Source organism: Shewanella sp. SM21 (assembly GCF_025654335.1).
In the GTDB taxonomy this organism is placed as follows: domain Bacteria; phylum Pseudomonadota; class Gammaproteobacteria; order Enterobacterales; family Shewanellaceae; genus Shewanella; species Shewanella oncorhynchi.
In genome coordinates this window covers 173,015-230,685 of the sequence record NZ_JAKKRL010000004.1, presented here as the reverse complement: position 1 = coordinate 230,685, position 57,671 = coordinate 173,015, and the positions used below count along the sequence as shown (strand labels likewise).

General features: G+C 44.5%; 59 protein-coding genes and 4 tRNA genes (1 of these 63 cut by a window edge). 32 read left to right on the top strand and 31 right to left on the bottom strand.

The window, feature by feature from the left end; genetic code table 11:
* Positions 1–988, bottom strand: the 5' portion of a protein-coding gene (gene guaA, locus L5L94_RS07215) for a glutamine-hydrolyzing GMP synthase (protein WP_263162187.1). It extends 590 nt beyond the left edge of the window; the window shows 988 of its 1,578 coding nt (coding positions 1–988); the start codon lies at positions 986–988; the stop codon falls past the left edge of the window.
* A 118-nt stretch (positions 989–1,106) separates the two neighbouring features.
* Positions 1,107–2,573 carry an IMP dehydrogenase gene (gene guaB / locus L5L94_RS07210; RefSeq protein WP_006085677.1) on the bottom strand — a complete coding sequence of 489 codons (1,467 nt, stop codon included), beginning with the start codon at positions 2,571–2,573 and terminating at the stop codon, positions 1,107–1,109.
* A 120-nt stretch (positions 2,574–2,693) separates the two neighbouring features.
* Between guaB and xseA the strand changes: the two genes are divergently transcribed.
* Positions 2,694–4,040, top strand: coding sequence for an exodeoxyribonuclease VII large subunit (gene xseA / locus L5L94_RS07205; RefSeq protein ID WP_263162184.1), 1,347 nt, complete (start codon positions 2,694–2,696; stop codon positions 4,038–4,040).
* A 94-nt stretch (positions 4,041–4,134) separates the two neighbouring features.
* Here xseA and der read toward each other — a convergent pair whose 3' ends face one another.
* The 8 genes from der to L5L94_RS07165 form a co-directional block, all read right to left on the bottom strand.
* Complete coding sequence (gene der / locus L5L94_RS07200; RefSeq protein ID WP_006082478.1) at positions 4,135–5,601, bottom strand: ribosome biogenesis GTPase Der; 1,467 nt, start codon at positions 5,599–5,601, stop codon at positions 4,135–4,137.
* Positions 5,602–5,680: 79 nt separating this feature from the next.
* Positions 5,681–6,868 (bottom strand): outer membrane protein assembly factor BamB, encoded by a 1,188-nt coding sequence (bamB, locus tag L5L94_RS07195; protein ID WP_105251896.1) that lies wholly within the window; start codon positions 6,866–6,868, stop codon positions 5,681–5,683.
* A gap of 11 nt (positions 6,869–6,879) precedes the next feature.
* Positions 6,880–7,500, bottom strand: coding sequence for a tetratricopeptide repeat protein (locus L5L94_RS07190; protein WP_105251895.1), 621 nt, complete (start codon positions 7,498–7,500; stop codon positions 6,880–6,882).
* 13 nt (positions 7,501–7,513) lie between these two features.
* Positions 7,514–8,791 carry a histidine--tRNA ligase gene (gene hisS / locus L5L94_RS07185; protein WP_263162179.1) on the bottom strand — a complete coding sequence of 426 codons (1,278 nt, stop codon included), beginning with the start codon at positions 8,789–8,791 and terminating at the stop codon, positions 7,514–7,516.
* A gap of 144 nt (positions 8,792–8,935) precedes the next feature.
* Entirely contained in the window at positions 8,936–10,051 is a 1,116-nt protein-coding gene (ispG, locus tag L5L94_RS07180) for a flavodoxin-dependent (E)-4-hydroxy-3-methylbut-2-enyl-diphosphate synthase (protein ID WP_105251894.1), read from the bottom strand.
* A 48-nt stretch (positions 10,052–10,099) separates the two neighbouring features.
* A complete protein-coding gene (locus L5L94_RS07175; protein ID WP_219250960.1) occupies positions 10,100–11,170 on the bottom strand; it encodes a RodZ domain-containing protein in 1,071 nt (356 codons plus the stop codon).
* Positions 11,167–11,955, bottom strand: a complete 789-nt coding sequence (gene pilW / locus L5L94_RS07170; RefSeq protein ID WP_028761255.1) for a type IV pilus biogenesis/stability protein PilW — start codon at positions 11,953–11,955, stop codon at positions 11,167–11,169. The genes L5L94_RS07175 and pilW overlap by 4 nt, the downstream gene beginning before the upstream one ends.
* Before the next feature lie 32 nt (positions 11,956–11,987).
* On the bottom strand, positions 11,988–13,109 hold the full coding sequence (locus tag L5L94_RS07165; RefSeq protein WP_028761256.1) for a bifunctional tRNA (adenosine(37)-C2)-methyltransferase TrmG/ribosomal RNA large subunit methyltransferase RlmN: 1,122 nt from the start codon (positions 13,107–13,109) through the stop codon (positions 11,988–11,990).
* Positions 13,110–13,260: 151 nt separating this feature from the next.
* Here L5L94_RS07165 and L5L94_RS07160 point away from each other — a divergent pair, with 151 nt between their 5' ends.
* Positions 13,261–14,352, top strand: coding sequence for a CNNM domain-containing protein (locus L5L94_RS07160; protein ID WP_028761257.1), 1,092 nt, complete (start codon positions 13,261–13,263; stop codon positions 14,350–14,352).
* Positions 14,353–14,496: 144 nt separating this feature from the next.
* Complete coding sequence (locus L5L94_RS07155; protein ID WP_219250961.1) at positions 14,497–16,242, top strand: bifunctional metallophosphatase/5'-nucleotidase; 1,746 nt, start codon at positions 14,497–14,499, stop codon at positions 16,240–16,242.
* Between the two features lie 84 nt (positions 16,243–16,326).
* On the opposite strand, the gene L5L94_RS07150 is transcribed toward L5L94_RS07155, so the two are convergent.
* A complete protein-coding gene (locus L5L94_RS07150; RefSeq protein WP_168824535.1) occupies positions 16,327–17,220 on the bottom strand; it encodes a LysR substrate-binding domain-containing protein in 894 nt (297 codons plus the stop codon).
* Between the two features lie 183 nt (positions 17,221–17,403).
* On the opposite strand from L5L94_RS07150, the gene L5L94_RS07145 reads away from it, so the two are divergent.
* Both L5L94_RS07145 and L5L94_RS07140 read left to right on the top strand, forming a co-directional pair.
* Entirely contained in the window at positions 17,404–17,847 is a 444-nt protein-coding gene (locus L5L94_RS07145; RefSeq protein ID WP_263162176.1) for a DoxX family protein, read from the top strand.
* Between the two features lie 13 nt (positions 17,848–17,860).
* Positions 17,861–18,571 carry a pirin family protein gene (locus L5L94_RS07140; RefSeq protein WP_263162173.1) on the top strand — a complete coding sequence of 237 codons (711 nt, stop codon included), beginning with the start codon at positions 17,861–17,863 and terminating at the stop codon, positions 18,569–18,571.
* 235 nt (positions 18,572–18,806) lie between these two features.
* Here L5L94_RS07140 and L5L94_RS07135 read toward each other — a convergent pair whose 3' ends face one another.
* From L5L94_RS07135 to L5L94_RS07115, 5 genes are all read right to left on the bottom strand, one after another.
* Entirely contained in the window at positions 18,807–19,331 is a 525-nt protein-coding gene (locus tag L5L94_RS07135; RefSeq protein ID WP_263162170.1) for a GNAT family N-acetyltransferase, read from the bottom strand.
* A 166-nt stretch (positions 19,332–19,497) separates the two neighbouring features.
* Positions 19,498–20,019 (bottom strand): GNAT family N-acetyltransferase, encoded by a 522-nt coding sequence (locus L5L94_RS07130; RefSeq protein WP_219250966.1) that lies wholly within the window; start codon positions 20,017–20,019, stop codon positions 19,498–19,500.
* Between the two features lie 186 nt (positions 20,020–20,205).
* Positions 20,206–20,508 (bottom strand): hypothetical protein, encoded by a 303-nt coding sequence (locus L5L94_RS07125; protein WP_006082493.1) that lies wholly within the window; start codon positions 20,506–20,508, stop codon positions 20,206–20,208.
* A 125-nt stretch (positions 20,509–20,633) separates the two neighbouring features.
* A complete protein-coding gene (locus tag L5L94_RS07120; protein WP_006082494.1) occupies positions 20,634–20,843 on the bottom strand; it encodes a DUF3820 family protein in 210 nt (69 codons plus the stop codon).
* Positions 20,844–20,995: 152 nt separating this feature from the next.
* Positions 20,996–21,466, bottom strand: coding sequence for a GNAT family N-acetyltransferase (locus L5L94_RS07115; RefSeq protein ID WP_105251887.1), 471 nt, complete (start codon positions 21,464–21,466; stop codon positions 20,996–20,998).
* 527 nt (positions 21,467–21,993) lie between these two features.
* Here L5L94_RS07115 and L5L94_RS07110 point away from each other — a divergent pair.
* The 6 genes from L5L94_RS07110 to L5L94_RS07085 all read left to right on the top strand — a co-directional run bounded on the left by L5L94_RS07110 (position 21,994) and on the right by L5L94_RS07085 (position 28,110).
* Positions 21,994–22,800, top strand: a complete 807-nt coding sequence (locus tag L5L94_RS07110; protein ID WP_263162167.1) for an AAA family ATPase — start codon at positions 21,994–21,996, stop codon at positions 22,798–22,800.
* Positions 22,760–23,224: a CopG family transcriptional regulator gene (locus L5L94_RS07105; protein ID WP_263162165.1), complete on the top strand. Its 465-nt coding sequence runs from the start codon at positions 22,760–22,762 to the stop codon at positions 23,222–23,224. Before L5L94_RS07110 ends, L5L94_RS07105 begins: the two co-directional genes overlap by 41 nt.
* Before the next feature lie 249 nt (positions 23,225–23,473).
* Complete coding sequence (locus tag L5L94_RS07100; protein WP_263162281.1) at positions 23,474–24,877, top strand: ABC transporter substrate-binding protein; 1,404 nt, start codon at positions 23,474–23,476, stop codon at positions 24,875–24,877.
* Complete coding sequence (locus L5L94_RS07095) at positions 24,864–26,603, top strand: GGDEF domain-containing protein (RefSeq protein ID WP_263162163.1); 1,740 nt, start codon at positions 24,864–24,866, stop codon at positions 26,601–26,603. The genes L5L94_RS07100 and L5L94_RS07095 overlap by 14 nt, the downstream gene beginning before the upstream one ends.
* 109 nt (positions 26,604–26,712) lie before the next feature.
* Positions 26,713–27,537 (top strand): zinc-dependent peptidase, encoded by an 825-nt coding sequence (locus L5L94_RS07090; protein ID WP_263142356.1) that lies wholly within the window; start codon positions 26,713–26,715, stop codon positions 27,535–27,537.
* A 24-nt stretch (positions 27,538–27,561) separates the two neighbouring features.
* Positions 27,562–28,110 carry a nuclear transport factor 2 family protein gene (locus L5L94_RS07085; RefSeq protein ID WP_219250972.1) on the top strand — a complete coding sequence of 183 codons (549 nt, stop codon included), beginning with the start codon at positions 27,562–27,564 and terminating at the stop codon, positions 28,108–28,110.
* A 95-nt stretch (positions 28,111–28,205) separates the two neighbouring features.
* On the opposite strand, the gene L5L94_RS07080 is transcribed toward L5L94_RS07085, so the two are convergent.
* Together L5L94_RS07080 and ltaE are read right to left on the bottom strand one after the other, a co-directional pair.
* The gene (locus tag L5L94_RS07080) at positions 28,206–29,681 is read right to left on the bottom strand and encodes an HDOD domain-containing protein (protein WP_263162160.1); all 1,476 of its coding nucleotides are present in this window, start codon (positions 29,679–29,681) and stop codon (positions 28,206–28,208) included.
* 194 nt (positions 29,682–29,875) lie between these two features.
* Positions 29,876–30,889: a low-specificity L-threonine aldolase gene (gene ltaE, locus L5L94_RS07075; protein ID WP_113939426.1), complete on the bottom strand. Its 1,014-nt coding sequence runs from the start codon at positions 30,887–30,889 to the stop codon at positions 29,876–29,878.
* 343 nt (positions 30,890–31,232) lie between these two features.
* Here ltaE and L5L94_RS07070 point away from each other — a divergent pair, with 343 nt between their 5' ends.
* From L5L94_RS07070 to tpx, 3 genes are all read left to right on the top strand, one after another.
* Positions 31,233–31,823 (top strand): OmpA family protein, encoded by a 591-nt coding sequence (locus L5L94_RS07070; RefSeq protein WP_263162157.1) that lies wholly within the window; start codon positions 31,233–31,235, stop codon positions 31,821–31,823.
* Between the two features lie 32 nt (positions 31,824–31,855).
* Complete coding sequence (locus tag L5L94_RS07065; RefSeq protein WP_028761273.1) at positions 31,856–32,683, top strand: mechanosensitive ion channel family protein; 828 nt, start codon at positions 31,856–31,858, stop codon at positions 32,681–32,683.
* Between the two features lie 123 nt (positions 32,684–32,806).
* Positions 32,807–33,400, top strand: coding sequence for a thiol peroxidase (tpx, locus tag L5L94_RS07060; RefSeq protein ID WP_105251878.1), 594 nt, complete (start codon positions 32,807–32,809; stop codon positions 33,398–33,400).
* Between the two features lie 75 nt (positions 33,401–33,475).
* Here tpx and L5L94_RS07055 read toward each other — a convergent pair whose 3' ends face one another.
* Together L5L94_RS07055 and L5L94_RS07050 are read right to left on the bottom strand one after the other, a co-directional pair.
* The gene (locus tag L5L94_RS07055) at positions 33,476–34,117 is read right to left on the bottom strand and encodes a trimeric intracellular cation channel family protein (protein WP_028761275.1); all 642 of its coding nucleotides are present in this window, start codon (positions 34,115–34,117) and stop codon (positions 33,476–33,478) included.
* Positions 34,118–34,476: 359 nt separating this feature from the next.
* Positions 34,477–35,037 carry a DUF4136 domain-containing protein gene (locus tag L5L94_RS07050; RefSeq protein WP_028761276.1) on the bottom strand — a complete coding sequence of 187 codons (561 nt, stop codon included), beginning with the start codon at positions 35,035–35,037 and terminating at the stop codon, positions 34,477–34,479.
* Positions 35,038–35,217: 180 nt separating this feature from the next.
* Here L5L94_RS07050 and L5L94_RS07045 point away from each other — a divergent pair, with 180 nt between their 5' ends.
* The 4 genes from L5L94_RS07045 (at position 35,218) to ruvX (ending at position 37,128) form a co-directional block, all read left to right on the top strand.
* Positions 35,218–35,535 (top strand): hypothetical protein, encoded by a 318-nt coding sequence (locus L5L94_RS07045; protein WP_263162154.1) that lies wholly within the window; start codon positions 35,218–35,220, stop codon positions 35,533–35,535.
* A 178-nt stretch (positions 35,536–35,713) separates the two neighbouring features.
* A complete protein-coding gene (gene yciH, locus L5L94_RS07040) occupies positions 35,714–36,043 on the top strand; it encodes a stress response translation initiation inhibitor YciH (protein WP_263162152.1) in 330 nt (109 codons plus the stop codon).
* Between the two features lie 66 nt (positions 36,044–36,109).
* Positions 36,110–36,673, top strand: coding sequence for a YqgE/AlgH family protein (locus L5L94_RS07035; protein ID WP_263162149.1), 564 nt, complete (start codon positions 36,110–36,112; stop codon positions 36,671–36,673).
* A gap of 29 nt (positions 36,674–36,702) precedes the next feature.
* Complete coding sequence (gene ruvX, locus L5L94_RS07030) at positions 36,703–37,128, top strand: Holliday junction resolvase RuvX (protein WP_028761279.1); 426 nt, start codon at positions 36,703–36,705, stop codon at positions 37,126–37,128.
* Between the two features lie 87 nt (positions 37,129–37,215).
* Here the strand turns inward: ruvX and hemH are convergent, their stop codons facing one another.
* From hemH to L5L94_RS07010, 4 genes are all read right to left on the bottom strand, one after another.
* On the bottom strand, positions 37,216–38,229 hold the full coding sequence (gene hemH, locus L5L94_RS07025) for a ferrochelatase (protein ID WP_219253468.1): 1,014 nt from the start codon (positions 38,227–38,229) through the stop codon (positions 37,216–37,218).
* 32 nt (positions 38,230–38,261) lie between these two features.
* On the bottom strand, positions 38,262–38,801 hold the full coding sequence (locus L5L94_RS07020; protein ID WP_263162144.1) for a glutathione peroxidase: 540 nt from the start codon (positions 38,799–38,801) through the stop codon (positions 38,262–38,264).
* Between the two features lie 187 nt (positions 38,802–38,988).
* A complete protein-coding gene (locus tag L5L94_RS07015) occupies positions 38,989–40,101 on the bottom strand; it encodes a PilT/PilU family type 4a pilus ATPase (RefSeq protein ID WP_028761282.1) in 1,113 nt (370 codons plus the stop codon).
* A 9-nt stretch (positions 40,102–40,110) separates the two neighbouring features.
* The gene (locus L5L94_RS07010) at positions 40,111–41,148 is read right to left on the bottom strand and encodes a type IV pilus twitching motility protein PilT (protein ID WP_006082517.1); all 1,038 of its coding nucleotides are present in this window, start codon (positions 41,146–41,148) and stop codon (positions 40,111–40,113) included.
* Between the two features lie 35 nt (positions 41,149–41,183).
* Here L5L94_RS07010 and L5L94_RS07005 point away from each other — a divergent pair, with 35 nt between their 5' ends.
* From L5L94_RS07005 to L5L94_RS06970, 8 genes are all read left to right on the top strand, one after another.
* Positions 41,184–41,882, top strand: a complete 699-nt coding sequence (locus tag L5L94_RS07005; RefSeq protein WP_263162141.1) for a YggS family pyridoxal phosphate-dependent enzyme — start codon at positions 41,184–41,186, stop codon at positions 41,880–41,882.
* A 215-nt stretch (positions 41,883–42,097) separates the two neighbouring features.
* The gene (gene proC, locus L5L94_RS07000) at positions 42,098–42,916 is read left to right on the top strand and encodes a pyrroline-5-carboxylate reductase (RefSeq protein WP_263162138.1); all 819 of its coding nucleotides are present in this window, start codon (positions 42,098–42,100) and stop codon (positions 42,914–42,916) included.
* Positions 42,917–42,962: 46 nt separating this feature from the next.
* Positions 42,963–43,511 carry a YggT family protein gene (locus L5L94_RS06995; RefSeq protein ID WP_105251874.1) on the top strand — a complete coding sequence of 183 codons (549 nt, stop codon included), beginning with the start codon at positions 42,963–42,965 and terminating at the stop codon, positions 43,509–43,511.
* Positions 43,511–43,816 (top strand): DUF167 family protein YggU, encoded by a 306-nt coding sequence (yggU, locus tag L5L94_RS06990; protein WP_263162135.1) that lies wholly within the window; start codon positions 43,511–43,513, stop codon positions 43,814–43,816. Before L5L94_RS06995 ends, yggU begins: the two co-directional genes overlap by 1 nt.
* 135 nt (positions 43,817–43,951) lie before the next feature.
* Complete coding sequence (locus tag L5L94_RS06985; RefSeq protein WP_113939419.1) at positions 43,952–44,386, top strand: DUF4426 domain-containing protein; 435 nt, start codon at positions 43,952–43,954, stop codon at positions 44,384–44,386.
* Positions 44,387–44,508: 122 nt separating this feature from the next.
* Positions 44,509–45,126 (top strand): RdgB/HAM1 family non-canonical purine NTP pyrophosphatase, encoded by a 618-nt coding sequence (gene rdgB / locus L5L94_RS06980; protein ID WP_131523655.1) that lies wholly within the window; start codon positions 44,509–44,511, stop codon positions 45,124–45,126.
* Positions 45,126–46,292 (top strand): radical SAM family heme chaperone HemW, encoded by a 1,167-nt coding sequence (gene hemW / locus L5L94_RS06975; RefSeq protein WP_263162131.1) that lies wholly within the window; start codon positions 45,126–45,128, stop codon positions 46,290–46,292. The genes rdgB and hemW overlap by 1 nt, the downstream gene beginning before the upstream one ends.
* Before the next feature lie 152 nt (positions 46,293–46,444).
* Positions 46,445–48,295, top strand: a complete 1,851-nt coding sequence (locus tag L5L94_RS06970; protein WP_263162128.1) for a DUF885 domain-containing protein — start codon at positions 46,445–46,447, stop codon at positions 48,293–48,295.
* Positions 48,296–48,967: 672 nt separating this feature from the next.
* Here the strand turns inward: L5L94_RS06970 and L5L94_RS06965 are convergent.
* From L5L94_RS06965 to trmB, 5 genes are all read right to left on the bottom strand, one after another.
* Complete coding sequence (locus L5L94_RS06965; RefSeq protein WP_006082526.1) at positions 48,968–49,909, bottom strand: LysR family transcriptional regulator; 942 nt, start codon at positions 49,907–49,909, stop codon at positions 48,968–48,970.
* A gap of 426 nt (positions 49,910–50,335) precedes the next feature.
* Positions 50,336–51,157 (bottom strand): YggN family protein, encoded by an 822-nt coding sequence (locus tag L5L94_RS06960; RefSeq protein WP_263162125.1) that lies wholly within the window; start codon positions 51,155–51,157, stop codon positions 50,336–50,338.
* Between the two features lie 183 nt (positions 51,158–51,340).
* Positions 51,341–52,255, bottom strand: coding sequence for a glutaminase B (glsB, locus tag L5L94_RS06955; protein ID WP_113939414.1), 915 nt, complete (start codon positions 52,253–52,255; stop codon positions 51,341–51,343).
* Entirely contained in the window at positions 52,255–52,581 is a 327-nt protein-coding gene (locus tag L5L94_RS06950) for a YggL family protein (protein WP_028761293.1), read from the bottom strand. The genes glsB and L5L94_RS06950 overlap by 1 nt, the downstream gene beginning before the upstream one ends.
* A gap of 48 nt (positions 52,582–52,629) precedes the next feature.
* Entirely contained in the window at positions 52,630–53,346 is a 717-nt protein-coding gene (gene trmB / locus L5L94_RS06945) for a tRNA (guanosine(46)-N7)-methyltransferase TrmB (RefSeq protein ID WP_105251866.1), read from the bottom strand.
* A gap of 200 nt (positions 53,347–53,546) precedes the next feature.
* On the opposite strand from trmB, the gene mutY reads away from it, so the two are divergent.
* Both mutY and L5L94_RS06935 read left to right on the top strand, forming a co-directional pair.
* A complete protein-coding gene (gene mutY / locus L5L94_RS06940; protein ID WP_263162122.1) occupies positions 53,547–54,653 on the top strand; it encodes an A/G-specific adenine glycosylase in 1,107 nt (368 codons plus the stop codon).
* Positions 54,654–54,655: 2 nt separating this feature from the next.
* Complete coding sequence (locus L5L94_RS06935; protein WP_011788659.1) at positions 54,656–54,934, top strand: oxidative damage protection protein; 279 nt, start codon at positions 54,656–54,658, stop codon at positions 54,932–54,934.
* Positions 54,935–55,020: 86 nt separating this feature from the next.
* Here the strand turns inward: L5L94_RS06935 and L5L94_RS06930 are convergent, their stop codons facing one another.
* Both L5L94_RS06930 and L5L94_RS06925 read right to left on the bottom strand, forming a co-directional pair.
* On the bottom strand, positions 55,021–55,596 hold the full coding sequence (locus tag L5L94_RS06930) for a YceI family protein (protein ID WP_028761297.1): 576 nt from the start codon (positions 55,594–55,596) through the stop codon (positions 55,021–55,023).
* Positions 55,597–55,600: 4 nt separating this feature from the next.
* On the bottom strand, positions 55,601–56,152 hold the full coding sequence (locus tag L5L94_RS06925) for a cytochrome b (RefSeq protein ID WP_263162117.1): 552 nt from the start codon (positions 56,150–56,152) through the stop codon (positions 55,601–55,603).
* Positions 56,153–56,541: 389 nt separating this feature from the next.
* On the opposite strand from L5L94_RS06925, the gene L5L94_RS06920 reads away from it, so the two are divergent.
* The 4 genes from L5L94_RS06920 (at position 56,542) to L5L94_RS06905 (ending at position 57,474) form a co-directional block, all read left to right on the top strand.
* Positions 56,542–56,617 (top strand) — tRNA-Phe (locus L5L94_RS06920).
* A 34-nt stretch (positions 56,618–56,651) separates the two neighbouring features.
* Positions 56,652–56,727 (top strand) — tRNA-Thr (locus L5L94_RS06915).
* Between the two features lie 561 nt (positions 56,728–57,288).
* Positions 57,289–57,364, top strand: a tRNA-Phe gene (locus L5L94_RS06910).
* Positions 57,365–57,398: 34 nt separating this feature from the next.
* Positions 57,399–57,474 (top strand) — tRNA-Thr (locus L5L94_RS06905).
* The last annotated feature ends 197 nt before the right edge of the window (positions 57,475–57,671 follow it).

The window sequence follows — 57,671 nt, the reverse complement described above, 5'->3', positions numbered from 1 at the left end:
TGGCATTGGCGCATTTTTTCGATTCTTCATCGAAAATTTCCACGAATACGCGGCCGATGATCTTACGCTTAGCTTCTGGATCGGCTTCGCCTTTCATCGCATCGAGGAAACGGTTTTCCGCATCAACGTGAATAATATTCAGGCCGAAATGATCGCCAAACATTTCCATCACTTGCTCGGCTTCATTCAAACGTAATAAACCGTTATCAACGAATACGCAGGTCAGTTTTTTGCCGATAGCGCGGTGTAGAAGCATAGCCACAACCGAAGAATCAACACCGCCCGATAATCCTAAAATCACTTCATCATCACCGATTTGCTTCTTCAAGCGCTCAATCGCATCTTCAATGATAGAGGAGGGTTTCCAGTTAGCCGCACAGCCACAAATGTCTAAGGCAAAGTGCGATAACATGCGCATACCTTGGCGAGTGTGGGTCACTTCTGGGTGGAACTGTACGCCGAAGAATCGCTTCTCTTCGTTTGCCATAGCGGCAAATGGGCAAGTGTCCGTTTTAGCGACCGCCACAAACCCTTCAGGAATAGCCGACACTTTATCACCGTGGCTCATCCATACGTCGAGTAAGGGTTTGCCTTCGCTACTAACGGCATCTTCGATGCCTTTGAATAGCAATGAATCTGTCAGCATTTCAATTTGAGCGTAGCCGAATTCACCTTCGCCCACACCTTGGATCACTTTACCGCCCAACTGCTCAGACATAGTCTGCATGCCGTAACAAATGCCCAGTACCGGCACTCCTGCGGTAAAGACGTATTCAGGCGCACGCGGCGAGTTTTCAGCCGTGACACTTTCTGGTCCGCCCGCAAGAATAATGCCGTTCGGAGCAAATTCGCGGATTTGGGCTTCGGTGACATCCCAAGCCCATAATTCACAGTAAACGCCGATTTCACGGATGCGACGGGCAATCAGTTGAGTGTACTGGGATCCAAAATCGAGGATCAGTATCTTGTGCTCATGAATATCGCTCATGGGTAACCTTTATCTCATCTATTGTTTTAACATTGCTCAAAGCAGCGACTGCCAGCTTTAAGTATTGGATCATACGCTTTATAAAGAGGCGGCTTACGCCGCCCCTCTTATCAAACGATTAAGAACCTGAACGGTAGTTCGGCGCTTCTTTCGTGATAGTCACATCGTGAACGTGGGATTCGCCCATGCCCGCTGAAGTCACTTTTACAAATTGGGCTTTTTCATTCAGCTCTAGAATGGTGGCGCAACCTGTTAATCCCATGCAAGAACGCAGGCCACCCATATGTTGATGGATGATTTCCTTCAACTTGCCTTTGTAAGGCACGCGCGCTTCTACACCTTCAGGGACTAACTTGTCTGCAGCATTGTCCGATTGGAAATAGCGGTCAGAAGAACCTTGAGACATAGCGCCTAATGAACCCATACCACGGTAGGATTTATACGCACGGCCTTGATATAACTCAGTTTCGCCCGGAGCTTCCTCAGTTCCCGCAAACATTGAGCCCGCCATAATGCAAGATGCACCCGCGGCTAATGCTTTGGCTAAATCGCCAGAGAAACGAATGCCGCCGTCGGCAATCACAGGAATACCTAGGCTCTTCATGGCTGCGGCAGCATCGGATACTGCGGTAATTTGTGGTACGCCCACGCCTGTCACGATACGAGTCGTACAGATAGAACCTGGGCCAATACCCACTTTAACTGCGTTAACACCCGCTTCGACTAAGGCTAATGCACCTTCAGCCGTGGCAACGTTACCGCCAATGATTTGCAAATCAGGATGTTTAGCGCGAGTTTCACGAATACGTTGTAAAACGCCTTCGGAATGACCGTGGGAAGAATCAATAAGTAAGACGTCAACACCGGCTTTAACCAGAGCGTCAACACGCTCTTCATTACCAGCGCCCGCACCTACGGCGGCACCAACACGTAAACGGCCTAACTCATCTTTACAGGCATTCGGTTTACGTTCGGCTTTTTCGAAGTCTTTAACTGTGATGAGGCCTTTCAGCTTATAGTTATCATCAACCACAAGAACTTTTTCGATACGATGTGAGTGCATCAATTTTTGCACTTCATCTAATTTAGTGCCTTCGGCAACAGTGACTAAACGCGCTTTAGGCGTCATCACTTCTTCTACCGTTTTGCTCCAATCTGTCACGAAACGTACGTCACGGCCAGTGATGATACCGACCAGCTCGTTGGCTTCGTTGACCACGGGATAACCGGCAAAACCATTCTTCAGTGTTAACACTTTCAGATCGGCTAAGGTCGTTGATGGGGTCACAGTCACAGGTTGTTGAACCACGCCCGCTTCGTAAATTTTTACTTTACGAACTTCTTCGGCTTGTTTTTCAATACTCATGTTTTTATGAATAAAGCCTAAACCACCTTCCTGCGCCATCGCGATCGCAAGACGAGCTTCGGTAACTGTGTCCATAGCGGCAGACACAAGTGGGATATTCAATTCAATGGTATTGGTCAGGCGAGTTTTTAGAATGGCGGTATTTGGGAGTACAGTCGAATGCGCAGGAACAAGCAACACATCGTCAAAAGTAAGCGCTTCTTTAATTAAACGTAGCATATGCAACATCTCCCCAGTTGAGTAGGATTTAGAGGTGAAATATTGCGGCGGGATTATACCTTGCATATCGCCACTGGTAAATGGAAAATAGTAAATATCCCCATTTTATTGAGTTATTCGATGCAAGGCACCAAAAACAACATTTATACTGTCTCGCGGCTCAATGGTGAAGTCAGACAAATTCTCGAGGGGCAACTGGGTAAAATTTGGCTCAATGGCGAAATATCCAACTTTTCCTCCCCCAGCTCAGGTCATTGGTATCTCACCTTAAAAGACCACTCTTCGCAGATCCGTTGCGCCATGTTTAAGGGCCGTAACCAAACGGTCAGCTTTAAGCCCATCAATGGTCAGCAAGTGCTGGTCAAAGGCGCGATCAGCGTGTATGAACCCAGAGGCGACTATCAATTACTAATTGAGTCCATGCTGCCCGCAGGAGATGGATTGCTGGCCCAACAGTACGATGCACTCAAGATGAAGCTCGCCGCCGAAGGCTTATTCGCCGCCGACACCAAAAGATTGCTACCCAAAAATATTCAACGCATTGGCGTTATTACGTCACCTACGGGTGCAGCGATCCGTGATGTGTTACATGTATTGGCAAGGCGCGATCCTTCCATCGAAGTCATTATCTATCCGACCCAAGTTCAGGGCGAAACCGCGGCGCAGAGTATTTGTCAGGCAATCAATATCGCCAACCAACGTTTAGAAGTCGATGTATTACTGCTCACCCGCGGTGGCGGTTCGCTTGAGGATTTGTGGTGTTTTAACAGCGAAGCACTCGCCCACACGATTTATAACAGCGCCCTACCCATTGTCAGCGCCGTCGGCCACGAAGTTGATACGACTATCAGTGATTATGTTGCTGATATCCGCGCCCCAACACCCTCTGCAGGCGCGGAGCTATTATCACAAGACAGTGATAATAAGGCGCAAAAACTCGCCACAGCCTTATCGCGCCTGCAACAAAGCGCGAAACATTATCAGCTTAAACAAGAAAGACGACTTAGTTTGCTAGAGCACAGACTGCAACGCCAAGACCCTAAACGGACTTTGCAGCAGTTCGAACAAAGATTCGATGAGATGCAATTACGACTGGAGTCCGCGCAGTCGAATCGCTTGCATCTGCTCAGCCGCCGTCAGCAGTTGCTCGCAAGCCGCCTTGAACAGCAATCTCCCAAGCATAAACTCGCCATTGAGGGTAACCGCTTAAGTTATCTTGCGAGCCGCTTACAGGATGCATTGCAGGATAAACTCAGCCAAAGTGAGCAACGGATAAAATACGCGGCCCATCAGCTTGAAACCGTCAGCCCACTTGCCACGTTAAGCCGTGGTTACAGCATTACCACTGACATCCACCATCAAGTGGTCGACTCTGCCGATAAACTGGCCATCGGTGATAGTTTGCAGACCCGCTTGCGCCATGGACAAGTGATCTCAACCGTCACTCAGATAAAGCCGCTCGAATAACGAATAACACTAGCAAGAGCAAGGCTAAAATCATCTTAAAACACAAAAGGAACCCTAAGGTTCCTTTTGTTTCAAATATGTCTGGTAAAAAACACTATTTGGTTTTTCTGTCTTTGATATGGCTTTGTGCGCGCTTGCGGCGGCGCTCTTGGCTCATAGTCAACTTTTCAGTCTTGTTTTCAAATGGGTTATCACCCTCTTGGAAACGCAGCTGGATTGGCGTACCTACGACTTTCAATGAACGACGGAAGTAGTTCATCATGTAACGCTTATACGAGTCAGGCAGTCTACTCACTTGGTTACCGTGAATAACCACGATTGGCGGATTGTAACCACCGGCGTGAGCGTATTTAAGCTTCACACGACGGCCATTCACTAATGGCGGCTGGTGATCGTCCTGCGACATTTGCATAATACGGGTCAGCATAGAAGTGCTGACGCGGCGTGTAGCACTGTCGTAAGCTTCTTCAATCGATTCAAATAAATGGCCAACACCAGTACCGTGCAGCGCCGAAATAAAGTGAATACGGGCAAAGTCGATAAAGCCAAGACGACGGTCAAGCTCGCTCTTCACGCGATCTTTAATGCCTTGGTCGATACCATCCCACTTGTTGACGGCAATAACCAAAGCGCGACCCGCATTGAGTGCGAAACCTAACAGACCTAAATCTTGCTCGGCAATACCTTCACGGGCATCGATGATAAGCAAAACCACGTTAGCATCTTCAACCGCTTTCAAGGTCTTGATCACTGAGAATTTCTCAATGACTTGATGTACTTTACTGCGGCGACGAACACCCGCGGTATCGATAATCACGTACTCGCGACCTTCACGTTCCATTGGAATATAAATACTGTCACGGGTCGTACCGGGTTCATCAAATACCACGACACGCTCTTCACCTAGAATACGGTTAGTCAGGGTTGACTTACCTACGTTAGGTTTACCTATGATCGCCAGCTTGATAGGCAAATCTTGCAGACGCTTTTGCTCAGCTTCGGCTTCTTCTTCGGTATATTCACGCTCTTCAGTAACTTCGTCTTCACCTTGACGCACAATGCCCATCGCTTCGGCATAAGGAGTCAGCGCGTATTCGATCATATTGGTCACGCCGCGTCCTTGGGACGCCGCCATTTGGTAAACTTCACCTAGACCTAAAGACCAAAACTCGGCACAAGCAGAATCGGCATCAATACCGTCAACTTTGTTAGCAACCACAAAGGTGGTTTTTTCACGGCTACGTAAGTGCTGTGCAATCGACAGATCCGCAGCGGTTAAACCCGCGCGCGCATCAGTCATAAATAGAACGACATCGGCTTCTTCAATGGCAGCAAGGGATTGCTCAGCCATTTTCGTCTCGATCCCTTCTTCAGTGCCATCGATACCGCCGGTATCGACCACAATGAACTCATAGCCGGATAAGAATGCTCGACCATATTTACGGTCACGTGTTAGGCCAGGAAAGTCAGCAACCAGCGCATCACGCGTGCGCGTAAGACGATTAAATAGGGTGGATTTACCGACGTTCGGCCGACCAACAAGGGCCACTACAGGGATCATGATTTTGCCTCTAAAAAACTTTTCAATAAAAAGCCCCCGGAACACACTTCCAGGGGCTCAGCAAGGATAACACTTTTAACTATGGAAGTGTTACAACAGCCAACTTTCCGCTGCGACCTTGAACATAGATTTTATCATCCACCACTAACGGCTGGCTGTATAATCCTGAGCTGTCCACTTGGACACGACCGACAATCGTCCCTGTACTGCGATCGATGAAGTGTAAATAACCTTCGAAATCACCCACAACTAAATAGTCTTTATATACAGCCGGAGATGTCAGAGTGCGGTTAGCTAACTCAGAATTACTCCACAGTTCCAAACCGTTACGTTTATCAACTGAGTAGATACGGCTGTGATCGTCAACTAAGTATAAGCTTAGGCCCGCTGATGCTAACTCGTTAAAGCTAGAATACTTACGTGTCCACACAACTCGACCCGTGCGCAGTTCCATCGACACTAAGTTACCGTTGTAGCTCACTGCATATAAGTTGTCACCAAGGATCAAGGGCGTCATATCCACGTCGGCCATACGCGTAAACTCGTTACCGCCCGTTGGATTGTAAATCGCCTGTTCCCACGCAGCTTGACCATTGTTTTTAATCACAACAGCCACTTTGCCATCGGCGGTACCAATGAAGAAACCACCCGCTTCGTAAGCTGCAGAACCTGTACCGCGCAGGGTTAGATTCGGCAATTGCATTTCATACACCCACAGCTTAGCGCCAGTATCGACGTTAAACGCTTCGAGTGAACCAGAGCTGGTACTGACCACCACGACGTCATCGGCCACAGTGGGAGCAGACAGTAATTCACCGCCAGCAACGACATGCCATAACACTTGGCCATCTTCAGCGTTCAATGCAGCAAGCAGCCCACTTTCGCCACCTAAAAAGACTTTATTACGCGCAGCAGTCACACCAGCAGCAATACGCGCACCTTTATTTTTCGCTAAAGCGTTATCACGAAACTCTTCGCTGAAATCTTTAGTCCAAACACGCTCGCCAGTGGCCTCATCGAAGGCAACCACTTCACCATAACGGTCGGCGGCAAAAATTTTTCCGTAACTAACGGCGGGGGCGAGGCGAGAATAATAATCACCAACACCATTACCGACAGAGGCGCTCCAACTCACTTCAGGAAACACTGTCGCCTGAATGGCAGTTAACTCACTTACCGGTTCTTCTTCGACATCGCTCGACGAACAGGCGGATAACATGGCCAGACTTAATCCAGCGGCTAGCAGGTTTTTGCACCAAGACTTCATCAAGGGATCCCTTATGCCTGATTTAGGCTATCAAGTTTGATTTTAAGCGCAGGGCTTGTCACCACACCACCATTGTCCATGGCAGCTTGATAAGCTGTTTTTGCCTTCTCAACATCACCTTGACGTACTAAGAAATCACCTTTCAACTCATCGCGCTGAGCAAAGAAAGCTTTATCTGTTACTTGATCTAAGGTCGCTAGAGCTGCATCAATTTGACCTTGCTCAGCTTGTACTCGTGCTAAACGCAAAGTCGCAATCACATCTAAACCAGCACCGGGTTTAGCCGCAATCACCTTGTTCAAGGCATCAATCGCTTTTGGATAATCCTTCGCTTCTACCGCAGTTTTGGCCACGATCAGTTCTAACAAGGCTTGATAGCCCTTTTGATCGTGATTTTTAGAAAACTCGGCGACACCCGCCAGCATTGCGGCTTCATCGGCAGATTTAGTGGTCAAATTTTGGAACGCTTTTGAAGCTTCTTCCGCTTGTGCCACTTTAACGTCAGAATAATAATTCCACGCATATAGGCCGCCTAAACCCACTACGGCACCGATTAAAATTGAATTTCCGTAATCTTTCCAGAACTGCTTGATAGCATCAACTTGTTGTTCTTCTGTGCTATAAATTTCCACGCGCACGTCCCCTTTATTTGATCAGTTCAGCCAAAAATGCGCCTAAGGCACTTCGAGCTACCCGTTGTTGTTCGATGTCATTGCGTAAATGTTTAACCGTAACCATACCTTCGGCAAGTTCATCTTCACCTATCAGTAGTGCCACACTCGCACCGCTTTTGTCGGCACGCTTCATTTGTTTCTTCACGTTACCGCCGCCACAGTGACTCATCACTTTAAGGTTTGGCAGTGCGTTACGTAATTCCTGCGCGACCTTGATGGCTTCAACCAGACAGCTATCCCCCATGGCCGTGACATACACATCCACTTCTGGCGGAATATCTTTGGTCAGCTCTAAGGTTTCAAGCAGCAAGACAATGCGCTCTAAGCCCATAGCAAAACCGACCGCTGGAGTATCTTTACCACCTAACTGGGCGACTAAACCATCGTAGCGACCACCGGCAAGTACTGTACCTTGTGAGCCTAAACTAGATGTAACCCATTCAAATACAGTACGATTATAGTAATCTAAACCACGTACTAGACGCGGATTAATGGTGTATTTGATACCCACAGCATCAAGTAGTTCACGCAATTGTGAAAAATGTGTCTTCGATTCTTCACCGAGAAAATCCATTAACTCAGGTGCATCAACCAATATGGCTTGGACATTTTGATCTTTTGAATCCAATACTCGCAGCGGATTGCTGTACATGCGACGCTTACTGTCTTCATCGAGCGCATCTTTATGCAACTCTAAAAACGTAATCAAGGCATCACGATAAACAGCGCGCTCAGCAGGATCACCTAAGGTATTTAGCTCTAGCGAGACATGCTCGCTAATACCGAGTTTTTCCCACAGGCGTGCCGATAACATCAAGACTTCAGCATCAATATCAGCCGAGCCAATGCCATACACTTCAACGCCAAATTGGTTAAACTGACGATAACGGCCTTTTTGTGGACGTTCGTGGCGGAACATAGGACCCATATACCAAAGACGTTGCTCTTGGTTATATAGCAGACCGTTTTCGTTACCTGCACGCACTGTCGACGCGGTACCTTCAGGGCGTAGCGTTAAGCTGTCACCGTTATTATCTGCGAAGGTATACATTTCTTTTTCAACAATATCAGTCACTTCACCGATAGAGCGTTTAAAAAGATCGGTATTTTCCACTATTGGAGTGCGGATTTCGCTGTAACCGTAAGCACTGACGCTCGAACGTAGTACCGCTTCCACTTTTTGCCATAGAGGACTTTGAGTTGGCAGAATGTCATTCATTCCGCGAATCGCTTGGATCTGTTTTGCCACTGTATCGACTCGTCCGATTTCGCTAAATTAATAAAAATGTCACGCATTATAGGCTTTTGAGCGTAAAACGTAAAACGACCCCGTCGGTTTCGGGGCCTAGCTCAACATCATTAGGCGTAATCTATGCCCAAATGCGGGTACATATTACTCAGTTGTGTCTTTGATTTGAATACGGTTCGCCATTTGACTGGCTTTTGCGCGAATTTTCGCTTCGAGGGAATCGACAATGTTGTCGTTGTCAAAACGTTCTTTTTGACGTTCACCCTCATCATAGTAACCGCTCTTATTGTGCCCACCCGTTAAACCGATGTGCGACACTAAGGCTTCACCTGGGCCGTTAACTACGCAGCCGATAATAGACACATCCATGGCGGTAGTCACGTCTTCGAGGCGACGCTCTAACTCATTGACGGTACTGATCACATCGAACTCTTGACGAGAACAAGATGGACAGGCAATGAAGTTAATGCCACGGCTACGAATACGCAGCGACTTTAAAATGTCAAAACCGACTTTGATTTCTTCGACCGGATCAGCGGCCAAGGAAATACGTAGGGTATCACCTATGCCTTCGGCCAATAACATACCTAAGCCTACGGCCGATTTCACTGAACCCGCGCGCGCGCCACCAGCTTCGGTAATGCCTAAATGCAGGGGTTGACGAATTTGTTTTGCTAATAAACGGTAGGATTCGACCGCTAAAAATACATCGGAGGCTTTAACGCTGACCTTGAACTGATCAAAGTTCAATCTGTCCAGAATATCCACATGGCGCATAGCTGATTCAAGCAAGGCTTCAGGTGTGGGTTCTTTGTACTTATCCATTAGATCTTTTTCTAATGACCCACCATTCACACCAATACGGATAGGAATATTATGGTCACGGGCACATTCCACCACGCTACGAATACGCTCTTCATTGCCTATATTACCCGGATTGATTCGAAGGCAATCGACACCGTACTCGGCAACTTTTAAAGCAATGCGATAATCAAAATGAATGTCGGCCACTAAAGGAACATTGACCGCTTGCTTAATGAGTTTAAAGGCTTCAGCCGCATCCATAGTGGGTACAGAAATACGCACTATATCGGCACCAACTTTCTCTAAGGCACGAATTTGAGCAATTGTCGCTTCAACATCTGTGGTCTTAGTATTAGTCATTGACTGAACAGCAATCGGCGCCCCATCACCAATCGGTACATTACCCACATAAATGCGGGTGGAAGGACGTCTTTTTATGGGAGTTTCATTATACATGCTTAATATGCTCTATTTCGGTACGTGCTGCAGATCATTACGCGGTCGTTAGGCTTTAGGCAAGGTTAAACGCGCGACTCGTCCCTTGGGGAAATCCGCTAGGCTAACAATTTGACCATCTAAGCTTAAGGTCGCTACATGGGGTGCACCTAAAATGACTTTAAACGGTGGCACACCGCTCACTTGCACTGTTGCGCCAGCGCCTTTAACACCATCGACTAACGCTTTACCTTTAGCATCAACAATGTTTATCCAGCAATCACCCGTCAACTGGACATCTATAATCGATTGTCCTGCAACAGCAACCAAAGTACTTGCTGCAGTGGCAGTGGTCGTTGATGTTGTGGTCGGTGAAGGCGTTGCACTAACAGGCTGTTGGACTACAGGCGCTGTCGTTTGCGGAACAGATGGTGTTGTCGTAGTGGCTGCGATTGCTGAACCGCCATCTTCATTACTCGTATCAACGGTCTGAGGATAATTATTGTCCGTTGGTCCTGTGCTGACATCAATAGTGCTTGCATCAGTATCTTTAATTGGACCATCGATAGACATTGAGCCGTTTGCGGCAATCTCAGTCAAACGAGGACTGGCATCCGTTTCGGTCAATAACACATCACCTGGCAGCGTCTGATTAGCTGCTGCGACCTCTTCAGCCGTGGGTTGCGACACATCGATAGTGCTTAGCAAGGTGGTTTTTTGCATCCACCAGACGACTAACGAACCGAGTAACACTATGACGATAAAAATACTCAGCCAAGTTAAACGTGTATCGCGAGCTTGATATGTGGTTTTGCGTGAAAAACTTTGCATTGCAGGCTCAGTCACAACTGGCACTTGCTGCACAAGACAAGCTTCAATCAAAGCCGCATCGGCACTGACCATACGCGCGTAGTTTTTCACATAGCCACGTACATAAGTCGATGAGGCTATATTCGTAAAATTGTCAGCTTCAATATCTTCAATAATACGAGGACGTAGATGCAGCTTTACAGCGGCATCTTGAATACTAAGGCCCATTTTTTCGCGGGCGGCTTTTAATAAAGTACCAAGCGTGACATCTAGCGCGACTGATTGCGGTGCTACCGACTCAACTGGCGCATTGGTTTCATGATCTTTCATTGATGCAAATTAACTCTGTATTGCTTGGCCTGAGGTGATGCTGGGAATTTGGCAAGCAATAAAATACCAAATCTCTTCACAGCGGCATCATCATTCACTGCCTGCTCTATTTTGATCCCGAGCGCTAAACTTTCTGGAGTTTGCTCAGCCACTTGGTGATAGCGCGCTAATTGGTTTCGCGCCTGAATAAAATCACCTTGATCGACTTCTAACTCTGCCAACTCCAGTAATGACACCGAGCGTCTCGGGTCATACTTTAACGCCATCTGAAAATACTGTCGTGCCTTTTCTGCTTGTCCTGCTTCGCGACTACAAAGACCTAAGTTCTCATAGCTTGAGGCAGTGCGCGTATATTTGGGCATTTCAATTGCGGCCAAAAACATTTTTTCAGCTTTGTTGTATTGCTTTTGTTGGCACAAAAACACCCCGAAATTATTCATGGAATCGCCAGAGGCGTCCTTAGTACTAATGGCATTCATGTACGACTCTTCGGTACGCACTAAATCGCCCACGGTTTGATAGTAATAAGCCAGAGCGGTATGCACATCTTCGAGCTCTGGAGCATATTCTAATGCTTTATCAAGATTGTATTTGGCTTGTTCCGTGCTACCTCGATTTAAATAGGTTAAACCGAGCTGCATCCGCTCTCTTGCGGCGGCGACTTTGTCTAACTTTCGTTCCGAAACAGGAATATCTGTCCCAGTATAAGTACGCTCAGTGACGCAGCCTGTCATCAATAATGACAGGCTTAAAATCAACGAAAACCTTGGCAATCCATGCTTCATGGGCAAGCCTATAAATCTGTGCAAACAAAGAGTTAATTCATTGTGACTGAAATCTGGTTTTCTTGCATGCGTTTTTTCGCTAAACGTTTCGTTCTGTCGCGAATATCACCAGCTAACTGACCGCAAGCGGCATCAATGTCATCACCACGGGTTTTACGTACAATGACAGTAAAACCGTATTCCATAAGAACCTTAGAAAAACGGTCGATACGTGAATTAGATGAGCGGCCATAAGGCGAGCCAGGATACGGATTAAATGGGATCAGATTCACCTTACAAGGTGTATCTTTCATTAACTTAGCTAACTCATGGGCTTGATCTGTGCTGTCGTTGATATGATCTAGCATCACATATTCAACTGTCACGCGGCCGCGGTTAGCATTTGATTTAGCAATATAGCGACGAATACCCGCTAAAAACTCATCCAGCGGATACTTTTTATTGATCGGGACCAGAATGTCACGCAACTCATCATTCGGTGCATGAATACTGACAGCAAGTGCCACATCGATGGCATCGCCCAGTTTATCTAACGCTGGCACTACGCCTGATGTTGATAAAGTCACGCGGCGCTTTGATAAACTAAAACCAAAATCATCGAGCATGATGTCCATCGCAGGGATCACATTGGCTAAATTGAGTAATGGCTCACCCATGCCCATCATCACGACGTTAGTGATCGGACGCTCGCCCGTGTCTTTTGCAAATCCTAAAAAGTGCGACACGCGCCAGATTTGGCCGACGATTTCAGAAACCGTTAAGTTACGATTAAAACCTTGCTGACCCGTCGAGCAGAAAGTACATTCCAGCGCACAACCAACCTGTGAAGATACACACAAGGTCGCACGATCATCCTCAGGAATATAAACCGTTTCCACTTCTTGGCCTTGGCCAACATTAATTGCAAATTTTATCGTACCATCGGTCGATTTTTGGAAACTCGAAATTTCTGGTGCAACGATCTCGCAGCGGGCCGCCAACTTTTGACGTAACACTTTGTTGATGTTGGTCATCTCTTCGAAGTCACTGACACCGAAATGATATAGCCATTTCATGAGCTGATCGGCACGAAAGGGTTTTTCACCCATTTCCGCAAATAATGCGCGCATCGCCTTACGATCAAGGTCTAATAAATTGATCTTCTTTTCACTCATATAGCTAACCTCAACACCAAAAACCGGATCCTGCAACAGGGCGGCGAATTATACAGACGCAAATAAATTTTAGCCAGTAACTCAATTCACCTATGATAGAATCTCCAAGGGCTAATATTGGCCTAAAATACGGAGTTGTAATTCCACCTATATGTTAACCCTCATCATTATAGTGCTTGTCGCTGTTGCTGTTTCTTTTCTGTGCAGTGTGTTCGAAGCAGTTCTGTTATCGGTTACCCCAAGTTATATCGCATCACTCGAACAAACTGACAGTGCCGCAGCCGCGCGCTTGCGTAGATTGAAAGAGAATGTCGAAGCCCCTTTGGTGTCAATCCTTACCCTAAATACTATCGCTCATACCGTCGGTGCCGCCGTTGCAGGTGCGCAAGCGGCTAAAGTATTTGGTGACGATATGTTAGGTGTTTTCTCGGGCGTATTAACCTTTATTATCCTGTTTTTCTCAGAAATCATTCCTAAATCATTGGGTGCAAACCATTGGCGTCGCCTCGCACCAAGTGTTTCTGTTGCCGTGCTGTGGATGAAGCGTACCACTAAACCGCTGATCTGGATGTCACAGCAAGTCACTCGCCTAATGGGCAAAGGTGATGAAGGCCACTACATACGCCAAGAGATGAGTGCTATGGCCAAAATTGGCCATGAATCCGGTGAGCTTGATGAGCAAGAGTCAAAAATTTTGACGCAAATGCTGAAGGTGCGAGATATGCCAGTCACGGCGATCATGACGCCGCGCACTGTGATGTTTTCTTTACCCATAGATCTCACCCAAAATGAGTTTGTGCGCCAATACCGCGACAAGCCTTTTACCCGAATTCCAGTATACGACCAAGATCATGATGATGTGATTGGTTACATTACCCGCACCGATGTATTGCTAGCAGAGCGTTACACGCCAGAAGCACCGATTGGTGAACTTAAACGGAGTTTATTTGTGGTGCCTGAAACCGCAAAAATTCTGCCACTTTTTGAGCGTATGATTAAACGTAACACCCAAATTGCGATGGTGGTCGACGAGTACGGCAGTAGCCAAGGTATCGTAACTCAAGAAGATATCATCGAATCTATGTTAGGATTAGAGATTGTCGATCTAAACGACCCCGCGACCGATATGCAGCAATTGGCACGTAAACTTTGGACTAAGCGCATGAAGCAAAAAGGCATTCGCCTATCCGATGACGGTGATTTTGAAGCCGCATCCGATGATGACGAAGCCAAATCCGGCTGAAGGCTAACCAAGTTTAGTGCTTGTTAATATAAAGGGAGCCTAGCTCCCTTTATTCTTTTAGAATGCGGATGACTCAGAACCCTCTGAAACTCGCATTTTCAGGTTGCTTGGGTATATACTCACCCGCCGTAATAGAGGTAAGTTATGACACAGAGCTACACACTCTCACTCGCGCACATTAATGACACCCATTCGAATTTTGAACCCTGCCGCGTCCAATTTAGCCTTAACATAGGTCAACATAAGCTAGATGTGACCAGCCATAGCGGTGGTTATGCCCGCATCGGCCATCACATCACAAAAGCGCGTCACACCGCTGCACAAACCAATACGCCTTTTATTTTCCTGCATGGTGGTGACAGCTTCCAGGGCACGCTGTATTTCAGCCATTTTAAAGGTAAGGCCAACGCCCACTTACTCAATCTGTTGGCACCTGATGCTATGGTCATTGGCAACCACGATATTGATGAAGGTAACGCCAGACTTGCCGAGTTTGCCAAGCAAATTGATTTCCCATTGCTTGCGGGCAATATGGATTTAAGCCAAGAAGATCTCAACAAACCCGGTTGTCTGCGAGGTTTGCCTAATATCTTGGATTATGATCATGAGCAAAAACGCGCGAAATACCTGCTTAAGCCCTTCCACGATAAGACATTAGCAATTGTCGGTATTACCTTAGATCAGATGAAAGAGATCGCTCGTCCCGATCCCGACACCCATTTTGTCGATGCTATCGCCACTACCGCGCGCACGGTTGAGCACCTTAAAAATCAAGGTATTAAGCATATTATCGTGCTCAGTCACTTAGGCTTAGATCAGGATAAACGCCTCGCGGCCGAAGTCGATGGTATTAGCCTTATCGTCGGCGGTCACACGCATACGCTACAGGGGGATTTTCGCGCCTTAGGTTTGAGCAACCTGCCCTACGGTGAAGTCATCAATAACACGCCCATAGTGCATGCGGGTAAGTATGCCGAAGTCGTCGGCTTGGCCGAGGTAGTATTTGACGCTGAAGGTAAAATGCTGAGCTTAACAGGCGGCAACTACTTCATGCTAGATCAACACTTTATCTTAAGTGCTAACACGGCAGTCGATAACCAAGATTACCAAGCTGTGCGCCAGCAGCTTAATCAGCATCCGAATATCTTTTGGGATGATGCCGATGCCGATATCGATGGCGTGATCCGAGATATCTACAAACCCGCTATCGCAGAGATGGAAAACAAAGTGTTAGCACTGGTGCCGAAGAACTTAGTCCATACCCGCTTACCCTCTAAAGCCCTGCCCCACGGCAGTGAAATAGCACCTTGGGTGAGTCGCAGCATGTTCCAAGAAGCCAAACTGGTCGACCCAAGAGTGAACTTTGCTCTGCATAATGCCGGCGGTGTACGCCAGTCAGTGGCCCAAGGTCAGTTGACGCTAGCGGATGTGATGGGGCAGTTGCTGCCCTTCGAATTGCCATTAGTTAAATATGAAATTCAAGGCCAGTTCCTCTATCAAGCGCTCGAATCGGCGATTAACGCGGCAACCAACAACAGTGTCCGTGGCACAGGTGCGGGTAGCTTCCCCTACACTTACGGCCTACGGTATTACTACGATGGGCGACGCCCACTGGGTGAGCGTTTATTTAGATTGGAGATGATGCAGCAGGACAGCCAATCACTATGGTATCCCGTTGAACCTGAGTCACTTTACGTAGGAGTTTCAACATCTTATACCGCCGCTGGTAAAGAAGGTTATTCTCCATTGCTGCAAGCCCGCTGGCAGGAGTCGATGGAGTCACTGACTTTGCCACAGGCCTTTATTCGATTCTTGAATCGCTCACCGAATCTGTCTGATTTATTGTCACAGCATGTGCATTACACCAGCCACAGCCAACGTATAGGTTAGGCGCTATGCTCCTCATGGCGTAAACATTAATGCTGTGAGGTGCAAAGTGAGTGGCAACTTACAAAGCACTAAACAAACCTGAGCTTAAAATTGCCAATCACATTGCGGTAAACGCGCAGTAAACCAATCCTGCGCCTTGCCTTCAGCATATTTACGCCATGCCATAAACACAGCTTGCGTTGGGCGCGGCATTTCCACATGACAAGCCACTAGGCTTCCCGCCGCCAACGCATCTAAGATCAAGTGCTTTGGAATGTAACCCACACCTAATCCCAATTGCTGCGCCTTAATTTTGGTCTGCATATTCGGCACACGGATCACTTGGCGACTATCAAATAAACCACTTGATCGCTGTGCTAGGGCAGTCGAACTATCTGCTACCACAATAGAAGGAAATTGCAGCAATGCCTCGGTCGGAATTGGACCTGCATGTTGCGCCAATGGGTGCGCAGGATTTAAAGCAAATACAAACTCCAACTCCCCAATTTCAACCACATGATATTGGCCTTTGGGCAACTCCCCTGTTACGCCGATGGCGATATCGGCACGGCCAGAATAGAGCGCATCCCACCCGCCACCTAAGGACTCTTCGCTGATATTCACAGTCACTTGCTTACCCAGCTCAGTAAACTCACCAATCAACTGCAGCAGGGGTAAATCCGGCACCACTGTATCTATGGCTAAGGTCAATGAAGACTCCCAGCCTGTCTCGAGTTGACGCACCGCCTCTTCGAGCCTTGATGTTGCCGCAAGGATTTCTCTGCCTTGGCGCAGCACAAGTTGACCGACTAAGGTCAGCTCGGCGCGCTGGCCCTTACGTTCAAATAATTTTGTGCCTAAATCGCTTTCCAGTTTCTGCACTGTGTAGGTCAGTGCCGATGGCACCCGAAACAAGGACTCGGCAGCAGCGGAAAAACTGCCTTTCTTATCAATGGCATCGAGCACGATTAATCCATCGAGACTAATAGATGGCAACATATAAACCTTATATTCAAATTATTTGAAATGGACATTGAAAATGTTCCGATTTTCTTTGCCAAAGGTCAAGTCTACACTGCTTAGCAATGGAGAAGTTCTGCGGAACTGCAGCCAAACTGACTTAAGACTGAGTGAACAATACCCTTAACTATTCGTTAAATAATTTGAAATAAGGAATATCCCATGAAAGCACTGATCACAAAAACACTGAAATCAGCCCCGAGTTTTGCCCCACTGGCACTGCGCATTCCTATCGGGATCATCTTAATCGCCCATGGTTCACAAAAACTGTTTGGCTGGTTTGGCGGTTACGGCTTAGAAGGCACTGGACAATGGATGGCATCCATTGGTTTGACACCAGGTTACTTAATGGCATTGATGGCAGGTTCAAGTGAATTCTTCGGCGGCCTGTTCCTATTGCTCGGCCTGCTGACTCGCCCAACGGCCCTCGTCTTGTCATTCACTATGGTTGTGGCGATTTTCTCGGTACATATAGGCAACGGTCTGTTCCTTGCCAATAACGGTTACGAATTTGGTCTCGCCCTATTAGCAGCCACAGTCTCATTGACGGTATCTGGTGCTGGCAAATTCGCTGTAGATAACCGATTCGCTAACCGCATCAAATAAAGGGGAAAGCAAGATGATCACATTAAGAAAAGCACAAGATCGCGGTCAAGCAGACTTAGGCTGGCTAAAGAGTCAACATACCTTCTCTTTCTCTAGCTACTATGACCCAGAGCACATGGGGATTTCATCCCTAAGAGTCATCAACGATGACAGAGTAACACCCGGCGCAGGTTTTGATACCCATGGTCATAAAGACATGGAGATCATCAGTTACGTGATATCCGGCACTATCGCTCACAAGGATAGCTTCGGCAATATCAAAACCTTACCCGCAGGAGAGTTTCAATTGATGTCCGCAGGTAAAGGCATTTACCACAGCGAGTTTAATGCCTCTAAAACCGAGCCGCTGCACTTTTTACAGATTTGGATCCGCCCAGATACTTTAGGCATAGATGCGGGTTATCAGCAAAAGGCATTCGAGCAAAGCTCACCACTGACGGCCGTGGTGACACCAAACGGTGAAAATGGCACGCTCAAAGTGCAACAGGATGCGACCCTATATCGTTTAGTGTTGAGTGAAGGCGAAAAAGTAACGATGGACAGAAGCGCCGCTCAAGCAAATCGTCATCTGTATGTTCAATTGATTGAAGGTACGTTGGATATCAATGGCACAACACTCACGGCTGGGGATGGCGCGCATCTGACACAACTCGCAAGTGTCGACTTTACTGCAACAAGCGGCCCAGTTACCGCATTAGTGTTCGATTTATCGCCTAATGCGTAATACAAGTGATTTAACAAAGCGATTCAGTAATTCAGCTTCACTATTTATTAGTTATTAGCAAACTACCAAGCAAACGATTGAGTAAGTGATTAGATGCCAGCTTGATAAGCACTCACCAAGAAGCACTGCCACAAGTCATCTTTGGCAGTGTTTTTTATTGGCGCTTCTATGGCGATGTTATAAAGCAGTGCTAACGGCTTCGTTTAGCTACCAGAACAGCCCTTGATAAGCTGAGTTAGAGGGCGAGCGTCATGCTGAAGTTAACCAACACTTGAGCTTGACCCTGTGCTTTATCCGCCGCATTCAAAAAACGCTTATGTTCATTACGACGAATACTGCGAAATCCCTGTTTCTCAAAAAAAGGCCGCGCGAGATAGGATGCTTCAACCGTTAATCGTTTCAGCGCTAAGATTTTAACTTCTTCAAACAACGCAAAATACAAAGAGGTCGCCACCCCAGAACGGGCATATTCTGGATGAACAAACAAACATTCCACTTCAGCAGCGGCTTCAACATCGCTGTCGGCGCCTATCTTAAGATTGATAAAACCCACCAGCATATTATCGGTTTCGGCAACCCAAATAGTGGTTCCCTGTAAGCGTTCAAGCCAATAACTCTCGCTGCGGGTCTCACCTTCAATATAAGCCCATGCAGAGCGCTCGGCGAAGGAGTAAAACTCACCAGAGCCTTGCATTACACTCGCCTCAAAGATTGCCGCCAACTGCGAGACATCCGATGGCGTAAATAGTCGAATCTTCATTCTCTGCCCTCCATCTTGAATCATTAATTGACTTAGATTAACCGAATTCTAATTTAAGCTAAACAGTGCTTATTTAGTTAAATAGTGTCACTAAACGGCGTTAAGCTAATGTTTTACTATGGAATACCTTACATCACTTTCTAGCTGAAACCATAGTAAACGCGCGTTAAATATTCTTTCCTATATTCTTTTCCATATAGAAACCGGGGATCACTTGCCCAAGTTTTTGCTGATAACTGCGCTGTATTTGAATAAATCCCATCCGAGTAAACAACCCTTTAGAGAGATAAGATGCGTCCAAGCTCAAGCGCACATAGCCTTGTGCCTTAGCCCAAGCTTCTAAAACAAGATAAGCGCGCTCACCTAATCCCTGACCTTGATAATCTGGATGTATATATAAGCTATCTAAGTAACCTTGACGGGGGAAATGGGTTTCGACATTGATAAAACCGCAACAAACAGAAGAAGCAGTCGCTTCATCTATGGCTAAAACCACCCACGCCTTCGAGCGACGTAACCGTAAATCCCAATGTTTAGCCGATCTTGGCGCCGCAGACCAAGCCATAAGCTGCGCCTGCGCATAACGAACATGGGTAATGCTGTGCACGCAAAGGTGAAATAACTCACTCACTTCACGTGCATAACATGACTGATAAGGCTGGATCTCGAACTGTTCAAACGCCATCACTTGAGTGATCCCCTGCTGAGTAATAACGGCTAGAAAAATAGCCGCTATTTTGCCGCCTTTGTCCCCATCGAGATAGTCACAAACTCAGATTTAGCGGCATTGAACGCTAAAAACAAAAACGGCCTCGAAAGTATCGAAGCCGTTGAATTACAGAGGCGCTCAGGTTAGCGCACTCGATACTGCTGACTATTTCTTATCGATTTGGCCAACAAATAACAGTTTATCAAAGGTGCGGTTCAAGGTTTTGCTGGTGAATTCGTTCATCCACATTTGCTCAACCACAGCCACTTTATCGCCTTTGCTCACTTCAGTTTGAGGACCCGCGGCCCAAAAAGTGGTATCAGCTTCTTTAATCTGTACGTAGGTGTAACCACCACCGTTCATCGTATCAACAACAGTACCTTCGTGGGTGACACCCTGAGCCCAAGCACTTGACATGCCTAACGCTAAAGTCGCTACTGCCGCTAATTTTACCCATTTTGCCATCATGCCTGCGTTCCTTTTGTTTTGCTAATATGCTGCATTAAAGCACGCTAAAAACAATAAATCGCTAATCTCTATCACGAAATACAACACTTATCGCAAAAGCAGTATTTTTCTTAAAAGAAGGGAACTCATTTCAACAGCGGTTTTAGCATGCCTTCTAAGCCATTAAGTTTGATTTCGTACATTAGCGCTAATTGCTCACCAAGTTTCCCCTGAGGAAAACCTTGCTTATGGAACCACACCAAATAAGGTTCGGGTAATTCGAGCAACTTACGTCCAGCGTACTTACCAAAGGGCATTTTTTGATTAACAGCATCAATAAGGAGTTGCTGATCCATAGGTTGTTATCTCATACAGAACGTCACGATAATCCTACGGATGCTACAACATAAGCGAACGAATGTCGCCGTTAACTCACGCAAAAGTGACTATATACCCAAGGGCTAAAATACGCGCTAGCTAACATCCAAAAGGCATTCTCACATGAATATTAAGCGATAATTTTTAACAGATTAGGCCCTAAATTAGCGCAGGGAGCATACTGAAAACCATATTCACTACATAAGCGCTCATGCTCACCATGGGCGGTCATACTGACACAAGTTCCCGCACTCGCATGGTCATCAACAAAGGCCATCACCCGCTCAAGTATTATCTTTGCTAGCCCGTAGGATTGGTATTCGGGTAAGACAATAAAATCTTCAATCATCAAATGCCCGGGCTTGTTGCCATAAACACACGCCGTTGCCAATAGATTAGACTTAGCGGCCCCAGCGCCGGCATGCTCCAATTCAGTCTTGTCACTTAATCGAATAGAGACCCAGAACAATGCCTGTACATCCGCAAGTTCAACGCCAATAGAAGGGAGGCCAACTGTGGCCCGCAGATTAAGTAGTTCATGAAATAACGGTGCAGTTTCAACGAGTTCAAACTTAATAGGCATAATAGTTTTGATATCCATTTGGCATCCCTTCTCCATGGTTGAAATTTCAAGCGATTTAGACGTCAGTCTATAGAGATGATAAAGCCAGCATTTGGCAGTTTGATGACAAGTGCCTCACCAAACAAGACCACTTTCGACTGAGAAGCTGATAATTTACTCAGATCAGTTAATAACATTTAGAAATATAAAATTAACATTTGTACCAAGGAAGAAATAAAAAACTACACCCTAAGTCCTATGCACAGTTACCGATCACCACAAACAACCCTTTTAACTGACGGATAACAGATAAAACAATGTAAAACCAATAAGATAAAAAAACATTTTTATAAATCCCTCGTCTCATCTTTTTTGTCAAATTAACGGCATATGACCAGATACTGACAGAAAAACGCCTACGACAATTTAATTAAAAAAACGTCAAAAATCAGCCAATTGACCGAGATTAACATTAGGTTTACATTCGATTTCGGACATCAATGCGGATAGATCCAAACACATCAACTCGCTGCACAAGGGTCATCAAAAGAATTAAGGAATACGTCATGATAGTCTTAATCGGTGGAGAAAAAGGCGGCAGCGGTAAAAGTTGCTTGGCCCAAAATATAGCTGTATTTCTAACCACAGAATGTAACGCCTCGGTCATTATGGTGGACTGCGATCCCCAGCGCACCACCTCTGACTGGATCCATGCAAGAAACAACAATCCGCAACTGGCCAGCATCAATTGCGTGCAGCTTTACGGTAAGATCCGTAATGACTTACTCAGTCTTGAGCAACACTATGATGTCGTTCTCGTCGACTGCGGTGGTCAAGATAACCTAGCGCTACGAGCAACCATGTCAGTCGCCTCTTACATTTTAATGCCCTTAAGACCTAAGCGCCGCGATTTAAAAACTGTGTGTCACATGGACGATATCGTCGCGACGTGTAAGATGATTAATCCCAAGTTACAGGCATCTTTTGTGATCACCCAATGTCCAAGTCTACCCAATCAAGCTAACCGAATTTTAGAGGCCAAAGAAGTCTGTAAAACCTATGATATCCATGTCCTTGACGCGATAACTTACTGTCGTAATGTTTATGATGACAGTGAAGAATCAGGATTATCGGTAATTGAAATCGAGCCCGCAGGAAAAGCAGCCGAAGAAATTCGCACTATCGCCTGCGAACTATTCCAAGTCGATTGTGCTGCCAGCTTAGCCAATCTCCTACATCCCGCGATACACGCTAAGGGGGTGAGTCAAATGCATCATCATTTGCCCCATCAAACTCAATCCACTCACACGACTACTCAACGAAGGGGGCAAAATGGGACTCAGCGATCTCAAGAAAAACGCTATGTCATCTAGCAGCTTACAGCACTCGCTTTCGTTAGATGAGTTTATTGAAGCGGCAAACTTGTACGCAATGGGACAAAGTCTGAATAAGATAAAAAGCAATCTAGATCATAAAGCAGATGCAACTGTCACAAAAAACACAGGCTCACAGGCAAATCACATCACAACTGACATGGCCCAGAGCCATTCAAATGTGTTGAGCTTACACAAACAAAGCCTAGAAACAGACGTATTATTCCCCGCAAAAGTAGAAACTAAAACACACTATCGCAAAGCAACATTTTCCCTCAGTGAAGCGGCTATAACCCATCTTGCTACACTGGCAGAAGAAAGCAGTATATCCAAATCAAAGCTGCTCCGACTCTTGATTGAACAACACTTCGACCTACCTATTGCCTTGAGGCAATTACGAGAACAACAACGCCAACACCGTTAACGATTCACACTACTCCCACCCTTTTCCGGTAACTTAGCTAAGATCGAGTTACCGGCTTTTTGCTCAAAAAGTAAAAAACACAATAAAAACCATCATAAAATCGCGGCATAAGTTCTGATCCCACCTATCCTTAAATATACACAATGCTGAATTAATGATATTAACTCAGAGTCAATACGTAACATTAAGGTGTTATTTTTGTTAAACCGGATCAGATTTATTTTTCTTTGTTTAACCGCAGCGATAATGATGCCCTGTTACGCAGAATTTTCATTGGCACAAATCCCGCCGCTAACAAACAAAACACCTATCACTTTGGTCGCTGAAAAAGGATTTTGGACCGACTATTTAACCCAAGAAATGTTGCCTAAATTCACCGCAAAAACCGGCGTAAAAGTGCAAGTGGTCAGTACTGAATTAGAGGATATGTTTAACTTACAGACCCAGAATTTACTTCAAGGTTCAGGCAAATACGATTTACTTACAATGGAAGCGGGCTGGGCTAAAGAATGGGCTGCCAATGGTTATACAGTGCCCTTAATTGAACTCGCTAAACTTTACGATCCCGATGGCGAAAAGGCCATGGAGAAATACCTAGAACCCTATTACCCATCGCTACTTAACATCTTGTCCTATCAAGGTGAAATCCATGCTATTCCCTATAACAATTATGTTATGGGAAATCATTATCGAGCAGATCTCTTTGATAATAAAACTGAAAAAGCTCACTTTCTGCGTCAGTTTGGCTATCCACTCGCACCAGCAAAAACCTTAACAGAGTTACGAGATCAAGCTCAGTTCTTCACTCGTAAAGCAGGCACTACATTAGCGGATAAAATACTGACTCATGACTTTTACGGTCTAGCGCTAATGTCGGGTGATAAGCCCCATATTAACGATGAATTCTCTAGCATGATTTGGAGCTTAGGTGGCACTTGGATGCAGCCCGTCTATAACAGCCAGAAACAGATCTCCCATTTTGAAGTGCCTACCATCAACCATGAAGCCATTGAAGCGGCCAAACAATATCGCGAATTAATGCCCTATGCAGTTCCCGCTAACGAGCAGTTTGCTTTCAATGAAGCAGCTAATGCTATTGCGACAGGTCAAGCGGCAATGTGGCCTTTTGCCTACAATAATCTGTGGTATAAATCCTTTAAAGTTGAACAGAACATTCTCGGCGCGCGTCTAGCCGTAAGCCAAGTGCCTGGCGGTTATCCCTACAATGGCGCTTATGCCTTTGCCGTTAGCTACGACAGCAAAAACCCTCAAGCTGCCTATTGGCTGCTCAAATATATGGGCACCTATGAGGCACAACATGCCTATGCTATGGGGGGTGGTAATCCCTGTCGTATGGATGTAGTAACAGCCCCAGAATTTAAAGATGAATCTTTAAGAGGCATAGCTGGCGCATTTGAGGCAAGCCACATAGCCAATATGTTTTGGTCTACTAAGGTCTTATCCTTTGGGCATTTCACCAGTACTGCCATGGGACAAATTTACCCTGAACTCAGCCACGCCTGTTTTAGCGCAAGCCGCAGACCCGCTAATAGTGAAGATATTTTCATTAAATTAAGTGCAGAGATAAAACACCTCCAAAATACCTATGGAGAGGTACCTGCTATTGACAAAGAAAATAATGCCAAGCACTAAACCACTGAAAAGTTTGAAACAAAAAATAACCTCAGCCTTCTATATCATAGTGGGCATGGCGCTATTAAATGGTGTTGTCGCCATACTACTGTCACAGCAACTAAAATCAGAAATTGAACACTTAGTCGGGGTAGATGTGGTAAAAGTCACCACTGCGCTGCAACTGGCAAAAAACAGTGAAAAACTACAAATCATTACTGCACGCTTGAATAATTATTATGATGAAAAACAAAGAACTAGCCTGTTAGGCGAACTTTCCGCACAATGGGAATTACTCATCAATGACTCACGACTACTGGCCTCGATAGAAACTTCTACAGTCAATAAGCAAGAATTAAATTACGCCTTAGATACTCAACTGTATTACTTACAACAACTGCCATTACTCAACACGTTAACCGATACTGCCTTACAAGCCAATTCACAGGCAGCCAATATTCAAGCCAACTTAACGTCAATGGCGTCGGGATTTAGCGATGAAATGCAAACCCAATTTCAGCGTATCAATACGGACTCTGAACGTCAGCTTAAGCTGAAAAACGTTGACCAGATTGCTTTAAATATCAATACCAATCAGCAGCTATCTTTATTTAGTCATCTAGGAGAACACTTATTTACCCAGTTAACTCAAGTGAATATCATCGACAATCTAGTTGAACTAAACCAAACCCAAAGAGATGCTATGCGACTGCTGTTAAGCATGGAGGCTATGCTTGATAGTATCGGTGGCGATAAAAACTTATATTTGAATTTGTTATCACAAATAAAACAGACCATGGTCGGTGAAGACAACCTCTTTGAACTTTCTCGCAAAGCGATTAGAAGCACTCATATCGCCAATGCGCATTTAGAATACCAAGCTGATGCCGCACAAATCGTTGCGACCTATACGCAGGATCTCGTTAACCAAGTTGAAAATGAAATTCAGCAAACTGGCGGCAAACTTAAAAACGATAGCACCGCATTTATCGTATTAATTTTCTGCAGTGGCATCTTATATTGCTTCTTCATCTGGCTCACCAGTTGGCACTTTATCACTAAGGGAATCATCAAGCCTGTCATGGCGACTCGAGATGCAATGAATGCCATTGCCAATGAAAAACTCGACGCCAGAATGCCTGTCACTGATAACTTAGAGCTCCAGCAAATGGTGAGCTCCTTAGAGACATTAAAAAGCTACGCAGCTCAGGTTAAAGGCATGGCCGAAACCGACGGATTAACTGGCTGCTATAATCGCCGCTATTTAGATTTACAACTCCAAAAAGAATTAGAGTATGCAAGGGACCACAACATGCCCCTAGGTATAATTCTGTTTGATATTGATAATTTTAAACAATTTAACGATAGGTATGGTCATGTCGCAGGCGATCAATGTCTTAAGAAAATCGTGAATGCCGCCAAATCGATCTTGAAACAACCCACTTACATGCTTGCCCGCTATGGCGGAGAGGAGTTCATGATAGTACTGCCATCGAGCAATCTCGAGGAGGCATATCATTTTGCTGAAATATTACGCAATAAAATCATCAATTTAAAAATACCACATGAAGACTCCCCCCATGACGGCATACTGACCATCAGCGCTGGTATTACTTGCTGGGAGCGATCACAACCTATGGATACGAATAGCTTAATTAATCAAGCTGATGAGGCTCTCTATCACGCCAAACTAACAGGTCGCAATCGTACAGAGACACGACTAAACCAACCAGTTCGCTATTCCTAACCATAAAATGCGGCGACTGTTCAGTTTCTTTTTTCACCAGAGGATTGAGTTAAGCTAACTTCACCCCCATTAGCTAATACTAAGTTAATCAGGATAAAGTCAGGGAAGTATGCTCGCTATTGTTATCACGCTTATCCTAGGAGTTGGCGCAATTACCTGGCTACTGTCGAGTCGTTGGCGCAGGACCTTACATCGTCGACGAGTCACGATGAAACCTTTTCCAAAAGAATGGCGCAGCATTCTCAAAAAAAGACTGCCTTACTTCCATGCTCTACCCGCAGATCTACAACTGCAACTCAAACGACATATCCAAATTTTCATCGATGAGAAAGTCTTTATCGGCTGCGATAATTTTGAGATCACGGATGAAGTAAGAGTCACAATCGCGGCCCAAGCCTGTCTACTGCTACTCAATCGTAAAACCGACTTTTACCCCAAACTGAAACAGATTTTGGTCTATCCCGATGCCTTTATCGTCAATAATCAACATAAAGACACTAGCGGTATCGTGTGGGAACAACGCAATGTGCTGGCAGGGGAATCATGGGAATACGGTAAAGTTGTGCTCTCATGGAGAAATACTTTAGACGGCGCCGCCGATCCCCATGATGGTAATAATGTCGTAATCCATGAGTTTGCCCATCAGCTCGATCAAGAAGATGGCCAAGCCAATGGCGCACCCATTCTGCAGCATTTTGCCGACTACAGCACTTGGTCTGAAGTGCTAAGTAGGGAATTTACCCAGTTACAACACAGTGCAAATTTTGGCACCCCCTCATTATTTAATTATTATGGTGCGACTAATCCCGCTGAGTTTTTTGCCGTCATCACCGAAGTCTTTTTTGAGAAACCAGAGGATTTTTACCAACAACACCCAGACTTGTATAGAGAACTGAGCCGCTTTTATCAACTCGATCCGATAAACTGGCATTAACCCATAAATGTAGAGGCACGCAAAATGCTCAAAGACACTCATGCATTCTCAGTTAAAGGTTCCAATATTAATCGCGCTACCTTGGGGTTACTGCTCAGCGCGTTAATGCTTGGCGGCCTTAATGTAAGCGTACAGGCACAGGACTCGCTAACACAAAGCACTCAAACGACTTCGAATCCTGATCAACAAGCGGCGGCTCACGTATTAGATTTACTCAACCAATATTCAAGCGATGCCAATTGGGATAAATACTTTGCCCTGTACCGAAAAGACGGCATTTTTATTGGCACGGATGCGAGTGAGCGCTGGGGAATGGCGGAATTTGAACGTTACTCCCGCCCCACAAAAGGTTGGCGCTATGATTTAACTGAGCGTCATTTAATCCAACACGGCAATGTCATATTGTTTGACGAGTTATTAAATAGTCCAGCCTATGGCGTCAGTCGAGGAACAGGCACTTTAATCAAAACCAATGGCAACTGGGAAATAGCGCAATACCATTTAAGCTTTCCCATTCCTAATGAGGTAGCCAAGCAAATAACTGCCGAGATTAAAGCCGTAAACAAACAATAGCGCAGCACTCCCCAAAATACGGTTTGAAAGAGTGCAATTCCGAAAGAATACAGTTTGAAATTAAATCACTAAAAGTAATCACTTAAGTTATACCACTATCTCAAAGACACAGTAAAACACACATTCGCCAATTGGGAGAAGTGGATGAAACTTTGAAAATCCACGTCTTCAAATGCCCTTTCCGAAGGGCCCCTATCCGCATAATAAAACCCGATCACTTTACTATCGACTAATAATGGTGCTAATAAAAAGCCTTGACGTGACACATGTTGCGCTTGTAATTCTTTACACTGCTCTTGCCATTTCTTAGAGCTAGGATCATCTACCCAAAGCGGTAACTTATGCTCCATCGCTTGGTAAAATAATCCCCGCCTATCGCTCAAATCGATAATAAACTCTTGCTTAATGGCATCTGCATCACGACCTAATATCACCCTAGGTTGAAGTTGTTTACGGCTTGGTGACAATAACAGCACGCCGCACCGGTCAACGCCAACGCCCTCAAGTATACCTTCGAGAACCGTTTGCATGATTTGGTTAAAATCGGCTTTATTAATGGCGAAGCCTGTTAATTCTCGTAGCTTAGCTAACTGAATATTCAAGTTAACTTGATAGACAGGCATATCTAACGGAATGGGAAGTGGAACAGGTTTAACTGTGACCATACGCTTAGGATCTGGTAGATAGTCTAGCAACACCTTAGCACCATATACTTCAGCTAACTTATGGGTCGCATTCGCGCAGCGTTGCATCCGCACCATAAACTCATTTTCTTCTAGTCCAGTAAAACTCGCCGCTTGCGTGATACGTTTCCCTAATTCCTGCTTATCAAGATTAGGTTGAGATAAAATATCGCAGAGCTTATCCGCAATAAAAATAGACCGAATTTCAGGTCTTTGGTCTTCAGGATTATTAACTGCATGGACCAACAGTTCTCCCAATCCCCAATTGCGGGCAATACTTTGAGTTAATAGTGAAAAAGAAGTGCCGAGGGCTTCGCGGGTTATACTTCGTTCCTCTGCTGGCGTTGCACATTCAAGTAGTTTTAGATCTAACTCTTCGGTGAACTCACCACCAATACTCCAAAAAGCACTCTCACCTATGTGATACAGCAAAGAGGCTATAAAAGCTTCCTCCTGCATTTCTTCGTCATAATGGCTCAACATCATCCGTGCAATCATGGCGGCTTGAAATGCTTTAGCCATCAACTTTATTAATCTTTGATATACGTTAGGTGCCAAATTTTTACTCTCTAACAAGCTTGAGAGTAACTTGGCTGTGATACAGATATTTCGCACCGCATCGAAACCAAGCACTATAGCCGCTCGGCTGACAGTAGAGATTTGGCTACTACCTTTATGATAAATAGCGCTATTAGCAACTCGAAGAATACGAGAAGTTAAGGCGTTATCGTGCATCACGCTACGCCCGAGTAATGCGAGAGAGGAAACGTCATCCTTGGCGAGCTTTTCTAGCGATTTAACAGTCGAACACAGTGCTGGCATTTCCAATTCACTGATCCGATTTGTCCAATAATCGACCCCTTTATTAGTATTGTTATTAGGTTTCAACCTAAAGTTACCTTAGCGATATAATCTTGTTGTTTTTAGTATAGATAAACGCAAACATTTCGCCTGTTGTCTAAAGCTTGTTTTAGAAAATCATTCATTAATTGCTTAATAATTCAACATTAAGCAATGCCTGCCTATAAAAATGCCCAAGACAAAGCTCGGGCATTTCAGTAAAACAGGAAATCAATCCACACTTAGGCTTTGAGGTACTGCTTAACAACACGCAACACTTTATCTATGTCCTGACGGCTGACATCTTTATGAGTCACAAGCCGAAGCGTACGCCCTGGGCTTATCAGAATGCCTTCCGCTCGACAGTGTTTAGCCAATAAGTTCGCATCAATATGGGATGCTAATGTAACAAATAACATATTAGTTTGTACTGCGGCTAAATTGACGTCAAACTCACTGAATTCTGCCAACTGCCGAGCTAAGTACGCCGCATTGTCATGATCTTCACTAAGCCGTTGTACTTGCTCAGTTAAAGCAAGCTTACCTGCAGCGGCAAGTATCCCAGCTTGACGCATGCCACCACCAAGCATTTTACGCCAACGAATGGCTTTCTTAATCAAGCGTTCATCACCTAAGAGTAATGAGCCGACTGGCGCACATAATCCTTTGGATAAACAAATCGACACTGAATCAAAGTGCGCCGTGATATCACTTATTGCAATATTCTGCGCAACCGCAGCATTGGCAACTCGCGCACCATCTAAATGAATTTTTAATCCGCGATTAAAGGCTAATGCCTGCGCGTCCGCCAAATAGCTTTGCGGGAGAACCTTACCGCCAATCGTATTCTCTAAACTAAGCAAACGAGTACGAGCAAAATGGATATCATCAGGCTTAATTGCGGCTTCAATGTCAGCTAATGCAATAGTGCCATCTAATTGATTCATTAAAGGTTGAGGTTGAATGCTGCCTAGGACAGCAGCGCCGCCGCCCTCGAACTTATAATTGTGAGCCTGCTGACCGCACAGGTACTCATCACCACGATCACAATGGGCCATCAAAGCCAATAAATTTGCTTGAGTACCCGAACAGGTAAATAATGCACTTTCAAAGCCAAACATCTCCGCAGCCATATCCTGCAAACTATTTACCGTAGGATCATCACCGTAAACATCATCACCCACTTCGGCTCTGGACATAGCTAACCGCATGGCTGCTGTTGGCTGGGTAACAGTATCACTGCGTAAATCTATCATCTTGTCCTCAACTTAAAGTTTGGTTGGCGCATAATGGGCTCAAGACTCTAGCGCTAAAGGCTTATTTTGTATAGTTTATCGTCATACTTGTCGACAAATTTACCGATGTAGAACCTCGCATATACTTGAAGCAAGTATCGACATACTGACATCTACTAATAAAAACATAAATATACTCAAGATCTTGCCGATATCTATCTGTCGATGTATGGACGCTTGTACGCGTTTAGCTTGGCGAAAAGAGTCTTACTCGTTAGAATGCCACACTAAGATGGTCATGCTACAACAATGCGATCGCTTTAGTAATTTTGACTAATACTTATCGTTCAATAGGTGATTTGTAGTGAAAAACTCCCAATCTCGATGGATTCAGCTAGCGCTTTTGCTATTAAGTTTAAGCCTAACATCACAGGTATTTGCTTGGTCTGACACTGACCGAGATGGCGTGCCTGACATCAAAGATGCCTGTCCTAACACAGAGCCAAATACACCTGTTATGGCTAATGGTTGTGTGGAAGAAGCCGCTGTGGAAATGACTGCATCACCAGTTTGCGATATGAGTCATTCAAATGCTGAGTTAAACGCAGATTGTCATAATATTTCTGCAGCTATGGTGTATTTTGAATTTGCCATTGCCGAGGTTGACTTTTCTCAATGGAAAACTTTAGCCTTAGTAAAAGCATTCTTAGAAACAAATGATGCTGAATTAACCTTAGTAGGCCACACAGATATCGTTGGTACACCAGAGTTTAATTATCAACTATCACTTCAGCGAGCTCAAAATGTAAAACGTATTTTGGTTGAAGATTATGGCTTTAATCCAAATCGCTTTACCGTAATGGGTAAAGGTATATCTGAACCTGTAGCGGACAACCGTTCTAGCGAAGGGCGAAGTTTAAATCGACGAGTAGAATTTATCGTCAATAATAAATAGTTTTTGTTAGCGCATATTTAGGGAGTTATTCAATGGAAAACCTCGAAGGTTTATTAAAGCAAGCACCAGATCTGATTGTGACTTATGGCTTAAAAACATTATTCGCCATTATCATCTTCTTTGTTGGTAAATACTTTGCGGGCGTAGCACAGAAGCTTGTTCGTAAATTACTTAACAGCCGTAAAGTTGATCCGACAGTCGTTTCATTTGTCGCGAACCTCGCTTGGGCAGTGGTATTTGTTTTCGCGGTTATTGCTACGTTAGGCCAAATTGGTGTACAAACCGCATCACTGGTAGCCGTTATCGGTGCTGCAGGTTTAGCAATAGGCTTAGCGCTACAAGGTTCTCTGTCTAATTTTGCATCGGGTGTGTTAATGGTGTTATTCCGCCCTTGCCGCGTAGGTGACTATATTGAAGCTGCAGGTATCGCAGGCACTGTTGATGAAATAACCATATTCTCAACCAAGCTTCGCACTCCTGATAATAAAGTTATCGTAGCGCCAAACTCATCTATCATGAATGGCACTATCACTAACTACTCAGCAATGGATAGTCGTCGTATCGATTTAGTGATCGGCGTATCTTATTCCGCCGATATCGCACTCACTAAAAAAGTATTGACCGATATTTTAGATAACAACCAGTATGTGTTAAAAGATCCAGCATATACAGTTGGACTTTCTGAATTGGCTAGCTCTTCAATCAATTTCGTGGTTCGTCCTTGGGTAAAAACATCTGATTATTGGACTGCACGTTTCCAACTGCTTGAGCAAATAAAAAATGCATTAGACGCTGCAGATATAGGTATTCCATTCCCACAAATGGATATCCATGTCAAAGAATTACCGCTAAGCAAATAACAATTAGTGGATAAAAAAGGTCGGTAATTACCGGCCTTTTTTTATGGTTCTACGCATCATTTTAGCGTACCTTAATGGACAGATATTAGCGAAGGCACAGATATTCATGTGTGAGGAAATCCAATGCAAAAATATGTTTCATTTTTAGCCGCAAGCTGTATTTATAGCCTAGTTCTGATGAGCCCCAATACACTCGCCAGTGAGAAAACACAGGTTTTAATGGGTGAAAAAACAGTCACCTTAGAAGGGAAAAGACCAAAATTGTCGCAAATGGCGCCAGGGTTTAAAGTCGTTGATGAGCATTTCACGCCAGTGATGCTAAGTGATTTTAAGGGTAAAACTGTACTGATAAGTGCCGTGCCAAGCCTAGATACAGGTGTTTGCGCACTGCAGACGAAGCGCTTCAACAGCGAAGTTGGCCATTTTTCCGATGACGTCATCATGCTAACGATCAGTACCGATTTACCCTTCGCACAAAAGCGTTTCTGTAAAGTGGAAAACGTAGATAAAATCAAAGTGCTATCAGATAGCGTGTGGCGTGATTTTGGTGAAAAGTATGGTTTGTTAATACAAGATTACGGCTTGCTGGCTAGAGCCATTTTCATCATAGATGCAGAAGGTAAGCTCCAATACCAAGAGTTAGTACCAAACATCACAGAGCATCCTAACTATGATGCAGCGCTTGAAGCCTTAAAAACCCTTCAAGCCCAGCAGTAATTCACAGCTAAAAACAGGGCAGCCTTAGCTGCCCTTTTGTTTAACGGTTCTATTTCTACAATTTGGTTTTACGATTTAATGTGTATGTTGATCGCCACTGGATTGGTAGTCAAAGGTCGGCATAGACCAATGATATCGCAGCGCCAACATCCGTAAGCTAAAACCAACGCTTAAACAAATAACCAGATTAATCCATTCCGTTAACTGATAGGCTTTTAAGACGATATACAAGCCTGCCGTCAGTAGTGAAATCACCGCATAGAGTTCTTTTTTAAAAATCAAAGGCACTTGGTTACACAGAATATCGCGGATAACGCCACCAAAGACACCAGTGACCAATCCCATGACTACGGCTATTGTTGGGCTAAATCCTAGCATTAGCGTCTTTTGTGCGCCCACGATGGAGAATACGGCTAAGCCTAAGGCATCAATAGCCAAAAATAACTTAGACAGATAACGCATCACAGGGGCGATAGCGACAGTGAGCAAAGAAGCGAATGCAATCGCAATAAGGTAATGCACATGCTCAACCCAAATTAAGGGGTAATTTCCGAGCATCATATCCCTTAGTGTGCCGCCACCAATTGCCGTTGCGCAGCCAATGATCACCACACCAAACAAATCCATCTGCTTGCGGCCAGCCGCCAGAGCGCCCGTCATCGCCTCAGCAATAATCCCAATCAGCCAAAGTAATCCAATAATCTGCGTCTCATGCATCTTTGCTACTACCAACAACTCAAAGAATTGATTCTGCCTGATAACCTCTCAGTTCTATAATGATTTTATTTTGAGTTCATCATTAGAAAAATTAATTCATCATCTTATTAATAATCTGATGCAGGTTCCTACAACATTATTAAGTTATAGGATAAATATCATACAAAATAGTCAGTTATAAAAATGTTACTTTCACATTGTCATCTATGAAAATAGAATTTTTAATAAGTATTAATAACGTAAATCCAATCAGATGATAAATAACTGCAGATCATCTAATACCGTAGACAAATGCATAAAAATCAACCACAAAAAAGCGGCCCTCAGGCCGCTTAATTTTCATTCAAACTGAGTCAGAACTACTTAGTGTCAGGCTTAGGTGGATAATTTGCCATTACACTGCCCACTGCTTGATTGATGATCTGTACTCTTTCTTCTGGGGTATTTTTGTCGCGAATGGTATCGGCAACAGAACCTCGCCAGATAAGTTTAGTGGTTTTATTATCAACCAAATCAATAATCAGGGTACCGACTTCATATTCTCTTACTGTGGTTTGGGTCTGCATATTGCCGCCCCAACCCCATCCTGGACCATAGTATGGGTTGTAGCCAAAATTACTATTGAAGGTATCAACATTAATCTTCTTATCAACTTTGGTCAGATAATTAACAAGTACATCAGCATCTTTTGCATCAACTAATGTCATCCCCTTACTCGCTAACTGGCTATTCACCGCTTCTCTGACCCGTTGATCCATCAAGCCATCTAGATGATATCCGGCAGAATCCGTTTTCTGAGCAACCCAAGCATAGGTTTTATATTGGGTAAAATTTGCGCTAGGGTCAAAATCCCAACCAGACTTCATCGAACTACAGGCACTGAGTGCCAACACAGCTAATGCTACAAAAATATTTTTCATCTTAATTTCCTCAGATGTTCGACCCGAACAAAGACAAGTATCAGAGATATGAATTTAGCTTACAGAGCAATAGCCTAATCTACAACTCAATTGATTAAAAAGCAGCATCTCATTCAGCTTGACTTCAGCAAAGTCAAAGATGATAATGATTATCAATTGAGATTTAAGGGAGGTATTGAAATGTACTGGTTTATTAGCGCGTTTATGGTTGCATCTGCCATTTTTTTCCTTGCACCAGAAAAAATTTCTCTCGAAGCGAATAACGCCAAAATAAAACGTCACTTGCCTACCAGTTTACTGATATTACCCCTCCTAGTCCTTGGCTGGTTGGTTATTGATACCATTGCTAATGGCACTAACTATGCCACAGTCGCCGCATTTGGTTTTGTGACTACCGCCTGCTTAATTGCGTTACCTAAGCTGCATAAATTTATTATGCCCAGCGCCTTACTGACTGCAGTAGCGCTGATCGTCATGGTCTTTATGCGCATAAATTAAAACGGCTGATAACGCTCCCTTTTTCAAAAATATGCTTACTTCCCTGCAAAGAGTTAGCATTTTGTTCAGACCACTTAAGGATAATCCTCAAGTGGTCTTTTTTTACCTCCCAGAACCCCTGCAAATTTGATAAACTGAACGGGTATAAGTCATCTTTTAACACCAATGAATGAAATCTATGAAAGCAGATCCTAATGTATCCTTAGTGTACAGCACCGACAAAGGCCGTATAAATGCAGAGCCCGTCACTAAAGTGATTCCTGAATCCGACGGTATAGTCAGGATCCATAGAGACAGTAAGGGCCGCAAAGGCAAAGGCGTTTCGATTATCTCTGGGTTAGGTCTCGATGAAACCGCGTTAAAAGCAATGGCACAAGCCCTTAAGAAACAATGTGGTTGTGGTGGTACGGTTAAAGATTTCACTATTGAGGTCCAAACGGACAACCGCGAGCAATTAAAGCTATTACTTGAGAAACAAAACTACAAAGTTAAATTAGCTGGCGGTTAATCTCGCCCGACTTAGCAATATAGCAGCAAGCTAGATCAACTTAGCCACATCAAACGGAGTAGTTTAATGGAGAGTTTGCAGAACCATTTCTTAATTGCCATGCCCTCACTACACGGTACGTTTTTTGAACGCTCAGTCATTTATATCTGTGAACATGATGCCAAAGGCGCCATGGGGCTGGTGATCAATAAACCGCTCGGTATCGAAGTTAATTCGCTATTGGAACAAATGGATTTGCCAGCAGAGCAAGTCTCCACGGATTTAGTGCTCAATACCAATGTCATGATGGGCGGCCCCGTCTCCCAAGATCGCGGCTTTGTGCTGCATACCTCTCAGCCCTATTGGGCCAATAGCACAGATCTGGGTTGTGGTTTAATGCTAACCACTTCACGTGATGTGTTAACCGCGATTGGAAGCAACAGATCGCCCGAGAAGTTCCTCGTCGCCTTAGGTTATGCAGGGTGGAGTAAAGATCAGCTCGAACAAGAGCTTGCCGATAATTCTTGGCTCACAATTCCAGCAACGAATGCGCTCTTGTTTGACATTAAACACGAAGACCGTTGGCCACAGGCCAGCCGTGCTCTCGGATTTGATGCTTGGCAAGTTTCAGCTCAAGCGGGTCACGCTTAAGCCTATTTATTAATATAAGTCCGCACACTATGAATTCGAAAACCGTATTAGGCTTTGATTTTGGCACTAAGAGCATTGGTGTGGCTATAGGCCAAGAGATCACCGCCAGCGCCACACCATTATTATCACTCAAGGCCGTCGATGGTATCCCAAATTGGGATCAGATAGGCGACTTAATCAAAGAGTGGCAACCTGACTTAGTCGTCGTTGGTCTGCCTTTAAATATGGATGGCACAGAGCAAGATATGACCCACAGGGCGCGTAAATTTGCGAACCGCATCAATGCTAAGTTCAAAGTCAAAATAGCCACTCAAGATGAGCGATTAACTACCACTGATGCTAAGGCCAGATTATTCGAATTGGGCGGGTTTAAGGCACTGACCAAAGGTCAAGTCGATGCTGTGTCTGCCGTCCTTATCATCGAAAGCTACTTCGAAAATAACTTCAGCAAGTAATGCCACAATAAATAAAACTACAATAAAAATAAAAGGATAAGTTGCCTTATCCTTTTAGTTTGATGTTTAATCCGATAAATTACCGGATCAAAAATGTGGCTTCACTAAGTTTGCCATCATAGTAATGTGCGCATCATCGTCATTTAATGCAGCAATATAGCGGAACTTCTCCCCGCCCGCCTCAGCAAAGAGATGACCATTCTCACCAACAATTTCTTCCAGCGTTTCTAAACAATCGGCGCTAAAAGCTGGGCAGACGATAGCAATATCACGCACGCCTTGTTGCGGCAACGCTTTCAAAGTCGCATCGGTATAAGGTTGTAGCCATTTGGCTTTACCGAAACGCGATTGGAAAGTCATGACAAACTCATCTTTTCCTAACCCAAGCTTTTCGGTGACAAGTCGAGTCGTTTTCATGCAGAAGCAGTAATACGGATCGCCTAAATGCAAATTACGTTCAGGCATACCATGGTATGACAACACCAATTTTTGCGGTTTACCATGGGCTTCAAAATCAGCCGTGATCGAATTGGCTAAAGCATTAATAAAATCAGCATTGTCATGATAAGTATTAATAAAATGCAGTGCTGGAATATAGCGCCACTTGGACAACTCAGCCGCAATCGCATCAAAAGCAGAACCCGTAGTTGGCGCCGCATATTGGGGATACAGAGGTAACACCACGATTTTGTCTATGCCATTTTGATGCATAGTTTGCAATGTACTGGCGACCGATGGACTGCCATAACGCATGGCTAAATGCACAGAAACATCATGGTTATCAGCTTTAAGCTTATCCGCTAACTTTGCTGTTTGACGCAAACTAATGTCCATCAACGGAGAACCTGCCGCAGTCCATACCTTTTGGTATAACGCTGCCGATTTTGCTGGCCGTACCCGCAAAATGATCCCGTGTAAAATCAACATCCATACTAGCTTAGGGATCTCGACGACTCGGGGATCCGCTAAAAACTCTGCAAGATAACGTCTAACAGCAGATGCTGTGGGTTCATCTGGAGTACCTAAATTCAACAACAACACGCCTACTTTGCCGCGCTGCCCGTGTCCAACTTCTTTGGATAAGCCTGAAAATTTAGCCAAAACAGCCTCTTAATTAATAAATATTCGTAATATTAAAGTACAGATTCTATCGCTTGCTTAAGCTCTTCACTATCTGGCTTCACTTTAGAATTGAACTGTTGCACAACCGCACCATCACCGCTGACGACATACTTATAAAAATTCCACTTAGGCGCACCAGTTTTTTCAGCTAAGTATTTGAAGACACTATTAGCGTCACTACCACGCACAGCTGAAGTCGACAGCATAGTAAAGGTGACACCGTAATTGATGTAACACACCTTAGCCGTATCTTTCTCATCATTTTCTTCTTGGAAAAAATCATCCGATGGGAAACCAATGACCACTAAGCCTTTATCTTTGTAGTTTTCATGCAATGTTTCGAGCGCTTTAAACTGCGGGGTGTAACCACAGTTACTGGCCGTGTTAACAATCAACACTGGTTTTCCCTGAGTTAATTCACACAGATTAACTGTCTCTTCAGAATGTAATTTTCGTACTTCAAGGTTCAGATACTCGGGACAAGTGGCCGCCATAGCGCCAACACTCATCAAGCTCGCTGTCATAGCGAATATCATGGGTAATTTTTTCATTGCTTTCTCCTTTACCAGTACATTACGCAAACGCACTGGGTAAAGATCATATTGAATTAAAAAATAAAAGCTATGGTTAACGACTGCATAGCGATGAAGTAAAACCGATTGAGCTGAACGAAAATCTAACGACACCAACAAAAAGCAGCCCATAAAGAGCTGCTTAACCTAGAACCTGACTATCGCGTTAGTCCATGTCTAAGGTGACACCTTCCATAAAACCTGAGCCCGTGGATTCTTTATTCTGCAATTTAATCATCAAACGTAAATCGTTTGGTGAATCAGCATGGTGCAGCGCATCGGCGTAACTAATCTCGCCATCGACATAAAGTTTCAGCAAGGCCTGATCGAACGTCTGCATGCCCTGCTCGTTGGATTTTGCCATGGTTTCTTTGAGTAAATGCAGCTCGTTCTTCGCAATTAAACTCGCCACCCTTGGGGTGTTAATCAATACTTCAATCGCGGCGCGACGCCCTGTGCCATCAACTTTAGGGATCAATTGTTGCGCCACAATACCGCGTAAATTCAATGATAAATCGAACAATAACTGTTGATGCTTACTCTCAGGCACGAGATGCATAATCCGGTCTAACGCTTGGTTGGCGTTGTTGGCATGCAAGGTTGCCATACAAAGGTGACCCGTTTCTGCAAATGACAGCGCAAACTCCATCGTCTCTTGGGTACGAATTTCACCAATCAAGATCACATCGGGAGCTTGGCGAAGGGAGCTTTTTAGCGCCGCATCAAAAGACTCAGTATCTATACCCACTTCACGCTGAGTGATTATGCTTTTTCTGTGGTCGTGAACGAATTCAACCGGATCTTCAATAGTCAAAATATGCCCACGGGCATGACCATTGCGATAACCCACCAAGGCCGCCAAGGACGTTGACTTACCCGTTCCCGTTCCGCCTACCATAATGATGAGACCACGTTTACTCATCACCAGATCTTTTAGAATAGGCGGCAATTTTAAATCATCGACATCAGGGATTTTAGTCTCAATACGGCGCATCACGCAGCCAGGCGATTCACGCTGCCAAAAAGCGCTCACCCGAAAACGACCTAAATCCTTTGCCGCAAAAGCGAAGTTACACTCACGAGTGGAATGAAACTCTTGCTTCTGCGCCTCTGTCATTAACGACTCAACAAAATCCAGTGATTGTGCTGGTGTAAACGCACTTTCTGCCAAGGGACGCAATTCACCGTCAATCTTGGCACTCGGCGGAAAACCCGCTGTGATGAACAAGTCGGAGGCTTTGCGTTCCACTATCACTTTTAAAAACGGACGAACATCCATCATAAATCCTTAAAATGTCGCTTGTTTATTCGAACTCTTCGCCATTGCATCTTCACGGGTGATAAGACCGCGATTGACTAAGTTCTGTAAACATTGCTCTAAGGTCTGCATTCCATGGGCCATACCTGTTTGAATTGCCGAATACATCTGCGCCACTTTGTCTTCACGAATTAAATTGCGGATAGCGGGCGTGCCCATCATGATTTCATGGGCGGCGACACGGCCTCCTCCCACCTTTTTAATCAGAGTTTGCGAAATAACCGCTTGCAGCGATTCAGACAACATAGTGCGCACCATGTCTTTTTCACCGGCGGGGAATACGTCGACCACACGGTCAATCGTTTTCGCGGCAGAAGTAGTATGCAAGGTACCAAACACTAAGTGGCCTGTTTCAGCGGCGGTCATCGCCAAACGAATGGTCTCAAGGTCACGCATCTCACCGACTAAAATCACGTCTGGGTCTTCACGCAGTGCGCTTCTAAGCGCCGCATTAAAGCTGTGGGTATGGCGATGAACTTCACGTTGGTTAATCAAACATTGCTTATTTTGATGAACGAATTCGATAGGATCTTCAATGGTTAAGATATGATCATGTCGATTTTCATTCACGTAATCCACCATAGCGGCAAGTGTGGTACTCTTACCCGACCCCGTAGGTCCAGTCACTAGCACCAATCCGCGAGGGAAACTGGCAATTTTTTTAAAAATTTCCGGCGCACCCAATTGCTCAAGTGACAAAATGTCACTTGGAATGGTACGAAACACAGCCGCTGCACCACGGGATTGATTGAATGCGTTAACACGAAAGCGTGCAAGATTAGGGACTTCGAACGAGAAATCGATTTCTAAATGTTCTTCGTAGTCCTTGCGCTGCTTATCATTCATTATGTCGTACACTAAGCTGTGTACACCTTGATGATCGAGCGCGGGCAGGTTAATTTTTCTCACTTCACCGTCAACACGGATCATGGGAGATATCCCTGCAGAAAGGTGTAGATCCGAGGCTTTGTGTTTTACACTAAATGCCAATAACTCAGTGATTTCCATCGTTTGGGATATCCTTGCAACTAGATAATTACATCATGACAACAATAGCAGACAGACTCGCAATCGCCCAGCGCAGGATCACACAAGCAGCGCAAAAATGTGCCCGCCACCCCAGCAGTATTCGCTTACTTGCCGTCAGCAAGACTAAACCTATTGAAGACATTATAGCAGCCTACCAAGCGGGTCAGCGTTGCTTTGGCGAAAACTATGTCCAAGAAGGCGCTGAAAAAATTACTGCGCTCAAGGGGGATTTCCCGGACATAGAATGGCATTTTATCGGCCCACTCCAATCCAATAAAACCAGCATAGTCGCCCAGCATTTCGATTGGATGCATACCCTCTCCCGCGACAAAATTGCCCTACGTCTCAATGAGCAACGTCCGGCCGAATTGGCGCCATTAAACGTCTGTATTCAAATTAATATCAGTGCTGAAGACACAAAATCTGGCATAGATGCGGCTCAAATGCTGCCACTGGCCGAACTGATAGCTCAGCTACCTAACTTAGCACTGAGGGGCCTAATGGCAATTCCAACGGCTACCGCAGATATAGAGTTACAGCTTAAAGAGTTTTCCATGTTAAACAATCTATTTCAAGAACTTAAATCGTATTATCCCGCTGTAGATACGCTTTCAATGGGGATGAGCAATGACTTAGATACAGCGATTAGCTGTGGTTCAACTATGGTGCGTATTGGCAGTGCCATTTTTGGTGAGCGCAATTACGCTGTGTAAAATCACGTTAGGCATTTAGTTAGAGGTCAGTTTAACCTTGTTTTTAGCACTTTATGCCCAAATACTGTATTAAAGAACACCGAACATTAACGATTTAAGAGCAATTAGCGAGAGTCGATAATCAGGCTCAGTCATTCAAATGACTAACCGTTTTATCATCTTAATTTAAGGTGAAGATGTTACAAGTCAACGGTTAACACACTGAAGAGAATCAAATGGATCAACAGAAAATCTGCTTTATCGGTGCCGGCAATATGACGCGCAGCATCATCAGTGGCTTAGTCAATAGCGGCTATCCAGCTCAACTCATCCAAGCGACTAATCCCAGCCAAGGTAAACTCGATGCACTAAAAGACGATTTTGGGATTTTGGTTTCTCAGGATAATTTGGCCGCAGTGCAAGCTGCCGATGTCATAGTACTTTCGGTAAAACCACAATTGATGCAACAAGTTTGTGAAGCATTACAGACAGTCGATCTGTCGAATAAGTTAGTCATCACTATCGCTGCGGGCATTAAAGCAAAGCGATATACCGACTATCTGGCACAAGACATCAAGCTTATCCGCGCCATGCCAAATACGCCGATGCAAATTAGTGTTGGTATGACTGGCCTCTATGCGCCTCAAAGCATTACTACCGAGCAGAAAGCCATTTGCGATCGTTTGATGTCAAGCGGCGGCGAAATTGTGTGGGTAAATGAAGAGTCAGATTTAGATCAAGTGATTGCACTATCGGGCAGTTCACCGGCTTATTTCTTTTTGCTAATGGAGTCTATGATAGATGCAGGCAAAGAAATGGGAATGGATGAAACAAAAGCCAGAAGTTTAGTGCAGCAAGCTGCGCTTGGCGCTGCTATGATGGCAAAGCAAAACCCACAACTGACCTTAGGTAATTTAAGAGAGAATGTTACTTCAAAGGGCGGCACCACCGCACAGGCGCTGGCGACATTTGAAGCTGCGGATATGCGCGGCTTAGTAAAAAAAGCCATGGAAAACTGTATTAATCGTGCTGAAGAAATGGCTAAAACATTTTGATCCACTAACACGTTTTTATATCGAACTTTAATAGGTAGAAATCTCGATGAATGCATTTACCTTTTTAATCACCACTCTATTCGATCTCTATTTGATGGTGGTGATTTTGCGGATTTGGTTACAACTGGCAAGGGCTGATTTTTACAATCCTTTTAGCCAATTTATTGTTAAAGCAACTCACCCGCTCATCGCACCAATGCGCCGTATTTTGCCTTCCTTAGGGCGATTTGATACCGCATCTTTCGTCCTCGCATTATTGGTTGTGATAGCCAAGCTGCTACTAATTAGCCTCATTGCGGGCGGTGGCATAGACATACTGTTATTTTTGCTGTTTGCCGTTGTATCTGTGGTCAAAAAAGCAGGGGTACTTCTATTTTGGATGCTATTAATACGCGCAATCTTAAGCTGGTTTAACCAAGGCTATAATCCAATTGTAATGATCATGGGTCAGTTAACTGAACCCGTACTAGCACCAATACGTCGTATCATACCGCCAATTGGTGGTTTAGATTTATCCGTAATGCTGGTTATTATTGGTATGAATTTCCTCAATATGTTACTTGCTCAATATATCCCTTATTGGGCTGTGATCTAATGAGTGCAGTGACTTTGCAGCAAGGTGACTTGCTGCTTAATCTCTACATTCAGCCTAAGGCTAGCCGAGATCAAATTGTAGGATTGCACGGTGATGAGCTAAAAGTAGCCATCACTGCGCCGCCTATTGATGGCAAAGCGAATGCCCATTTAAGCAAGTACTTAGCAAAAGCTTTTAAAGTGCCAAAGAGCGACATTCACATAGTAAAAGGTGAACTTGGCCGACATAAACAAATCCGCATTATTGACCCTAAGATCATCCCAAGTGTCATTGCTGAACTGATGGGGCAAGATAGTGAAAAGTAATTCAGTTGAAAGATCAATCAGTTAAAGAATCGTACAACTGAAAACGAATTAATCCTTTGAATGCTATTAATTTATTGAAAAAAATAGTCACAGCGGCCCTATAATCCAACATTCCCTAATATGAGGTATCCCATCATGTTCCGTAATCTTCTCGCTGTATTAGCCCTCACGGCCAGCCTTTGCGGTGTTGCAAATGCCGAGCAAAAAGAAACTGTCGGTAATTTTGATATTCATTACATGGCACTTGGCAGTACATTTTTAACGCCTAGCATAGCCAAATCCTATGGTATTAAGCGCAGTAGCTACACTGGCATCATCAATATTGCCGTATTAGATATTAGCGAAGCGAATAAGCCCGCAGTGCCCGTTGAAATTACTGGAGTTGCTAATAATTTGTTAGATGCGCGAATCAATCTAACGTTTAAAGAGATCCGCGAAGGTGATGCGATTTATTACATTGCCGAAGTGCCCTACCGCGATGATCAGGAAATCAACTTCAATATCGCAATTAAATATGGCAATCAACTGAACACGAACTTACAGTTCAAGCAAAAATTCTACGTTGAATAAACCTATTTTATACCTTTGTTGGCGTTGCTTTCCTGTTGCGCCAACCCCTTTCCCTGTCCTTTACTATTGAGCTTGGGTATCATAGTGCCAACGCACGTCGTCCCATTTATGATAGGTATTCCATGCAACAAATCGTCCTCGCCAGCGGTAATAAAGGCAAACTCGCCGAATTCGATCAAATGCTCGCAAGCTACGGTGTCACTGTACTGCCGCAGAGCCAGTTTAATGTCAGCGAAGTAGCAGAAACGGGTACCACTTTTGTAGAGAATGCCATTATCAAAGCAAGGCATGCCGCCGAAATCACCGGACTTGCGGCCATTGCCGATGATTCGGGTTTAGAAGTGGATTTACTCCAAGGCGCTCCAGGCATTTATTCAGCACGTTACGCAGGCGAAAATGCCAAAGATCAAGACAACGTATTGAAACTACTTGAGACGTTAAAAGACCAGCCAGCACCTCGCGGGGCAAGATTCCAATGCGTACTGGTATATATGCGCCATGCGAAAGACCCTACCCCGATTATTTGCCAAGCCTCATGGGAAGGCCAAATCGACTTTAGCCAACGAGGCGCTAATGGCCATGGTTACGATCCGATTTTTATCCCTGAAAATTATCAATGTAGCGCGGCAGAGCTGAGCAGCAACGAGAAAAATGCCTTAAGTCATCGTGGTAAAGCTCTAGTGCAACTCATCGCTGCCATGCAAGCCCAAGGCGTATTAACTGGCGGGAATGCACAATAATGTCGTCAACTGCCGTGACTACTACGATGAAGCTCGAACTGCCACCACTCAGTCTGTATATCCATATTCCCTGGTGCGTACAAAAGTGTCCCTATTGTGACTTTAATTCCCATGGCCAAAATGGCGAACTGCCACAAGAGGCTTATGTTGATGCGCTATTGGAAGACTTACGCCAAGATTTACATCTCGTCCAAGGGCGGCAGATCCATACCATCTTTATCGGTGGCGGCACGCCATCATTATTCGATGCTAAACAAATCAAACGCATACTCGATGGTGCCAATGCGCTAATTCCCTTTAGTGACAATATCGAAATCACTATGGAAGCCAATCCTGGTACTTTAGAGCACGATGACTTTAGTGCCTATCGTGCAGCGGGCGTCACTCGTTTATCTATCGGGGTGCAGAGCTTTTCTAAGGATAAACTCAACTTACTCGGACGTATTCACGATCAAAACGAGGCACAAGTCGCCGCTCAAAAAGCCAGCCAAGCGGGATACTTGAGTTTTAACCTCGATTTAATGCATGGATTACCCAACCAAAGTTTTGCTGAAGCTATGGCCGATATCGACACGGCAGCGGCGCTTAACCCGCCACACCTATCTTGGTATCAGTTAACAATTGAGCCCAACACCCTATTCCACTCAAAACCGCCGCAGCTGCCCGATGACGAAGCGCTCTGGCATATCTATGAGCAAGGTCAACAAAAGCTGGCCGCATTAGGGTATGAGCAATACGAAATATCTGCCTACGCAAAACCTGGTTACCAATGTAGGCACAATCTCAACTACTGGCAGTTTGGTGATTATCTAGGCATAGGCTGTGGCGCCCACGGCAAAGTGACGTTGCCAGAAGAAAACCGCATCATACGCACGGTAAAAATTAAACATCCCAAGGGATATCTGAGTGCACACAACTACACCTTCGAATCGATTGAAGTTGCAGAGGAAGACCGCGCGCTCGAATATTTAATGAATCGCCTGCGTCTGATGACACCTATTCCTAAGCAAGAATTTGAACTGCGCACAGGACAACACAGAGACACATTGACCGAAGGAATGGAAAAAGCCAAACAACGCGGTTTACTCACAGAATCCGCTGAACATTGGCAATTAACCAGTAAAGGTCATATGTTTGTTAATGATTTACTGACACAATTCTGCTAAGCCTGCCGTTAAAATAGCTCTATAAATAATGTGTTAGCTTTCAATAGTGCAGTTTAATACTATTACTGCTAACACATTTTCTAACACTAATATTCATACATTCTTGTTCCGCTTCTTTAGTATTGATGCAAATCAATCTAGGAAGCCTGATCATGCCAATAAAAACTAAAATCAGCTTAGTCGCACTGACCCTTTCAGCTCTGCTGACCATTCCCGCGTATGCAGCATCAACTGCGCCAGCCTTACACAGTGCAAGCGAACCTGTGAATGCAGTAGCGCAAACCGAATCAGAAAAAGCCAATGCCCTGTTCGAAACCATCTTCATGGAAAACATTATGGCGAGTCCCATTTCGCAGACCTATATGGGGATCAAGCAAGACTATGATAAATGGGATGAACTAGGTGATGCCGCCGATGATAAAACCCTAGATCGCACAAAAAAACAAGTGGCGCGGGTCAATCAGATTGATGCGACCAAACTCGATCCACAAACTCATCTTAGCCTCACGTTACTGAAGCAAAATCTGCAAAATGACATCGAAGATGACCAATGGCGCTATCATAATTACCCTGTGAATCAGATGTATGGTGGCCACTCTATGATCGCCTCCTTCTTAATTAACCAACATCAAATCACAGATGTCAGCGATGCCAAGGCCTATATCAGTCGCTTGAATGGCGTTCCCAAACGCTTAAGTCAATTACAGACAGTATTAGCCATTCGCGCAGATAAAGGCATTATCGCGCCTAAGTTCGTATTCGCTTATGTGATTTCAGACAGCCAAAACATTATCAAAGGTGCGCCTTTTGATAAGGGCGACGATAGCGCGTTACTCGCCGATTTTCGCCGTAAAGTGAACGCATTAGCGATTCAAGAAACGGAAAAGCAAGCACTGCTTAAACAGGCTGAGCAAGCACTAGTAACTCAAGTCGAGCCCGCCTATAACAAACTCATCAGTTACATCAAAACCTTAGCAGCTAAAGCTGATGACCGCGATGGTGCGTGGAAACTCCCTAACGGCCCCGCCTATTACAATAATGCCTTGGCACGAACGACCACGACAAACATGAGCGCCGATCAAATCCATGACTTAGGTCTTTCTGAGGTGGAACGTATTCACAATGACATGCGTGCCATCATGAAGAAGGTCAATTTTAAAGGCGATTTGCAGCAATTCTTTAGCTTTATGCGTGATGATCCCCAGTTCTACTACCCCAATACCGCCGAAGGCAAAGCCGCCTATTTAGCTGAGGCGACTAAGTTCATAGACAATATGAAGTCGCGCTTGGATGAAGTGTTCAAAGTAAAACCTAAGGCCGCCATGGTAGTGAAGCAGGTTGAAGCCTTTAGGGAAAAATCCGCGGGTAAAGCCTTCTATGAACAACCGGCACCGGATGGTTCTCGTCCAGGTAGCTACTATGCAAACCTATATGACATGAAAGCCATGCCAAAATACCAAATGGAGGCGCTGGCCTACCACGAAGGTATTCCGGGTCACCATATGCAGATCGCCATTTCCCAAGAACTGCAAAATATTCCTAAGTTCCGTAAGTTTGGGGGCTATACCGCGTATATTGAGGGCTGGGGTTTATATAGCGAATCTTTCCCAAAAGAAATGGGACTCTACGCCGATCCTTACTCTGACTTTGGTCGTCTAGCAATGGAACTGTGGCGTGCATGTCGCTTAGTCGTTGATACCGGTATTCATGCCAAGAAGTGGACCCGCGAGCAAGGCATAACCTATTACGTGGACAATACGCCAAATGCTAAATCGGATGCGGTGAAAATGGTTGAACGCCATATCGTCATGCCATCGCAAGCGACAGCTTATAAAGTAGGTATGATTAAACTACTAGAGCTAAGACATAAAGCAGAGCAACAGCTTGGCAGTCAATTTGATATCCGCGACTTCCATACGCTAGTACTTTCTAACGGCGCATTACCACTGGATGTGTTAGAGCAACAAGTCGATCTCTGGATAGCCAGTAAGAAAAAGGCCTAATGCACTAATGCTTTAATGCCTAAGTGCTTAGCCGTGAAGCACTGTTAACTTGCTTCACGACTAAAGCGACATAAGTGAAAGTCTTAAGCTGCGCCCAATAAAAAAGCCACTCGAAAGTGGCTTTTTTATTGGTACCATTATCCCGTTAGATAACAGAACCCTTCTCACTGTGGGTCACTATATTTGTTGCATTAATATATGCTTTAGCACTTGCCTTCACATCATTTAACACACAGTTGCGACTTTAGGGTACAGGGAGACAAAACTTGTGTTCAAGGCTGCAAACCATCAATAAAAAAATTACCTCAGCGATAAGGCTGAGGTAAACCAAAAACTAGGATGATGGTTTAAAGAGCCAACATTGTTTTAGTTCTCAAACTTCTGTTGGCTGTGATCCAAAACTGCATTAACGCCGACCTGTATACAAAAATTGAAAGGGGTCATTTCCAATAAACGTATAGGACTCAGATCATTCCGAATCAACTGTTACCATTGTATTCAATTAAGAACAGAGTTCAAGGATGTTATAAAAAAGTGCTTTAGTAACCCCTAAAAAACCATCAACAAATGTACTCATTAACTCAACCTAAAGTATTGATTTTAAATGACCAGAAAAGTACCTGCCCAATTTAAAACCACATAAGACTGCTTTTGAGAACAATGTTTCCTATTTTACTGACGTTTACTGAATAATTCGACATAGGGAGCATCCCAATACGGTGGCGTTCCTATGTGATCTTTGATGAATTCGATAAAAGAACTAACCTTAGGTGCTAAGTGCTTACGACGGGGATAAACCGCCTGCAATGGCAGATGGTGGGTCAATTGCCAATCCTTCAGTAAAGGCACTAATGTCCCTTTGGCAATTTCATCTTCCATCAGATAACTCGCAAGATACACAACTCCAAGACCACTGATTGCAGCAGATTTTAATGCAGGCGCATTATCCACCCTGAAATTACCCGATACGCCAATTTCACAGTAGTCATCACCCTTCTTAAATTGCCACATGCTGTGCTCGTGCCACTCGCCTTGATAGACCAAACAGTTGTGGTCAACTAGCTGCTCAGGTCGAGTTGGCTCGCCATGTTGAGCAATATAGCCAGGCGAAGCAACTAACAGGAATTGGCACTTCATCAGAGGTCTAGCAACCATGCCAAGCGGTAATTGCTCAGACATAGTTAACAGTAAGTCTAAGCCTTCGCTCACGACATCCACTTTATGGTCCAGTAAGCTCACTTGTAGCTCAAGCTCAGGGTGTTTTGCCATAAAAGATGGCAACGCAGGAATGATATGCATCACCCCAAAGGATTGGGAAATTCCCACCTTAAGCACGCCGCGGGTCGCATCATTTAAGTTATGCACGCTGGCTATCGCTTGTTCAGCGTCACGTAGCAATTCTTCACCTTGCAGATACAGCAAATGCCCAGCTTCAGTCAAACTTAAGCTGCGGGTGGTACGTTGAATTAATTGAACACCAAGTCTATGTTCAAGATCGGCGACTTGTGTACTGACCTTAGACTTAGAGATCCCAAGCCTTCTTGCGGCGGCACTAAAACTACCTGCTCTGGCCACATGAGTAAAAATCGCAATAGGTTCTAACAGTTCTAACATGGAAGTCGCCTTAAGCTGTTTACGACAATGATATTAACTTTCGGTGAGCAGCTATGGTTAGCGTAATCATCGCTTAAAATAACCATAGCATTGATATCTCGCATCAAAATGATATAACGCAGAGATTTAGACCGAAAAAGTCCACTAAAGTAGGGGGTTATATCTGACTGATATGCCAGCTTTTAATTATATTTTAAGAGTATACCAAATATTCGTCTCTAGACTGTAACATTCCGAACTAAATCGCTGCAAGCCTAGCCTATTAAGCCACATCAACTTAGCCATAAGGGTTGTCGCCACGATTAAACCGTAGCCAATAAAAAAGCCCCTAGTCGATAAATTGACTAGGGGCGTAGCATTCAAGTTTGACTCATGCACAAGGAGATAGAAGTTATTGCAGTTAAAACTAAGGGCGATTCGCAAGAACTATTCACGCAGTTCCTTGGTTGAGTTTTGTGTCAACACATAAGGTGCTAGTTCTGGCACTTCTTGGCGCAATTGATTTTCAAGCACTAACAAATTTTCAAATCGGTCGCACAAACGGTCAGCCTTAGCTTCTAATCCCTTAGATTGGCTCTCAATTTGTTGCTCAATATCTTGGCCTAAATTGTCCATTTTTTTAGAGAAGGTATCCATCTTGGCTTCAAAATTTTCACCGCCACCAGACATGATTTGGCCACCTAAGTTCATCATAATTGCGCCAATTGAATTCTGGACAATTTGTTCCATTTCCTGCTCGAATTCATCGTTAAATGTACTTTGCATCGAGTCTTCAGTCGCCCCTAAATAGAAGCTATCACCATTCTTGTAAGCCACTGAGTCAACGCGTTTTTGAACGCCAGCCATCATTTCATCAAATTTTGCACCAGCGGCATCACCCATTAAAGGTGTTAAGGCCATACCAACCGCTTTGGAAGCAAGAGATACTGCCTCATTCACCAGTTCAATCACTTCTGGCACTTGAGTCGAAACTTCATCGGCATATTGAGTAACCAATTTTTTCTGCTTGTCGGTTAAGTTAACTTGCTTACCTTCCACAAATAACTTGTCAACTTCGATACGATACTTTTCTGTGCCCTTCTCGCTCATGACTAATTTTTTAGGCTCAACCATAACGTCATAATTTAAGGCGACTTCACAGCGTTCATCTATTTTTGGCTCTGTTTGTGCTTGCGCCAGCTGTACGCTAGATGCTCCTAAAATCACCCCAGATAATGCAAATCCAGTTAATAACTTATTTAATTTCATTTTTGTTCGTCCTTTAATCTGAATAATTCGATAAACCTAAACTACTGAATAGCTTATAGCAGGAGACGTGCCAACTTTATAACAATTTGATTATGTTGAATTTTGAAAAGTTAGCACTAAAAGGTCATTAGCGAAATTCGCTAACATTTAGTCTAATAGTGCTAATAAAAACGAGAGATAAGACTAGAAAATAGAACGACCGAGACGCTGACTGAGATGCTCAAGCATCGCAGTGCCCGCAAGTGAGTTGCCATTATTATCGAGTTCTGGCGACCATACACAAATCGACAGTTCTCCAGGGATCACGGCAATAATACCGCCGCCGACGCCACTTTTACCTGGCATACCAACACGATAAGCAAACTCACCAGCACCATCATATAAGCCTGAGGTTGCCAACAGAGCGTTAAGTTGCCGAGTTTGCACTTGAGAAATAAGCTCAGTCCCTGTGATACTTTTGCCGCGATTAGCCAAATACAACATGGCCTTAGACAAGTCAGCACAATTCATCTTCAAGGCGCAATAATGAAAATAGGTGCGCAGCACAGTATCAACATCACCTTGAAAATTACCAAAGGACTTCATCAAATAAGCGATAGCCGCATTGCGCGCACTATGCTGATATTCTGAATCTGCTACTTGTTTATCGAAACACACTTTATCGTTTTGGCTTAATTGCCTGACTAACTCAAGCATTCTGTGTTTAGGTGCACCTAAACGACTCTGCAATAAGTCCGCAATCACTAACGCGCCAGCATTGATAAATGGGTTGCGCGGCTTGCCACGTTCTAACTCGACTTGTACTAAAGAGTTGAATGAATGACCCGAAGGTTCTTTGCCAACACGGCTCCAAATTTCGGCTTCTTCATATAAAGTTAACGCTAAGGTTAAGCTGAAAACTTTGGAGATACTTTGAATCGAAAACGGCTCAAGGTAATCGCCCGCACCTAAGGTTTCGCCATCAACAGTCGTGACGGCAATGCCTAATTTGCCAGCATCAACGCTGGCCAGTGCGGGGATATAATTTGCAACCTTTCCTTGGCCGAGCAAGGGTCGAACTTTCTCGACCACTTCCTCAAGTAATGCCAACTCGGGCATTAACCCCACCAAATGTCGTACAGTTCGCTAACTTCAACCTGAGACACTTTTTGGGTCGCCCAGAATGCCTTAACTGCAGCAATATCTTCTTCGGTACATTTACCAATCGTTTGGGTGGCGATAATGCCTTCCCATTCGATGTGGCCGCCGCCATGGAAACCTAATTTACGGGTTTCGATCACTTCATCGATGAATTTATCTACAGTTGCATCGATATCGGCTTCAGATACTGATGCATCAAAAGTCCAAGCCATATCGAAACCTAACTCTTGGAATTCATCAACGCGCATTTTCTTACGTAAACGACGGCTACGATTAGTTGCCATAGTGATTTTCCCTTTTGTGTTTAAAATTAGCTAAAATTGAGTTCGTGATTAAGCGATACGCTCAAACATCAGATCCCATACACCGTGACCCAGTCTATGGCCGCGGGCTTCAAACTTTGTCAATGGACGATGATCAGGACGCGGCACCACACTGCCGTCGGCCGACTGGTTTTGATAACCCGGAGCGGCTTGCATCACCTCTAACATATGCTCGCTGTACTCTTCCCAGTCAGTGGCCATATGGAACACACCGCCAATTTTTAGCTTGCGACGAATCAGTTCGGCAAATTCAGCTTGTACGATGCGGCGTTTATGGTGACGTTTTTTATGCCAAGGATCTGGGAAGAACAATTGCACTCGGGCTAATGAACCGTCAGCAATCGCATGTTCTAATACTTCCATGGCATCGTGATGATACACACGTAAATTAGTCACACCAGCAATGGCGGCATCACTGAGGCAAGAGCCTACACCCGGTTTATGCACTTCAATACCAATGAAATTTTGCTCTGGTGCATCTTTAGCCATTTGTACTAAAGAGGCGCCCATGCCAAAGCCAATTTCCAGCACAGTATCAGCTTCACGACCAAAAACGTCGCTTAGTACCAATGGCACTGGGCTGTAATCTAAACCCATTGTTGGCCACTGGCTTTCAATAGCGTGTGCTTGGCCTTTGGTTAGGCGACCTTCTCTCAGGACAAAGCTTCTGATCTTGCGCAGATACTTGCCTTCTTCATTAAATTCAGCGGTAGTGACTTCGCTCATTTTTGCCTCGTCTAGTGGACAACACCATCATAAAAGAAGGGCATTATCCAAAGTTCAACATACAGTGCAAGCACTAATGGGGCGAAAGTATACCAAGATTATTTAAGAGTGCGAATTTAGCAGCGATTTTTAGCTTTAGATCCCTTGCCAACTTATCTTTGACGCTTGTCTAAGAAGATAACTGCCGCTACACTGCGCCGATGAAATCTACAGCCTCCTTCGCTACACGTATCGTCTCTTGGTACGACAATCACGGTCGTAAAACCCTCCCTTGGCAGCAAGATAAAACCCCATATCGCGTATGGGTTTCTGAAATTATGCTGCAACAAACTCAGGTTGCGACTGTTATTCCCTATTATCTTAAATTTATGGCGCGTTTCCCCGATGTGTTAGCACTTGCTAACGCGCCAGACGATGAGGTATTACATCATTGGACCGGCCTTGGCTATTACGCTAGGGCGCGTAACCTGCATAAAGCAGCCAAAATAATCCGCGATGATTATCAGGGATTATTTCCAACACATTTTGAACAAGTGCTCGCCCTACCCGGCATCGGTCGCTCGACGGCAGGCGCAGTATTGTCATTGTCACTTGGGCAACATCACCCCATTCTCGATGGCAACGTAAAACGAGTATTAGCAAGACATGGGGCAATAGCAGGTTGGCCAGGGCAAAAGACGGTTGAAGAGCAACTTTGGCAACTGACGGATGCCTTCACACCGCAGCAAGATATTCAGAAATATAATCAAGCCATGATGGATATCGGCGCCAGTATTTGCACTCGTAGCAAACCTAACTGTGCCGCTTGCCCTGTAGCGATTGATTGCAAAGCTCAACTGATTGGCAGACAAACCGATTTCCCTGGCAAAAAGCCTAAAAAAACCATACCAACCAAAGCGGCGTGGATGTTAGTGCTGATGCAAGACAACCAAGTCTTTCTAGCTAAACGTCCGCCAGCGGGAATTTGGGGCGGGCTCTGGTGTTTCCCTGAATTCGCTACCCAAGCCGCCCTTGAAACTCATCTTGAAGAGCAAGGGTTTGATGTGCAGCAACTCGAATGGTTAACTGGCTTTAGGCACACATTTAGCCACTTTCATTTAGATATTCAGCCCATGATGCTTAACTTAGATAAAACTCACGGCGATAAAACCCTCGGCAATAAACAGAGCGTGGGCGCTGTCATGGAACAAAACCAGTCTCTCTGGTATAACATAAGTCATCCTTCCAAAGTGGGACTCGCCGCCGCCACCGAGCGCGTGCTAGCCAATTTGGGATCACTCGTTCAATCCGCAGTCAGTAAGGAATAATCATGGCGCGTACAGTCAATTGCGTATATTTAAATAAAGAAGCCGACGGCCTAGACTTTCAACTGTATCCAGGTGATTTAGGTAAGCGCATTTTTGATAACATCAGCAAAGAAGCTTGGGGCCTATGGCAAAAAAAGCAAACCATGCTGATCAACGAGAAAAAACTCAACATGATGAATGTTGATGATCGTAAATTTCTTGAAGAACAAATGACCTCTTTCCTATTTGAAGGTAAAGATGTTGAAATTGAAGGTTTTGTACCAGAAAAAGACCAAGATTAATTCTGGTAGTTAGTCGGCCCTAAGTATAAAGCTTACAAAAAAGCGCCTTTCGGCGCTTTTTGTTTATCTAATGGCAGAATAAAGAGTTACTTACGCACACCTTCAACCACTAGATCTAACTCAACATGGCTAGATGCTGGACCTAAATCCATCTTGATACCGAAATCTTTCATCGCAAAGGTGGTTGTGCCCGTAAAACCGGCACGGTAGCCACCCCAAGGATCCTGACCTTCACCCACAGCATGGGCCTTGATCGCTAATGGTTTAGTCACACCATTTAAAGTTAAGTTACCGTTAATCACTAAATCGCCATTTCCTTTATCTTCCACCGAAGTAGATGCAAAGGTCGCTTTAGCGAATTTGCCAGTATTAAGGAAATCTTCACCGCGAATATGTTTGTCACGCTCAGCATGGTTTGAATCGACACTTAATGTATTCACTGTGACATTCACTTTCATCGCAGTTGGTTTAGCCGCATCGTAGCTAAAATCGCCGCTAAAATCATTAAAACGCCCCACCACATAGCTATAACCTAAGTGATTCACTTTAAATGTAATAGAAGCGTGAGCGCCTTCATGATCAATCACATAGTCAGCAGCTGAAGCCGCCACAGGAGCCAATAGAGATACACCAATCAGTGCGCTTAACAGTTGCTTTTTCATTGTATTATCCTCGTTTAAATTTAATTATTCTAAGTAGGGTAGTGTCTTTATCGATAAAGTGATGTTTTAATGCGCCCGCCGCGTGAATAACGACCAGCGCGATCAAGCAGTAAGCCGCATACTGGTGAATATCACCCGCGATATCAGCTTGGTTTTCAAACAAAAGTCCCAATCCTGGTAGTTCAAACCAATCAAACACCCAGATACCACGGCCATCTGCGGTTGAGATTAAAATGCCAGCAGTCATGATGACAAAGAGCAAGATATAAATAATAAAATGCGCCAAATGTGCGGCCGTCTTTTCCCACGGTTTATGGCTCGCCTCAGGTACAGGCTTGGGATTAACTAAGCGCCATACCAAACGAAATATTGTCGCCGCCAATAACAGAATCCCAATACTTTTATGTAGATGCGGCGCAGTCTTGTACCAAGTACTGTAGTAGGTTAACTCCACCATCCACACACCGACTGCAAATAACCCAATCACGACGAACGCACTCAACCAATGGGTCACAATGGCGGTAATTCCATAAGCAAACTGACTATTTCGAAACATACTGCGACTCCGTACTCGCGTTTTCTTCATGCTATCCATGAAATAATATTCATTATCATAAATCTAAATTTAAAAACTAAAATCAGTAAAAATCGCTTATATCTTTCTAAATTTTAGGAAGTAAGCCAAAAATCATGCTCTGTGAGCACAAAGCTATAGTAAACATCAGTATCCCTCTGACTTGAAAAATACAGCCAACGAATGAAATTGAGCTGAATTCGCAAAATAAGAGATAAAAAACACCCAAGATGTGCATTAAACAGCCGGACGAGTGATTTATCAGGAAAAAGCACTTGCAGAGATCAAACACCCTAGCTAATATAGCCGCACTTCGAACGATACGGCTTAGCCAACGAGTTCAAAGTAGTTAACTAACGCTTAGTTTAGTTGCCCGAATAGCTCAGTCGGTAGAGCAGAGGATTGAAAATCCTCGTGTCCCTGGTTCGATTCCGGGTTCGGGCACCATTATTCTGTAGTAAAAATTGCAGTAAAGATTTAAGCCGGCATAGCTCAGTTGGTAGAGCAACTGACTTGTAATCAGTAGGTCCCGAGTTCGACTCTTGGTGCCGGCACCATATAAAACAATGAAGCCACTCAATGAGTGGCTTTTTTGTATCTGAAATTTGAATAAAAACTCACAAAGTCTGTGGCCAATCGCAACTGACTTACTCTTGATAATATCAGTATGTCCCGAGTTAGACTCTTGGTGCCGCTGGCACTATATAAAACAATGAAGCCACTCGCTTACTCTTAGTTACTCCGCTTAGTTACACCCCATAAATATCAGCCAGCCATCAATCAAAGCTCAAAAATACCCACTGCGCCCCACAGCCCCTTGCTTGCAACAGATGAGCTTAAACCTTAATTTTTCCTCCAAAATAGAAGATAAATGAATGAGGAAGCTAGGATAAACAGCCAAAAGGAACACCTACTGGCGTTAAAGTGCTGAAACTTTCAGCGGTAAAATAAGGGGAAAACGAAAGAATCAAATAAATAAGCGCATTTTGTTTAATAGTTAATCAGTCACTTAAAAAGGGCTTGCACAGCTAAAGCGAGCACTATATTATACGCGCACTTTGAGCGAACAAGGTCTTCACGACTTAGTTCAAAGTAGTTAACTAACGCTTAGTTTAGTTGCCCGAATAGCTCAGTCGGTAGAGCAGAGGATTGAAAATCCTCGTGTCCCTGGTTCGATTCCGGGTTCGGGCACCATTATTGTGTAGTAAAAATTGCAGTAAAGATTTAAGCCGGCATAGCTCAGTTGGTAGAGCAACTGACTTGTAATCAGTAGGTCCCGAGTTCGACTCTTGGTGCCGGCACCATATAAACAACGAAGCCACTCAATGAGTGGCTTTTTTGTATCTGTTTTTTGTATCTGAAATTTGAAGTGTTCAGTACAAAGCGCAACTGACTTACTCTCGATAATTTCAGCAGGTCCCGAGTTCGACTCTTGGTGCCGGCACCATATAAACAATGAAGCCACTCAATGAGTGGCTTTTTTGTATCTGAAATTTGAAGT

Coding starts and splice junctions, on each gene's coding strand:
- yciH (WP_263162152.1), top strand. CDS start 35,714: ATGAAAGCAGATCCTAATGTATCCTTAGTGTACAGCACCGACAAAGGC.
- L5L94_RS07095 (WP_263162163.1), top strand. CDS start 24,864: ATGCCAAGCACTAAACCACTGAAAAGTTTGAAACAAAAAATAACCTCA.
- L5L94_RS07140 (WP_263162173.1), top strand. CDS start 17,861: ATGATCACATTAAGAAAAGCACAAGATCGCGGTCAAGCAGACTTAGGC.
- L5L94_RS06935 (WP_011788659.1), top strand. CDS start 54,656: ATGGCGCGTACAGTCAATTGCGTATATTTAAATAAAGAAGCCGACGGC.
- hemW (WP_263162131.1), top strand. CDS start 45,126: ATGTCGTCAACTGCCGTGACTACTACGATGAAGCTCGAACTGCCACCA.
- L5L94_RS07045 (WP_263162154.1), top strand. CDS start 35,218: ATGTACTGGTTTATTAGCGCGTTTATGGTTGCATCTGCCATTTTTTTC.
- L5L94_RS07015 (WP_028761282.1), bottom strand. CDS start 40,101: ATGGATGTTCGTCCGTTTTTAAAAGTGATAGTGGAACGCAAAGCCTCC.
- L5L94_RS07145 (WP_263162176.1), top strand. CDS start 17,404: ATGAAAGCACTGATCACAAAAACACTGAAATCAGCCCCGAGTTTTGCC.
- L5L94_RS06950 (WP_028761293.1), bottom strand. CDS start 52,581: ATGGCAACTAATCGTAGCCGTCGTTTACGTAAGAAAATGCGCGTTGAT.
- trmB (WP_105251866.1), bottom strand. CDS start 53,346: ATGAGCGAAGTCACTACCGCTGAATTTAATGAAGAAGGCAAGTATCTG.
- ltaE (WP_113939426.1), bottom strand. CDS start 30,889: ATGATAGATTTACGCAGTGATACTGTTACCCAGCCAACAGCAGCCATG.
- L5L94_RS06995 (WP_105251874.1), top strand. CDS start 42,963: ATGAATGCATTTACCTTTTTAATCACCACTCTATTCGATCTCTATTTG.
- L5L94_RS07150 (WP_168824535.1), bottom strand. CDS start 17,220: ATGTTGCCATCTATTAGTCTCGATGGATTAATCGTGCTCGATGCCATT.
- L5L94_RS07105 (WP_263162165.1), top strand. CDS start 22,760: ATGGGACTCAGCGATCTCAAGAAAAACGCTATGTCATCTAGCAGCTTA.
- L5L94_RS07175 (WP_219250960.1), bottom strand. CDS start 11,170: ATGAAAGATCATGAAACCAATGCGCCAGTTGAGTCGGTAGCACCGCAA.
- L5L94_RS07090 (WP_263142356.1), top strand. CDS start 26,713: ATGCTCGCTATTGTTATCACGCTTATCCTAGGAGTTGGCGCAATTACC.
- L5L94_RS07085 (WP_219250972.1), top strand. CDS start 27,562: ATGCTCAAAGACACTCATGCATTCTCAGTTAAAGGTTCCAATATTAAT.
- L5L94_RS07050 (WP_028761276.1), bottom strand. CDS start 35,037: ATGAAAAATATTTTTGTAGCATTAGCTGTGTTGGCACTCAGTGCCTGT.
- L5L94_RS07035 (WP_263162149.1), top strand. CDS start 36,110: ATGGAGAGTTTGCAGAACCATTTCTTAATTGCCATGCCCTCACTACAC.
- L5L94_RS07165 (WP_028761256.1), bottom strand. CDS start 13,109: ATGAGTGAAAAGAAGATCAATTTATTAGACCTTGATCGTAAGGCGATG.
- xseA (WP_263162184.1), top strand. CDS start 2,694: ATGCAAGGCACCAAAAACAACATTTATACTGTCTCGCGGCTCAATGGT.
- ruvX (WP_028761279.1), top strand. CDS start 36,703: ATGAATTCGAAAACCGTATTAGGCTTTGATTTTGGCACTAAGAGCATT.
- rdgB (WP_131523655.1), top strand. CDS start 44,509: ATGCAACAAATCGTCCTCGCCAGCGGTAATAAAGGCAAACTCGCCGAA.
- guaB (WP_006085677.1), bottom strand. CDS start 2,573: ATGCTACGTTTAATTAAAGAAGCGCTTACTTTTGACGATGTGTTGCTT.
- der (WP_006082478.1), bottom strand. CDS start 5,601: ATGATCCCTGTAGTGGCCCTTGTTGGTCGGCCGAACGTCGGTAAATCC.
- L5L94_RS07115 (WP_105251887.1), bottom strand. CDS start 21,466: ATGGATATCAAAACTATTATGCCTATTAAGTTTGAACTCGTTGAAACT.
- L5L94_RS07020 (WP_263162144.1), bottom strand. CDS start 38,801: ATGAAAAAATTACCCATGATATTCGCTATGACAGCGAGCTTGATGAGT.
- proC (WP_263162138.1), top strand. CDS start 42,098: ATGGATCAACAGAAAATCTGCTTTATCGGTGCCGGCAATATGACGCGC.
- tpx (WP_105251878.1), top strand. CDS start 32,807: ATGCAAAAATATGTTTCATTTTTAGCCGCAAGCTGTATTTATAGCCTA.
- ispG (WP_105251894.1), bottom strand. CDS start 10,051: ATGTATAATGAAACTCCCATAAAAAGACGTCCTTCCACCCGCATTTAT.
- L5L94_RS06965 (WP_006082526.1), bottom strand. CDS start 49,909: ATGTTAGAACTGTTAGAACCTATTGCGATTTTTACTCATGTGGCCAGA.
- L5L94_RS06960 (WP_263162125.1), bottom strand. CDS start 51,157: ATGAAATTAAATAAGTTATTAACTGGATTTGCATTATCTGGGGTGATT.
- mutY (WP_263162122.1), top strand. CDS start 53,547: ATGAAATCTACAGCCTCCTTCGCTACACGTATCGTCTCTTGGTACGAC.
- L5L94_RS07100 (WP_263162281.1), top strand. CDS start 23,474: ATGCCCTGTTACGCAGAATTTTCATTGGCACAAATCCCGCCGCTAACA.
- L5L94_RS07010 (WP_006082517.1), bottom strand. CDS start 41,148: ATGGAAATCACTGAGTTATTGGCATTTAGTGTAAAACACAAAGCCTCG.
- L5L94_RS07055 (WP_028761275.1), bottom strand. CDS start 34,117: ATGCATGAGACGCAGATTATTGGATTACTTTGGCTGATTGGGATTATT.
- L5L94_RS06985 (WP_113939419.1), top strand. CDS start 43,952: ATGTTCCGTAATCTTCTCGCTGTATTAGCCCTCACGGCCAGCCTTTGC.
- L5L94_RS07110 (WP_263162167.1), top strand. CDS start 21,994: ATGATAGTCTTAATCGGTGGAGAAAAAGGCGGCAGCGGTAAAAGTTGC.
- pilW (WP_028761255.1), bottom strand. CDS start 11,955: ATGAAGCATGGATTGCCAAGGTTTTCGTTGATTTTAAGCCTGTCATTA.
- glsB (WP_113939414.1), bottom strand. CDS start 52,255: ATGCCCGAGTTGGCATTACTTGAGGAAGTGGTCGAGAAAGTTCGACCC.
- L5L94_RS06925 (WP_263162117.1), bottom strand. CDS start 56,152: ATGTTTCGAAATAGTCAGTTTGCTTATGGAATTACCGCCATTGTGACC.
- L5L94_RS07135 (WP_263162170.1), bottom strand. CDS start 19,331: ATGAAGATTCGACTATTTACGCCATCGGATGTCTCGCAGTTGGCGGCA.
- L5L94_RS07120 (WP_006082494.1), bottom strand. CDS start 20,843: ATGGATCAGCAACTCCTTATTGATGCTGTTAATCAAAAAATGCCCTTT.
- L5L94_RS07125 (WP_006082493.1), bottom strand. CDS start 20,508: ATGATGGCAAAATGGGTAAAATTAGCGGCAGTAGCGACTTTAGCGTTA.
- bamB (WP_105251896.1), bottom strand. CDS start 6,868: ATGAAGTCTTGGTGCAAAAACCTGCTAGCCGCTGGATTAAGTCTGGCC.
- yggU (WP_263162135.1), top strand. CDS start 43,511: ATGAGTGCAGTGACTTTGCAGCAAGGTGACTTGCTGCTTAATCTCTAC.
- L5L94_RS07005 (WP_263162141.1), top strand. CDS start 41,184: ATGACAACAATAGCAGACAGACTCGCAATCGCCCAGCGCAGGATCACA.
- L5L94_RS06930 (WP_028761297.1), bottom strand. CDS start 55,596: ATGAAAAAGCAACTGTTAAGCGCACTGATTGGTGTATCTCTATTGGCT.
- L5L94_RS07065 (WP_028761273.1), top strand. CDS start 31,856: ATGGAAAACCTCGAAGGTTTATTAAAGCAAGCACCAGATCTGATTGTG.
- L5L94_RS06970 (WP_263162128.1), top strand. CDS start 46,445: ATGCCAATAAAAACTAAAATCAGCTTAGTCGCACTGACCCTTTCAGCT.
- L5L94_RS07155 (WP_219250961.1), top strand. CDS start 14,497: ATGACACAGAGCTACACACTCTCACTCGCGCACATTAATGACACCCAT.
- L5L94_RS07160 (WP_028761257.1), top strand. CDS start 13,261: ATGTTAACCCTCATCATTATAGTGCTTGTCGCTGTTGCTGTTTCTTTT.